This is a genomic window from Paenibacillus sp. RC73 (assembly GCF_044908085.1).
GTDB classification, from domain to species: domain Bacteria; phylum Bacillota; class Bacilli; order Paenibacillales; family Paenibacillaceae; genus Paenibacillus; species Paenibacillus terrae_A.
The window spans coordinates 1-57,671 of the sequence record NZ_JBIYCV010000019.1 but is presented as its reverse complement, the minus strand read 5'-3'; the positions used below and the strand labels follow the sequence as shown (position 1 = coordinate 57,671).

Below are 57,671 nucleotides of genomic sequence, written 5' to 3'. Positions count from 1 at the left end.
ACAAGAGTGCTCTTGCTTATGGCTGCTTCCTTCCGGACCTGACCAGGTTCACAAGTACTCATTGCGGAGGACCCAACCGTCAACATTGTGCGCAGGGACCAGCCTCACATCAACAACACCTCTAACAGGAATTCAACCTCGCTATAGCGGATTGCGAGTTACAGGGCACCGCTACCTCCCCATCTAGCACGGTGAAAATAAGTATATCTCAAGGCCGCACAAAAAGCAAACATCCACAACAAAAAGAGCCCTCTGCAATAGCAGAAGGCTCTAATAACTTTATAACCTGCGGTAATCGATTAGATACCGTATTTCTTCTTGAAACGATCTACACGGCCGCCAACATCAAGGAATTTCTGCTTCCCTGTGAAGAATGGGTGGCAAGCGGAGCAAATCTCCACGCGCAGAGAACCTTTCACAGAACCGGTTTCGAACGTATTTCCGCAAGCACAAGTGACATTAGTTACGTTAAATTTCGGTTGAATAGCTTGTTGCATTGAACTTTCACCTCTTTCCGCCCTGAACATCCTATCAGCCCAGAGTTGTATGAACACATGTTCACATTATAGCACCTGGATATGAGCGTTTCAACAACTCTTTTGTGTATCCAAAAATGGTGTAAAACAGGTGCAGTTCAACCCACTATTGACCGTTCTAGGCCTTGGCAAATTTGGGACGCGCCAGCCCTTGGGGCGGTACGTGGGTGTAAGACCCGATAACGACATCAGGCAGTTCCTCACGGTAAATCTCAAGCATTTGCTTCATGCCAAGGAGCTCCCCTTGGGCAGGTGGAATCAGCTCCAGATAGCTTTCAGGATCAATATTCAGGTTGCGCATCTGAATAAGCTTGAGCTTTGTGCGTTTGGCAAACTCAATCATCGCTTCGATTTCTTCCTCGCGGTCTGTCACGCCCGGAAAAATCAAATAGTTAATCGACGTATATACTCCCTGCTCGGAAGCATAACGAAGTGATTTTTCCACATTGGCTAACGTGTAACCACGCGGCTTGTAATAAGCATTGTAATGGTCGTCCAGCGCGCTAATCGTGCTGACCCGCATCAGATCAAGTCCAGCATCTACGATTCCCCGGATATGATCGTTCAAACCTGCATTCGTATTAATATTGATGTATCCCATATCTGTAACGGAACGGACCTCTTTGATCGAATCTATAATCAACTTGGCCTGAGTAGAAGGCTCACCTTCACACCCTTGACCAAAACTAATGATGGACTCCGGTGTTTTCAAATGCTCCAACATGACTTCCACAATCTCATCGACACGAGGACGGAAGTTCATTCTCGTCTGAGGGGATACAAAACCACTGTCATCCGGCTGTTCCGATATGCAACCAAAGCATCCGGCATTACAAGAATAAGATACCGGAACTCCACCCTCCCAGCGATTCAGGAACGTGTTCGAGGAAGTAAGACACTCATAGCCTAATGCACAGTTGGACAAATGTTGGTACAGCCGATTTTCCGGGTACTGCTCTGTCATCCGCTGCACGCCCTGCTTTACCTCGTGGCGGTCACAGTTTTCCGGATTCCATTTGGACGGATTATCACTCCGCTCTGCCGTTACATAGAAAGCTCCATCTTTCCAGACCACGGCCGAATAGCCGAACAAGGGGAGCTTATACTCCTTATCGGTCTTCACATACCCTGGCAGGCACAAACGTGTAAAGCCTTGAGGTAACAAAGCCCCCACTGCCTGCATATCGCCTGGCAAGGAAACCATTTCTCCGGATTCAGGGTTCATACCGACCGGGCGTGTGTTGGGCAGACTTACCAGCGTAGCTCCTTCCGGTAGCGGAATAAGCTCATCTTCCATGATTTCGACAATCATGTCTGCACTGCGGGCAAGCCCATACAAAGAAGCATGATCGTATACATTGCCTTTTTCGTCGGCATACACCAAATACATTGTGGAGCTCCTTTCGTTCCGTCAAGCGCACACCTTAAACCAATCGAACCTTGACGGCTGCGTGCTTGAGGAACAGATAAATACCTATCATGGAAATGACGATTATCCATAGGCTGATCATTGTTATTCAGGGTAGCTATACTGCTGTTTTTAGTTGGTTGAAGCTGGAACCGATGCTGCGGTGGAACGCGTGGTTCTCCGTTGCGGAGTGCTTGAAGTGCTTTGTGACCCGCCGGACGGTGCCGTTGTATCAAACGAGGCCAAAAACTCTGCGTTATTGCTGCTGTTCCGCAATTTCTTTAGGAAGCCTTCCACAAAATCGTGGCTTTCCGTCATATTTTTACGAATAGCCCAAATGGTATCCAATTCTTCCTTGCCTAACAACATTTCCTCACGCCGGGTACCGGAGCGACGAATATCAATAGCCGGGAATATGCGGCGTTCCGCAAGCTTGCGGTCCAAATGAAGCTCCATATTGCCTGTACTTTTAAACTCTTCATAGATAATGTCATCCATCCGCGATCCTGTATCAATGAGCGCTGTGGCCAAAATAGTAAGACTTCCGCCCTCTTCCACATTCCGCGCCGCACCAAAAAAGCGTTTCGGACGGTGGAAGGCCCCTGGATCAATCCCCCCACTAAGCGTACGACCAGATGCTGGAATAACCAAGTTGTAGGCACGTGCAAGACGAGTAATGCTATCCAGCAGAATAACCACGTCTTTTTTATGCTCTACAAGGCGAAGGGCACGCTCTAGAACCAATTCCACTACCTTGATATGGTTCTCAGGCAGTTCATCAAAAGTGGAAGCAACAACTTCACCTTTAACAGAACGCTGCATGTCAGTCACTTCTTCCGGACGTTCATCAATCAGCAAGACAAACAGCTCAATCTCGGGATTGTTGGTAGAAATGCTATTGGCAATTTCTTTGAGGAGAAGTGTTTTACCAGCTTTGGGAGGTGCCACAATGAGTCCACGCTGTCCAAGTCCGACAGGGGCCAATATATCCATTATTCTCGTAGACAAATTATTGGGGGTAGTTTCAAGGACTAATTTAGTTTGCGGATACAGTGGAGTCAGTGCTGGAAAGTGTAGCCGCTCAGCAGCTTGTTCAGGACTTCTTCCATTGACAGCGTTAACTTGAAGCAATCCAAAATATCGTTCATTCTCTTTCGGAGTCCGGCATTTACCGGATACTAGATCGCCTGTTCTCAAGTCAAACTTGCGGATTTGTGAAGCAGAGATGTAAATATCTTCGGTACTCGGGAGGTAATTGATCGGCCTCAGAAAGCCGTAACCTTCAGGAAGTATTTCCAGAACGCCCTGCATAAACATCAATCCGCTCTTCTCGGCTTGTGCACGCAGGATGGCAAAAATTAATTCTTTTTTCTTGAGCGTTCCGTAGTACGGGATCTGGTATTGCTTGGCCAGCTTGTACAGATCGGTCAGCTTCATTTCTTCCAGATCGGAAATTTGCAGATCCATATAATAACCACCTATTCAATTATTAAGTCCATTCAAAACTAAATGATAGACAATGATATCATAAACGCCATCAACATAATTTTAACCAAAACAAATAAAGTTATGCAGCCATCTGCTTGGATTATACCGAATTATTCCGGTTTTCCGATAAAAGATTGTTAGGTATGGACCTATATCTTGTATCATGCAGCGGCTGCATAGAGCCTATCCATTCTATTGTTCATCCGTTCCGGGAGTCCCAAAATGTACGAAGTTTGTTATTCTGTCTGCCGCCATACGTCCGCGCCCAAAAGACGCAGATTGGAGACGAGATGGTCATAACCACGGTCGATGTATTCGACACCTGACACCTCGGTTACGCCTTCACTTACTGTAAGTCCGGCAATGACAAGCGCTGCACCAGCACGCAGATCGGCCGCTTTGACTTTAGCCGCATTTAGCTTGCCACCTTCAATAATAGCCGAACGACCTTCCACGCGGATTTTAGCCCCCATTCGCACAAGTTCCGGGACGTGTTTAAAACGATTGCTATAAACAAAATCGCTCAGTACACTAACCCCTTGCGCCTGAGTAAGCAAACTGGTCATAGGAGATTGCAAGTCTGTGGCGAATCCGGGGTAAATTAAGGCTTTAACATCAACATGCTCATATGAAGGTGAACCCAGAACACGAATACTTTCGTCATATTCCTCTATACCAATACCCATTTCCTGCATTTTTGCAGTCAGGGCCTCCATATGCTTGGGAATTACGTTGTCAATCAAAACATTACCACGAGTAGCCGCAGCAGCAATCATATATGTGCCCGCTTGTATGCGGTCAGGTATGATGGAGTGACGGCAGCCATGCAGCTCGGACACACCTTCAATCCGGATCGTTTCCGTTCCGGCCCCCTTAATAATGGCCCCCATGGAGTTTAACAAGGTTGCTACATCTATAATCTCAGGCTCTTTAGCCGCATTTTCGATAATTGTGGCGCCTTTGGCACGTGCGGCCGCCAGCATAATGTTAATCGTAGCTCCTACACTGCTGACATCCAAATAAATCTTGGTACCACGCAGCTCTTTGGCATGCAAATGAATAGCACCGTGCTCGTTCGTAACCGTAGCACCCAGTGCTTCAAAACCTTTGATATGCTGATCAATGGGCCGAGGTTCAAAATTACACCCTCCTGGCAAACCGATGATCGCTTCCTTGAAGCGGCCTAGCATGGCTCCCATCATATAATAGGATGCTCGTAATTTCTTAACAGGTCCATTCGGCATGGGAATGGATTTAATGGAGGATGGATCTATTCTCATCTGGCTGCCTTCCCAGGCAACGGTTGCACCAAGCTCCTCCAGTATTTCGGAATACACCGCCACATCACTCAACAGCGGCAAATTGTCCAAAATGACTTCCGACTCTGCCAGAATGGCGGCGGGAATCAAGGCGATGGCACTGTTTTTGGCACCGCTGATGGAAACTGTACCTTGAAGCGGCCGTCCACCGGTGATCATCAATTTTTCCATAAGCTTGAGGGTCCCCCTACTTGTTTTGCAGTCGGTCAAATAATAAACTTTCAACTTTTTGGTGGTTAAAATGGAAAGACACCGGCTAAGCGGTGTGCTTTCCAAGTCAAACTATTCAACTGAACAGATTCAAATCTTCTGTGCAGAACTACTATTACAATCAAGAGATACATTGAACCATGCAGACGCACGGTACATCAACTTATTCTTATGCTTGGTTGTTGGAACCGAACTCACGGATTTTACCGATAACGGTTTGTTTAATCGCTTCACGACCTGGAGCGATAAATGTACGTGGGTCATAAGCATCCGGTTTCTCAGCAAGCACTTCACGAACCACTTTCGCGAACACGATTTGGTTCTCTGTGTTTACATTGATTTTGGAAGTTCCCAGCGAGATTGCTTTTTTGATATCATGCGTTGGGATACCAGTACCACCATGCAGAACGAGTGGAAGTTTGATTGCAGCGCAGATCTCTTCCATTTCTTTGAATCCGAGGTTTGGCTCGCCTTTGTAAGGTCCGTGAACGGAACCCAGTGCAGGAGCCAATGTGTCGATACCTGTTTCGTTAACGATACGCAGACAGTCGTCAAGCTTCGCGTACATTACGTCACCTACAACATCATCCTCTTGACCGCCAACCATTCCAACTTCAGCTTCAACGGAAACGCCTTTGGAATGTGCATAATCAACAACTTTTTTCGTTGTTGCAATGTTCGTGTCGATCGGGCTGTGGGAATCATCGATCATAACAGATGTGAAACCAGCATCGATAGCTTCTTTACATTTTTCAAAGCTGGAACCGTGATCCAAATGGATCGCAACCGGAACCGTAATTTTCATATCATGAATAAGACCTTCTACCATTTTAACAACAGTGTAGAAACCGCCCATGTGGCGTGCTGCACCTTCAGATACGCCCAGGATTACCGGGGATTTTTCTTCTTCAGCAGCGCCCAGAATAGCTTGAGTCCACTCCAGGTTATTAATGTTGTATTGACCTACCGCGTATTTTCCTTCAAGTGCTTTGTTCAACATGTCTGTCATAGATACCAATGGCATGGTTACAGTCCTCCTAAGGGTGTTTGGGTTTGTCTATATTTTAGCCGACATCACATACGGGCTTATTATACCACAACCCATGTTAAATACTAAACAAGCTTTTGCACATCAACACATACGAAAATCACGCCCAGGACGCCGTTTTTTCATAGAATTGTATAAGGAGAGGATTTACTTTCAGTATTTCCCATAAACACAAACAAAAAACCCTGTTGTGTTAACAGAGTTTTCAACTAAAGTGATTCGCTTCGTCACTCCTGAGTTGCTTGTTTACGGCGATTCGCATTTCATCAATATCAAAGGGCTTGGTAAAGTGCATGAGTGCTCCCAGCTCCGTCGCCTCTTTAATCATGTCCAGTTCTCCATAAGCTGTCATCATAATAACCTTGATATCGGGATTCATGGTCTTTAGATGCTTCAAGATTTCAAGTCCGTCCATACCCGGAATTTTCATATCGAGCAGAACCAGATCAGGCGGTTCCTTTTCAACAATTTCAAGTGCAATTTTTCCGTTTGCTGCCTGAAAGGTCTCGTAACCCTCACTTCCGAACACTTCCATCAGCAAAATTCGTATTCCATTCTGGTCATCGACGATTAACACTTTTTTCTTTTCCAATGTTTTAACCTCCTAAGATCTTAAAACGAGGATCATGCAGCTATTGCCATAACAGCGTCCGATGACGTACAATATCCGTCCCATACCCTAAACTATATTCGCTCCTGCAAAAAGAAAATCCTTCTCTTATACATAATTGTGGAATATTCTTTCATAATCAGGAAGCGTGGAATAAAAAAAGACCTCCCTGAGGAGGTCTTACAGGCCACAGCATTAGCCTTGAAGCTGCAATGCCGCCTTAACAAATTCACGGAACAACGGCTGTGGACGGTTCGGACGGGAAGTGAATTCCGGATGGAATTGTACCGCCAGGAACCATGGATGCTCAGGCAGTTCCACAATTTCCACCAAACGTCCGTCCGGTGAAGTACCGGAAATGCGAAGACCTGCCTTTTCAATAACTTCACGATATTCGTTATTGAATTCATACCGATGACGGTGTCTTTCATATACCAGCTCATCGTTGTAACAAGCCGAAGCCAGCGAGCCTTCCGTCAGCTTGCACGGATACAATCCGAGACGCATGGTGCCGCCCATATCTTCGATGTCCTTTTGATCAGGCAGCAAGTCGATGACCGGGTAATCCGTAGCCGGATTGATCTCCGAGCTGTTGGCTCCATCCAGACCAGCCAGGGAACGGGCAATCTCAATGACAGATACCTGCATACCAAGGCAAATACCAAAGAACGGGATTTTCTGTTCGCGAGCATAACGGATGGTGCTGATTTTACCTTCAATTCCGCGATCGCCGAAGCCGCCCGGTACGAGAATACCACCAATGCCGCCCAGCATGTCTGCTACGTTTTCGTCCGTTACTTCTTCTGCGTTCACCCAACGGATTTTCACATCCGCATTGGCGTCAAATCCGGCGTGCGAAAGGGATTCGACCACACTTAAATAAGCATCATGCAGTGCAACATATTTACCAACAATGGCAATTTCAACCTTTTTATCCAGCTTTCTGATCCGTTCAACAAGCCCTTCCCACTCCGTCATATCCGGTGCAGGTGTTGTCAGCTTGAGGTGATTGACTACGATCTCGTCCAAGCCTTCTTCACGCAGATTCAATGGAACCTCGTACAAAGTCGACGCATCGCGGCATTCTACTACTGCGTTAGCATCAATATCGCAGAACAGCGCGATTTTGGCCTTCATATCGGAGGAAAGTTCATGCTCTGTACGGCAAACAATGACATTCGGTTGAATGCCGATGCTGCGCAGTTCTTTTACACTGTGCTGAGTTGGTTTGGTTTTAACCTCACCAGCAGCCTTAATATAAGGAATGAGGGTTACGTGAATGTACATTACATTCTCGCGCCCAACCTCACTTTTGAGCTGACGGATCGCTTCCAAAAATGGCAAGCTCTCGATATCGCCCACGGTACCGCCGATTTCTGTGATAATTACGTCCGAACCCGCTTCACGGCCTGCACGATATACGCGCTCCTTGATTTCATTCGTAATATGAGGAATGACCTGCACCGTACCGCCCAAATACTCTCCGCGACGCTCTTTACTGATTACGCTGGAGTATACCTTGCCTGTCGTGACATTGCTGTTCTTGGACAGATTAATATCAATAAAGCGCTCATAGTGTCCCAAGTCGAGATCCGTTTCCGCACCGTCATCCGTTACAAACACTTCACCGTGCTGGTAAGGGCTCATGGTCCCCGGATCGACATTAAGGTAAGGGTCAAATTTTTGAATCGTTACCTTCAGTCCCCTGTTCTTCAGAAGCCTTCCCAGTGAAGCTGCCGTAATCCCTTTGCCCAAGGAAGACACAACCCCGCCTGTCACAAAAATATACTTTGTCACTGTTTAAAACCCTCCTAAATAAAGTCCAAAATTCAGGCGACATTATGATGTTATCGTAACCCGTTTACACGGATTATCATCCATGAAGAAGGCAGCGGAATCATTTTCCATGCCCGCCGCCCTTAGCCCTCTTTCATGAGTGGAAACACCCTATAAAAAAACAAAAAAGCACTCCCGTAGTACGGGGCACTTTTATACAAAAAGCAAACATATAAGTGAATCAATCATAAGCCCAAGCAATAGTTTACCCCGTGTCCAATCCGCTGTCAAGGAAGTTATCTGTGTTAATTTGCCCATTGAACAAGATTGGAGGGAATCCACATAAAAGCTTCAAATCAGAAGGAGTTTCAAGAAAATGGTCATGAAAAAGGGGAGAATACATCTCCCCTTGCAGCCTGATCTTAACGAAGCGAATCATCGTCTTCTTCCGTCGACTCGTCGTCATTTTCATCTTCAGTGTCTTCCTCATCACTGAGGTCTTCATCGTCTATAACCACGTCTTCATCACTATCATCATCTTCGCCGTCGAACAGCTCTTCTTCGCCATCCTCGTCTTCACTGTCTGCATCGAAGTCGTCATCGGCGCTGTAAGTTTCTTCTTCCTCATGATAGTCCTCTTCGTCGTCATCATCTTCGTCATTAATGATACGAGGACGTTTGGCGCCTGTCAGAGTATCTTCGGATTTATCCACTGGATACCAACGTTTCAAGCCCCACAGATTCGTACCGACACAGGCGAAACGCCCGTCAATGTTGATTTCAGTATATAGCTGAGCGATAACGTCATTAATGTCTTCGTCGGACATGCCGCGCAATTTGGCGACTTCATTCATCAGGTCACGGTAATAATATGGAGTATTGGCCGCTTTCAATACCATAAATGCCAAATCCACCATTGGAGTCTCGTGGACTTTCTCCGGGTCAATCTTCAAGTTGAGTGGGGTACTCACCTAGGGACACTTCCTCTCACACGTAATTCACAAGAACATGTTTCAGAGCATACACGATACATGCAATACTAACATATCCATTATCAAAACTAAGTAAAACCTATTTGGAAGCAAATTGCAAGTTAAACATGGGTATCCGTACAATTTGCAGTAGTATGCCTTGAACAAGGCGGCGCACGTTAAAAAGACGGGGTCCCCCCCGTCTTTCGACTGTACCCGCTCCGGGAGAAGTCCCCAAAGTTGTTGCACAAGAGCTTATGCCCTCCATGTATCGTATGTGTCCACGATCACTTTGACACGACAAGCAGGCCTATTTCAATAAAAAAGGGGCAGGTTTCCCATGCCGCTGCTGACGCTTGCTCATACAATACCTCAGCATGGCTCATCGGAGGGGGACTGTCTCAAATGGACTATCCGGGTTTTTTGCAGCGTTTGCACGAGGGCATTTCGGAGCCGTCCGGCAGTGGACGGCACAAACATATCATTACGTTCGATAAGCCTCACCAATACCGGGAATGCCTGTCCTATCTCAGGAAGCTGAAACCAGAGCTTGCGGGATTACGGCAAGTACAACCGGCGCGTCTGATTCGCGCTCTGATCGCCCCGCTTTCAGGGGGAGACAGGCTGGGCAAATATCACAACGGTGTTACCGTTGAAGAAGATACGCGCATGAGGATACATGGAGGAGCGGCCCACATGCCGAGGACGGAGAAAAACCTGCCCATGCCGTGGGGGGTCAAACAGGTACGCGCATACAAGGCTTGGCCTTCCTCTACAGGAAACCGAATCAGGATTGGTGTGATCGACACAGGAGCGGATTTTCAACATCCTGATTTACGGCATTCTCTTGCCAGAGGCATCAATCTGCTTAATCGGACCATGCTGCCCTATGACGATAACGGTCACGGCACTCATATTGCCGGTACCATCGCGGCATCCAACTATGACGAGGGTATGGTTGGTGTAGCACCACAGGCGCTAATTCATCCTGTAAAAGCGTTTGACCATAACGGGGCCGCCTACGTCTCGGATATTATTCTTGGCATCGACTGGTGTGTATTGAATCGTGTCGATATCATCAATATGAGCTTCGGCATGAAATCACGCAGTAAAGCGCTGCTTGATATGGTAAACAAGGCGTACCAAAACGGTATCGTGATCGTAGCTTCCTCAGGAAACGAGGGTAAGCGTCGGAGTATTGACTACCCCGCCCGTTATTCCCAGACCATTTCGGTCGGAGCTACTGATAAATACAGACGCATCGCGCCTTTCAGCAACCGGGGACAATTTGTAGACGTGTACGCACCGGGTGAAAAGATCATTTCCTCATGGATACACGGCAAGCATCACGAAATGAGCGGCACGTCTATGGCTACTTCCCACGTGACTGGAAGTATTGCCCTGCTCCTTTCACTAAGACCGGAAATGGAGCCTGGAGAAATCAAAGCACTGCTCAAGCGTACCGCTACGCCGCTGCGCCTTCGTAAAAGCACCGGGCGCAACTCTATATCCACGAAACTTGGAGAAGTCGATGCCTTCCGACTGATGCAGGAGGGAACGAAATAACTGATGAAGTAAATGAATTACCTCTAAACGTTTAACGTTGCGCCCGGTCCCAAAGAGTGAATGGCTTTTACAGAGCTTTCCTGTTCGGTCCAGCCTTCTCTTATCAGCTCGTCACGCACAAGATCGGTCTGCGGCTTGGGCGCATGAACGAGCACAACCTGTTTACCAGGCAACTCCTTCAACATTTGCCTCACATCCGATACCCCCTGATGCACCTTGTAAATCAAATGCCGAACTATACAACAGTCATTCTGGCCTGTTTTTTGGTTCATACAATCCAGCAGATGTTTACCAAAAGAACCGCTTGAAGCATGTCCCGTCAAAATAACACCGTTAAGATTACTTTTTCCGCTAGCTTCGCCATCCCCTGCACTCGGCGGATGATCTGATAAATACTGATAGTACCACCGCGCCCGTGGCGAATCCATCATGCCATCCCCGGTTACGATCACAGCCGCAGCATTCAGTTCCAGCAGCCGTACTCGCTCCTCAGCATCACGAGGCACAAAGATCCTGCCACTGTGCAGCACTTGTTCTATCCGCACAGGTGCTTCCAGGCGCAGCCATTCTTTCAAACGGCTCAAACGCTGTAATCCCTGCCATATGTCCGGCTCTACAATCATTGCTTGTTCCGGGAACTGCTCGCTGACCCACACGATCAAATCCTGTCCCCGGCCAAAGGCGGGTACCGGAAGCAGCACATGACCACCAGAAGACAATATCTGTTCCATACCGGCCCGCAGCCGCTCCAGCTTCACAGGTTGCGGGTCTATATCCATGCCATAGGCATTATCCATAATAGAGATATCCACTAACTCGGACTCCAGCATCCATTCAGGCAGGTCATGCGCACCTCCCCAAACGGCCAAGCCCGGTACGTCGGCAGCGAGCAGCTCGGATTCGCGGCTGTAGTCTCCCGAAAAGAATAACCGCTTCCCTTCCATTTCTACCACGTACCACACTGCGCCAGCCAAATGCCCACTGCGTCCCCACATGATCCGTATATCCGGACAAGCCTCCTGCCACACCCCTAACGGCGCTTCATCCTCCAGATAACGGTAAGCAATAGATTCGATATCTCGTTCGTCGTATGGCAATTTGCCGCCTCTTGATTCTACATAAGTATGCCAGGAGCGAAAATAGGAACCTAACTGTTCCGCAGTGGCCTTTGTCGTCCAGACCTCTCCCCGGTATCCATTTTTGTACAGTAAGGGGAGCGCCATTGAATGATCTTCATGTGCATGAGACAGCAATACAGCAGTCAGCCTCTCCGCCTCCTGCGGCGGAAAAACCGGATACTGCCCGGTTCCTTCCTTTTTCACACCACAATCCAGCATGATGCGACGCTGCTTTCCTTCAAAAACATAGCAGGAACGGCCATGTTCGCCCGCTCCGCCCCAAATTCGAAGCTTGGTCATCATCATTTCCACTTTCTTTGCGAGTTTAAGCTTTCCATTAAGATCAGCAGCAGCGTGGTCAAACCGACCGATATGACCGCCATTGCCATACCAAGCGACACCTGCCCCTGTTCGAACTGGGCAAATATGTAGGTTGCAGACGTCTGGACGGATGGCGGCAAAATCAGCAATGAGCCGACCAGTTCGCGCGAAGCAATGGTAAAGGTCATCATCCAGCCTGCCAGCATCCCCGGTAAAATCAGCGGCAGCACAATCCGGCAGAATACATAAGACGGGCGACCGCCAAACACCTGTCCTGCCTGAAAAAGAGCGGTGTCTACCTGCGTAAAGGCGCTTTTGACATACTGGACTGTATAAGGAACAAACAAGACAACATACGTCAGAATGACCATACCGTACGTGTTATACAACGGAATCGGCATCCACGGCGAGTTCCACCATAAAATAAGACCGACTACCATAACAATCCCCGGAACCGTGTTCGGAAGCAAGCTGAATGCATCCACTGTCCGCTGGAGCTTCGTACGTGAGCCGCCAATAACGAGCGCAAACCATGTGCCCAGCACAACGGCAATCGTCGATGCACCCAAAGAGAGAAATACGCTGTTCAGCAGCGCCTCCATGCTCTCTGAGCCCCAAGACAGCAGTTCCTTGTAATAATCGAGCGTAAAATTATCCCAAGCCAAGCCGATCCCTCGCAGCTTCATGGTGGAAGCGGCGATAATTGAAAAATAAGGGATACCAATGGACGCCATTAGCAACAATAGAATGAATGCGATACTCAGTCCCGTAGTCCAGCCGGATACACGAAGACGGGAAGGACGAGAGCCTTTACCACCTATCAGCCTGTATGTGTACTTACGGTTGATCACCGATTGCACATACCATACGAGCAGACAGGCAGTTAAAAGCACCGAGGCCATTGACGTGGCCTTGCCAAAATCAATCGGCCAACTGGAAATGTATTTGTGAATTTCCGATGTCATGACTTCATACCCGATACGTCGTCCAAAGGTGGCGGGGGTTCCAAACTCGGCAATCGTTTTGACGAAAATAAGCAGTGCGCCCATCCCGTAAGCCGACAGCAGCAGCGGTAAAATGATCCGGCGGAACCTGTACAGAAAGCCGCCGCCCATAACGGCTCCGGCCTCTTCCAGACTGCCGCCAATCCTAACCAGCGCACCGCGCAGCAGCAGGTACAGGAACGGAAACAGATGTAGACTCATGATCATCACCATGCCGCCAAAGCTGAAAAAGAACGGGGTCAAGAAATGCAGGCTCGGAAACAACTGCTCCAGATATCCGTTTTTTTGCATAAACAAAATCCAGCCCATGGACCCGATATAGGGCGGGGTCATAAACGGAATCAATAGCACCACATCCAACCAGCGCCAGCTAGCGAGACGCGTGTTGGACATGATCCACGCGAGCGGAAGTGCAAGCACCGTCGTTCCGGCAATAACACAGATGCCTAGCCAGATCGAGCCGAACAGCACACCCGCAAATCGGGATGCAGCCAACGTCTGGAAAGGCGCAGACCATTGTAATTGTCCGTCTACATACACACTTTGGATGAAAATTTGTAGTAACGGCAGCACGATCAGTAAAGCAAGCGCGATCAGAGCAAGTATTAGACTCCACGCTCTGATCTGTTTGGCGGATGAGACCCCCATCCGCTTACTTGAACATTTGCGTGAACTTCTCTGTCACGTCAGGACCATGCTCGCCCATCCATTCCCAATTGGTTTTCAGCAACGGAATCTCATCCAGATTGGCGCGCTTATCTGCTTTGACATCCGTGCGGCCCGGAAGCAAGGAAGCGTCCGCTACCAGCTTCTGTGCCTCGTCCGACAGCAGATAGTCAATGAATGCCTTGGCATTCTGCTCATGCTGCGTCGATTTGAGAATCGCCGCAGGGCGCGGGCTGATGACTGTTCCTTCCTTCGGATAAACAATGTCGATCGGCTCGCCTTTGGCTTTGGCCTTGTAGGTCATGTAATCAACCGCAGCAGCGACCATGCTTTTGGCTCCGGTAATGACCGGGTCCAGCGCTTCCTGATTGGCTCCAGCCATCGCTACGCCGTTAGCCTTGTACTGCTCGAACAACGTCCAGCCCCCATCGCCATTGGCACTCAGGTAGCCTGTCATAAAATCCAGCGCCGAACCAGACAGCGACGGATCAGGAATGTTAATTTGGTCCTTGTACTCCGGCTTCGCGAGATCGGCCCATGAAGTCGGCGGTGTCTTCACCAGCTTGGTGTTGTACGCGATACCTAATGCGGAAGCACTGGTGCTGAAGTAGTTGCCTTCCTTGTCAGACCAATCGGGATTCAGCTTGTCCGCGTTTTTGGCATCCGGGTAAGGGAGCGTGAGGCCGTCTTTTTTCAAGCCTTGCACGGACGGAAGAGATGCCAGTACCACCACGTCTGCTACCGGATTCGCCTTCTCAGCTTCCATGCGGGCCAAAATTTTACCTGTCGTTCCCTGGAACAGCTCGACCTTCACTCCGTTTTGCGCCTCATACCCCGCTACCAGCTTTTTTGCCAGTCCGTCAGGACCTGCGCTGTAGACAACCAGCTTCTGATCGGTTGATGCCGCCCCGGCTTGTCCTGCTGATCCGGGGGCTTGCGCTCCATCCTTGGATGGTGTAGCCGTTCCACAGCCTGCGACAGCCAGTCCAAAGGTCAATGTTAATGCGAGCATCGCGCCCTTTTTCCAACCTGTACGAAAAACGTGCTTGTTCATCATCTTGTGTTATACCCCTTTTCCCTATGAATCGAGTTGGTGGATGTGTTGCGGTGATACCCAAATTTGCTTTTGTTCCCCGATAGGCAAGCGAGTGGAATGATATGCAGTCCATAGCTCGCCGTTCTCTGCCAGTATGCGGATTTCATAACGGTCCCCAACATAGCTGATATGACGAATCTCCACTGTAAAAGAGCGCTGATCCACTTGATCCTGTTCCCAGCGGACATGCTCGGGACGGAATAGCGTCCGTTCCGGCTCCAGCCAGTTCGATTTACCGATGAACCTAGCCACCTCTGGATGAGATGGGCGACCGTAGATCATCTCCGGTGTACCGGTCTGCAAAATATGTCCGCTTCTCATGACGACCACTTCATCGGACATTGACATGGCCTCGATCTGATCATGGGTGACGTACAGGGCAGTCAGCCCCAGATCGCGCACCAGCGACAGCATTTCGATGCGCATCTCTTCGCGAAGCACCGCGTCCAGCGCACTGAGCGGCTCGTCAAACAAGACAAGCCTCGGCCGAATGGCGACCGCGCGGGCAAAAGCGACCCGCTGCTGCTGGCCACCAGACAGCTGATGAGGATACCGATCCTCCATCCCCGACAGTCTGACTTTGCCCAGCGCCTCCAATACTGCTGTTCGCAGCTCCTTGCCACGCACGCTACCAGAACCGGGGCCTTTTCCATGCTTGTTCGCACGCAGGCCGAAGGCCACGTTTTCAAACACCGTCATATGCGGCCACAGCGCGAAATCCTGAAACACCATGCCGAAATGACGAAGATGCGCGGGAATATCCTTTTTGCGTTCAGCCGAAAAAAGAACTTCCTCTCCCATCGTGATCGTGCCGGTATCGGGCGTCTCCAGCCCTGCGATCATGCGCAGAAGCGTTGTTTTCCCGCAACCGGACGGACCGAGCAGTGTCGTGAATTGTCCCCGCCGTACGACCAGATTCGTCTCGTGCAATGCGGTCATATGGCCGAAGGTTTTACTCAACCCGTGAATATACAAATCCTGATTCATCGCATTACCTGCCTGTTCTTATGACTGACCCCAGTGTAAAGCTTGAATTCGCAGCCTGTGTTATTGGAAAGTTAAAACAAAATTAATTATTTCAATGAATTGTGTTAATACTCATAGATTTAATCTATATAGAGGGGATTGATACCGCCGCGCATGGAGCGGGCATGAGTTTCCGATCAACCTGAAAGCGAGGTATTCCAAGTGAATTTAAGTCTTTTGAAGCTGCATATTGTTGAGTTGCTGGACAAGCACCATAAAATTACCACAGTAGCCGAGCTTCTCGGCCTGAAACAACCGACCATTACCTTTCATATGAGAAATCTGGAGCAGGATTTGGGGGTGAAGCTGTTCGACACGCGTATGGGCAAAATCATCCTGACGGATGCCGGGCACGCGCTGCTCCACTATGCCGGCAAGATTAATGCGCTCGCCGCCGAGGCGGAGCGGGTTGTATGCGAGTTCGACACACTCCAGCGGGGGAGCATTCGAATCGGCGCAAGCTATGTACCAGCTACCTACGTGCTTCCTGCGGTGCTGCACCGTTTTGCCCGTGAACATCCGGGAATTCATATTGCCTTGTCCGTGAAAACTGCTCCGGTGATCAAGGACATGCTTGCCCGTCACGAAATCGACCTTGGCGTTATTTCAACAGAGCCGTTTCAAGTGCCCACGCTGGTATCGGAATCCTTGGGCGAGGATGAGCTGGTACTGATCTGCGCACCTGATCACCCGCTCGCAAGCGAAACCGATTTAATACCTGAGCGAATCGCTTCTTCCTCTTTCGTGCTGCACGGCAAGGATTCTAGCACACGCCAAATGACCGACAAATGGCTGGAGCATGGCGGACGCCGCCTCCCCTCCTATTTGGAGCTGGATTCGCTGGAGGCGATCAAACAGGCGGTCATGCTGGGAGAGCACGTCTCTTTCGTCTCCCGCATAGCTGTGCAGTCCGAGGTTGAACGCGGGATGCTGGTCATACGGCCCATTCCGGGTCAACGTGGGGAGCGGTACATTTATATGGTTAGCAATAAGGACCGCCACCGCTCGGCCCTAATCCGCCAATTTGCTGAATATTTGTTAGGGAACCAAGAATAAATCTTACCTGTCATATAGAAATTATGTTATTTTTTAACCGGAGTACCAGCTTGCCTTGACATACGACTGACATTACACCCGTAAAGTGTAGCGTGTACCCCCCATTCGGACGAACAGGAGATGATTGAATGAAAACTGGTCTTCGTATCACAAAGGCTTTGTCGGTATTCACCTTAAGTGCAGTGCTGCTTGTAACGGGATGGAAAGGTGCCGAGCCTGCACAGGCTGCCGCCAATGCCACACCAAGCTATGAGGTAAAGCTGCTGCTGGATACAGCTCAGGTGCTCAATGCGGACGGCTCTTTGAAAAGCAGCGTAGCCAACGAATTTCAAATTAGCGAAGCTGCGCAACGATTGAGCGTCGAATATTTTGACACGGATCAACTGCAATTGAACAACGAGGGCTGGAATGTCAGATTTCGCAAAAAAGAAGATAAAAAGAATTATGAATTAACCTACAAGAAGCGGTACACGGTCACGAACGGAGATATCAACGCGGCTCTCAACCAAGCGAATAAAGAAGGCTTCAGTGCATCCGACGATAACTACGATGCTGAGGTGGATTGGGGTTATAGCAAGCAGACGCTGAGCTTTTCCAATGATAAAAAAACGAACGCTTCCAAAGGATTAACTCTTCCTTACCCGGACCAGGCGTTAAAGCAACTATTGGACAATCTTCCGGGCAAGCTGCAAAACTGGAAAACCAGCAATTGGGGCAAACAAACCCTGGCAGACTCCAGAGTACGCGGTCCTGTACAGGTCAGCAAATATGGAGGAAGCTTTCAAGGATTGGATACCGACGTTGAAGTCTGGCCTATCCGCAGTGCGAACGGATCAGGTACAGATACCATCATTGAAATCTCCTTCAAAACCTCGGACTACAGCGTTGCCGCCAGCAATCGTACCAAGCTGATCAATCTGCTGCAATCCAAAGGATGGCTGGTTCCTGCCGATTCCCTGAAAACGAATTTGGTGCTGGAACGCTACTAAGCTGCTCGAACCAAAAAAGGAACCGAACGTGCCACCCTGCTGGGGATGGTACGGACGGTTCCTTTTATCGTTAAAGTGGTTTGCTTACATGCGTTCCGGTGCAGACACGCCTACCAGCTTCAGCACATTGGCAATGGTGGTGCGGACCGCGCCAAACAGCGCCAAGCGGGCCTGCGTTTGAGCGGCATCCTCAGTGATAACGCGCTCTGCTTTATAGTAGCTGTGGAACAACGATGCCAGCTCGTAGACGTAGCGAATCATACGGTGTGGCGCAAAGCTCGCAGCCGCTACCGATACTTCCTCCGGCAGCTCGCCGATTTTGCGCAACAGGTCGTACTCATGCTCAGCCGTCAGTTTGGACAGATCAACCTCTGCCAACGGCAGTACGGCAATTCCTTGCTCCTCGGCTTGACGGTATACGCTGCACGCCCGCGCGTGGGCATATTGCACGTAGAATACCGGATTTTCATTGGAAGTGGAAATCGCCAAATCCATGTCAAAATCCAAATGTGAATCCATGCTGCGCATCGTGAAGAAGTAACGGATCGCGTCTACGCCCACTTCTTCCATCAGGTCTTCCATCGTCACGGCCTTGCCGGTACGCTTGGACATTTTTACCTTTTCCCCGTTTTGGAACAGGCTGACCATTTGGGCAATCAGCACTTTGAGCTTATCCGGGTCGTTGCCCAGTGCTTCCATAGCTGCTTTCATCCGTGGAATGTAGCCGTGGTGATCCGCTCCCCAAATGTTGATGATTGTGTCATACCCACGGGCATATTTGTCGCGATGGTAAGCGATATCCGGGGTCAGGTACGTGTATGTACCGTCATTTTTGATTAAGACACGGTCTTTATCGTCGCCGTACTTGGTTGTGTTCAGCCATGTGGCTCCGTCCTTCTCGTAAATCTCCTCACGGTCACGCAGCTCGTTCAGCGCTTTAAGCACTTCACCGTTCTCATACAGCGATGTTTCGCTGAACCAGGAGTCAAAAGGTACACGGAACAGTTCCAGATCGCGCTTGATCTTGTTCAGTTCCTTTTCCAGACCATAGTCACGGAAATAAGCTGCGCGGTCGCCTGGTGTCAAAGACAGCAGGGAATCGCCCTTCTCGGCCACCAGTTCCTTGGCAAAGCCGATGATGTCCTCACCGTGATACCCGTCCTCCGGCATCTCCGCAGGCTGTCCCAGCTCTTGCAAATAACGCGCCTCAATTGAGCGGCTCATGTTGTAAATCTGGTTACCCGCATCATTAATGTAGTATTCACGAGTTACTTTGTATCCAGCAAAATCAAGCACATTGCAGAGGGCATCCCCTACTGCCGCACCGCGCGCATGGCCCAAGTGCAGGCTACCTGTCGGGTTCGCACTGACGAACTCGATTTGTACCTTTTTGCCTGCACCTTCCTGCACACGTCCGTAATCTGCTCCCTGCTCCTGCACCTGTTTAATGACATCATACAGATAGCTCTTGTTCAGGCGGAAGTTAATAAAGCCCGGTCCGGCAATTTCCGCGCTTTCAATTGAAGCGGCAGCCAAGTCCATATTTGCGATCAAATCTTCTGCAATTTGACGCGGGTTTTTCTTCGCAATGCGGGTGAGCTGCATCGCAGCGTTTGTAGCCAAATCACCGTGCGACTTGTCCTTCGGCACCTCCAGCGTAATCGTCGGCAGCTCTTCGCGGCTCACGATTCCGGCAGCCAGTACCGCTACCTCGATAGCTGAGGTCACCTTTAGATTAATGAGTTCCAGTGGATTGCTTGTCATGATTGTTGCTCCTCCTGTATATGCAAACTGATGGCAAAATGCCCCGAGAAATCCTCAAATACGTACAGATCATAAGTCCAGCTCACATGTCCGGTAAACCCGTCCATTCGAATATCGAGCTTCTGCGTATGCGCAGACATGTTCAGGCTTAAATAAGGCGATCGGTAAAATCCAGGCAATCTTCGTCCCAGAGCAAACGACTGCTCTGATTGCACTTCGCCGTGACGGATCAGCTTCAACTCATCCGGTCCGATTTTGACCGTGTTCCGTGTCGTTCCGCCCTCAGGTCCCTCTTGGGGCTCATCGTACCTTATATATAGATGCTTCCCACGCATGATGGCTTCTCCGGGAAGCTCCTGCACCACATCTTCTCCGTCGTGATGACTATGAAGACGGATTTGGACCTTTGCATTGTGTGGCATGTGTTCAAACTCCATTCTATCGCTATCCTACTGTACTACTATATCCAGTTCCCGTTTGCAATTCAAATGAGATTTTACAAAAAGATGCTTTCATCCACAAAAAAACAGCTACTGTGGAGTGACTCCATCGGGTGCTTGGCTAAAGCTTTCGATAAATCGGGAAGCCAGAGAAGACATGTACTTATCCTTGAGCCAGACAGCCGCCACACGAGTATGCAATTCTTCACACATAATTTCCTTCACAATTAACTGGTTATTGCTGCCTAGAGACAGCGCGGACCGCGAAATCATACCGATACCCAGTCCTTCATTAGCCCAGTGAAGCGTAGTGCGGGCATCATCGTTTTTGCAAAAGAAATTCGGCTCAAAGCCATGCTTCATGCAGGCATCGTGGATCAATTGCTCAAAGCGGCGGTATATGATTAGCGGTCTGTTTTTCAAGTCAGACAGTGGAATCGTCTTCTGGTCAGGGTTCCAGTCATGCTCTTCTGTCATCACCGCGACCATCGGCTCGGAGGCTGCATATCTGCACCCCAGATCGGTGGTGTTGAACGGCGTTCTGACGATACCGACCTCTACAATCCCCTTGTTCAACAGATCGAGGATCATGAACGTGTTTCCCTCATGAATTTCAAATTTTACGCCCGCATAGGTTTTGTGAAATTCGGAAAGCCTGTCTTTCATCAGAGCTGCGCCGGAAGAAGAGACGGTTCCAATCGTGAGCGTTCCCTTCATACCCATAGCAAAATCGTTTATTTCCCTCGTCGTGGCATCCGTCAGCTCCAAAATCTGCTTGGCCCTGTTCTGCAAAATGATTCCGGCCTCTGTCAGATGAATGCTTCGCGAGCCTCGATGCATGAGCTTTACACCAAGCTCCTCCTCCAGCTGCATGAGCTGCTGACTGAGGGGAGGTTGTGCGATTTGCAGCTTTTTAGCTGCCGCTGTGATTTGTCCCGCCTCTGCAATCGCCAAAAAATACTTGAGATGTCTCAATTCCATCATGGACCTCCGGTACTGATATATGTAAAACCTATACCTCTAATATATATTAAATATTATTCATATGGTTTGGGATATGCCATAATCATATTCAGTTATCAGATTGGGTCAACGGGCTTTATACAATATTCAGGTTAGGTGATGGTTTATTTGCTGAAATTTGCTGTTTTTTTGAAGCCTTATAAGAAGGAAAGTATTCTTGGACCTCTGTTTAAACTGATTGAGGCGATTTTGGAATTATTGCTGCCCACCATGGTAGCCCTAATGATCAATCATGGTGTTGGCAAAGGAGATACCCATTATGTTTGGCAGATGGGTCTTTTGATGTTGCTTATGACCGTGCTGGGCTTTGGCAGTTCAATGGTGTGCCAGTTCTACGCAGCCCGGGCCTCTCAAGGATTCGGAACGACGCTGCGCAATACGATGTTTAAGCACATTTCATCGTTCTCTTATGCCGATCTGGATAAGTTTGGTACACCCTCACTCATCAATCGGATCACGAACGATGTGAATCAGCTCCAGACGGCTGTGGCGATGCTGATTCGTCTGGTCATTCGCGCTCCTTTTATTTGCATTGGGGCTATTATCATGTCGATGATCCTGGACTTTCGCCTCGCTTTGGTACTGTTAGCGGCTACGCCAATTCTGGCTTTGATCCTGTATCTGGTGATCACGAAGGCTTCGCCCCTGTACCGCCAGTATCAGAAAAAGCTGGACAACATCGCTCTTGTGCTAAGCGAAAATCTTACAGGGGTAAGAGTCATACGAGCCTTTGCCAAAAGAGGAACCGAACGGGTCAAGTTCAATACAGCCTCGGATGACCTGACCCAAACCGCCATCCGTGTTGGGCGCATTTCCGCTTTGCTCAGCCCCGCCACACTGCTGGTGGTCAACGGAGCCATTATTGCGATTCTGTGGGTCGGCGGCATTCATATTCAATATGGATCTCTTACTCAAGGGGAGATTATTGCTTTTATTAATTATATCACGCAGATCTTGCTGGCTCTGATCGTGGTGACCAATCTAATTATTCTGTTCACCAAGGCTGCAACCTCGGCTGCACGGATTCAGGAGGTTCTGGATACACAAGCTTCGATCTCCGATGTGACTACGGCTACAGGCCGGGCTGGTTCAGATGAGCAGGGCACCGTACCGGCCATCGCTTTTGATCACGTCTCCTTCGGATACAACCAAACGGGACAATTGGCGCTGAGCGATGTTACCGTAGACATCTTCCCCGGTGAAACGGTCGGTATCATCGGAGCGACGGGTTCGGGGAAATCTACATTTGGGAATCTCATTCCCCGGTTCTATGATGCGGTGAAGGGGCATGTTCAGGTCGATGGCATCGATGTTCGCCAATATAAGCTTGAGCAATTGCGGCAGAAAATCGGGATTGTTCCACAGAAGGCGCTGCTGTTTACCGGCACCATAGCGGATAATATTCGTTGGGGTCATGAACACGCCACCGATGAGGAAGTCGCCCGAGCCGCAGCCATCGCGCAAGCGGATGAGTTCATTTCCAATCTGCCCGAAAAATACGATGCTCCGATTGCCCGGGGGGGCCTTAATCTGTCGGGAGGTCAAAAGCAACGTCTAACCATTGCCAGAGCTATTGCAGGGAATCCGCAAATCCTCATTTTGGATGATTCATCAAGTGCACTCGATTTTGCAACCGATGCCGCCTTGCGTAAATCGTTACGGGAAAATAGCAGCAGCATGACCGTCCTGCTTGTCTCGCAACGGGTCAGCAGCGTACAGCATGCTGATAAAATTATTGTGTTTGATGAAGGGCGGATTGTCGGTGTCGGCACACACGAACAGTTGATGAGCAGCTCAGATGTATATCAGGAAATTAACCATTCCCAGCTCTCAACGCAGGAGGTAGACCAATGAGCGGTAAAGAAACCTGGAGAAGATTGTTAACCTATGTGGGTCAATATAAAAAATCAGCATTTTGGGTCATTGTCAGCGCAATTCTCAGCGTGCTTGCCAGTCTGATCGGTCCCTATATGATCGGTCAGGCCATCGACCATATGGTAGATAAGGGAGTGGTGGATTTTAGAGGAATTGCGCACATTCTTGCCGGATTAGGCATGGTGTATGCCGTAGGCAGCTTGTTTAGCTGGCTGCTCACCTATTTAACGAACCGTATTGCTTATCAGACGGTCAATGATATGCGGCGGGAGTTATTTGATCATTTTAATATCCTGCCGTTAAGCTTCCACGACAATCACCCGCAAGGTGACAGCATCAGCCGTTTTGTGAACGATATGGACGCTGTGTCAGATGGATTGCTGCAAGGCTTCTCTACTTTGATTACCGGGGTTATTACGATTATAGGCTCGATTGTGCTCATGCTGTATATCAGTCCGATCATGACGCTGGTCGTGCTGGTGTCAGCCCCGGTTACGTATGGCGTGGCACGGTTTATTACCACACGATCCCAACGCATGTTCCGCGAACAGGCCCAAATTTTAGGGAGTCTGAATGGTTATGTGGAGGAAATGATTGGCGGACAGCGGGTGGTTACAGCCTTTCATTATGAAAACCGTTCGTTTGAGGAGTTCGCCGCCAGAAATGACCAATTGTATCAAGCCGGGGTGAAATCACAGTTTTATGGATCATTGTCCAATCCCTCCACCCGGCTGGTGAACAACATGACCTTCTCGGTCACGGCGATGATCGGTTGTATATCCATCATTTTGGGTGTGATTTCGGTAGGGGGATTATCAAGTTTTCTGATCTATACGAATCTGTTTGCCAAGCCTTTTAATGAAATTACGGGTGTGCTGACCCAATTCCAAGCGGCTACGGCTTCTGCCCAGCGCATATTCGCTATTTTGGACTCACCCCCTGAGCAGCCGCAAAAATCGAACGCCGTACAATTGGAACGCAGCAAAGGCACAATTCTTTTTGATCATGTCAAATTCTCCTATACCTCGGAGCGTACGCTCATTACGAACTTTAGTCTGGAGGTTAAGCCGGGTACCCGTGTTGCGATTGTCGGGCAGACCGGAGCTGGTAAAACAACGCTCGTTAACCTGCTCATGCGCTTTTATGATGTGGACAGCGGTTCGATATCCATCGACGGGGTGAATATCAACGATATGAGCCGGGACAGCCTGCGGACTAATTTTGGCATGGTGCTTCAGGATACATGGCTGTTCAGCGGTACGATTCGGGACAATATCGCTTACGGAAAGCCGGAAGCGACCGAAGAAGAAATTATCGCGGCTGCGACGGCTGCCAATGCACATAGCTTCATCAAGCGGCTGCCACATGGCTACGATACGGTCATCAGCGGTTCAGGCGACAGCCTGTCGCAAGGTCAAAAGCAGTTGCTCACCATCGCTCGGGTAATCCTCGTCGATCCACCTATGCTCATTCTGGATGAAGCGACCAGCAGTATAGACACCCTGACAGAAGCGCGTATTCAGAAGGCGTTTATGAAAATGATTGCTGGACGCACCAGCTTTGTGATCGCCCACAGACTATCGACCATCCGCGAAGCGGATCTGATTTTATATATGAAAAACGGTGATGTCGTCGAAAGCGGAACCCATGAGGGCCTGCTTGCAAGCGGGGGGCATTATGCCTCGCTCTATAACAGCCAGTTCACTACGGCCTAGCAGACTGACCGGATGCGGTCCAGGTGAACTTAAACGCGAGGTTGGCTGAACGCCGTGAGGGCTACACACGAGCAAAAATTGCCCTTATCCAACGTATTGTCAACCTGGCTCGAATAGAACGGGGACTCCCTCTTCAAAAAGTATGAGACTAGTTGTGATGAACAGACCCGTTCCTCTCCTGATCAATTCCACTATTCTGCCCAATGGTTAAACAACGAAAAAGGAGCCAAATAAGCTTGTCTCCTTTTTGGCTCCTTAATAACTAATCCTCGTTAGTTTATTTTGAAGTACCTCTTTATAAGTTCCACGGTCGCTCCAAAAATATATTTTTCTTTGAAAAATACCCTTTCATATTATATAATAAAAAATACGAACAAACGTTTCGGTTTTATCTAAACCTTGAGGTTTTGTGTATAGCCGACACCTATACATTGGTTTATATTTGGAGGCTGGATATGGATATTAATGAATTTCAACAATGGGTAAAGCAGTATTACCAGGAGAGAAGCTGGTCGGATTTAGATATATTCGTCCGAATTGGTTTCTTGGCAGAAGAAACGGGAGAGGTTGCGAGAGCCATTCGCGCCCTGGAAATCGGCAGAGACCGTCCTGATGAGATCGATGGTTCATTCGAGGATAACAAGAAACATTTAACTGAAGAACTTGGAGACGTACTGGGTAATCTTATCGTGATCGCCAACAAGTATGACATCACCTTGGAAGACATATTTCGGACACACCAGCAAAAACTTGCAAAGAGATATTCATAAGGGGGATCTAATATGAAAAGCATTGCTGTTTTCTGCGGTTCCAGTGATGGAGCGTCTACGATTTATCGAGAGCATGCTATTGCTCTGGGCAAGGCACTTGCCGAACAAGAGATAAGCTTGGTTTATGGAGGAGCAAGCGTTGGTTTAATGGGTGCAGTAGCTGATGCGATACTTCATGCAGGAGGTCACGTCATCGGTGTGCTCCCTCACTTTTTGCAAAGCCGTGAAATCGCGCATAATAGCCTGAGCGAACTAATCATTGTTGATTCCATGCATGAACGAAAATCTAAAATGGCAGAGATTGCGGACGGGTTTATTGCTTTACCAGGTGGCCCAGGTACGATGGAAGAATATTTTGAAATTTTTACATGGGCACAATTAGGCTTGCACGAAAAGCCATGTGGTCTTTTAAACATTAACCATTATTACGATCCTCTTATTTCCTTGTTTGATCGTATGGCTGAGGAACAATTTATGCAGGAAAAATATCGTGCGATGGTACTTACGGATACTACTCCGCAAGGAATCCTGCGGCAATTTACCAATTACACTCCTCCTGCCGTCAAAACATATATCACGAGCAAACGGACCTGACATTAGAAGGGTACATATGGCTCAACAGACATACTGTCCCAAATGATATGAAGGGAACACCACCGTCAACATCATCCCAGTGGTGTTCCTGTGAAATTGAGAGAAATTACAGGTTATACACCTGCATTTAACTATGTAGTCATCCAATGAACGATGTCACGTCTAACGAGAACGCCAATTTTAAATACCAGCGCCCGTAGCGGTTGGATGATCAATTTGCTCACTTTCCTGAAAATCACGGCGATAGAACCAACCGATCAGAACGGCAATGGTTGTCATAGCCGCAGCCAGTAAATACACCTGCACCATGCCGAAACGGTCTGCATACCAGCCCAGGAATAACAAGGATAGGCCGAAAGCGAGATTCGTAAGCACATCAATACCCGCCATCACTTTAGGGAGCTGAGCGGCCGGGGCACTCGTTTGCAACAAGGTACGGCGAATAATTCCTGCCATTTGAACCGGTAAGCCGGATACAGCAAAAAGAACAAGCGCAGCGACTGGGATCGTATTGAGCGCAAACACCACCGTAATCAGCACATATACGAGCAACGCTCCGAGCATGTACAGAAAGCTGTTTCTTTGCAGCCGCTTGACCAAGCCAACGACGAGCAGTCCGCCCAGAATCGTACCAGAGAAAAAGGAGGCATTCATAAAGCCCCACCAGCTTGCATCCTGATGCAGCACCTGAGTAACATACGCCAGAATAAATACGCCAAGCCAGGAGGTTCCTCCAATGGTGTCCACACTATCCACGATCATCAAAGAACGAATGCGGCGGTTATGCCAAATGATCTGCCAGCCTTCCCCAAGCTCCTTCCAGTGAGAGCCTTTTTCCTTTGCTTTTGCTGTTTCTGACCCGCTCGTGGCAAACTCTGAAGATTCGGGGCTTAATTCCTTTTGATCCAGCGGATCACGAATGAATGAAGTAACAGTTACAGCCACCAAATAACAACAGGATGCGATCACAAGCGTATTCAGGGAACCGAGCCATGCCACAATAATTCCACTCAACGCCCAGCCTGCACATTTAACCACTTGATCACTGACCGCCACCATGCCGTTGGCACGCATCAGTCCTTCGCCGGTTGCCAATCGGGGTACAAGCGCATTACGTGCCGGGTTGGTCCAGCCATCCAGAAATGACATACCAAACACCATCACGAAAATGAACAGAAACGACCTCTGATCAGGCGTGATCCACAAATAAAGCAGCAACAGCGTAAAGATGACAAACTGCCCAAATTGGGAAAATAGCAAAATACGCGTCAGTCGAAATCGGCCGAGGACTATCGGTGCAACGAGCCCGCTAAGCACTTGGGCAGACAATCGGAAGAGCGGAATCAAAATGGTCGTCATTAAAGAATTACTTGAGCTGAACACCAATACCACTACACTCAACATGTAGATGATATCTGCTACGTTGGAGATCGTCTGAGACCCCCACAGGTAATAAAAAGAGCGTCTGATCAAAAAAATTTCCCCCTCTTTGGTACATCACCGAATTATGTATTGCCATAACCAGACCTCCCCTTGTTGATATTACAATTCTGTAAAATGTCTAGTTTTTTGTATATTCTACGCATAACCTTAAATTTCCTTCTTTTATCTTTATAGGAAATTCGGTGTCCAATATGCTTTCACGCCCATTTTCCAACCTTATCCAGAACAAAAAAGCGCCTACAGTGCTCTTTTCCACCCAAAAATAGGTGAAAAAGAGCACTGCGACGCTTCTTAAAATACAGTTACATTTATTTTATGTCATAACACGGTGATATTGGGATGTATATTTAGCTCGTTTTGCTCTCTACTTCGTTAAATCCTCCACAAATTTAGGCAATACAAACGCCGCTTTGTGTAAACGGGGACTGTAATACCGAGTATCCATCTCTGGAATTTGAGCCTCGTCTATTTCCAGCGGATCATACTTCTTGCTCCCCAGCGTGAATGTCCAGAGACCACTCGGATAGGTTGGAATATTCGCACCGTACACACGTACAATCGGGAAAATCTCCTTCACATCTTTGTTGACCTTCTGAATCAAGTCAGCCTTGAACCAAGGGTTGTCCGTCTGCGCCACGAAAATACCATCTTCCTTCAGCGCTTCAAAAATACCTTGGTAAAACCCGCGCTCGAACAACGGTGCTGCCGGACCGACCGGCTCTGTTGAATCGACCATAATCACGTCGTATTCATTTTTATGTTCAATAATGTGCATGTATCCATCATTAACCATTACTTCTACGTTGGGCTCATCCAGCTTCCCGGCGATTTCGGGCAAATATTGTTTGGAATATTCGATCACCTTGCCATCGATCTCAACCAGCACAGCCTTTTCCACCTCAGGATGCTTGATAACCTCACGAATAACTCCGCCATCGCCGCCGCCCACAACCAGAACCTTTTTCGGATTCGGATGGGTATTCAAAGCGGGATGTGCTACCATTTCGTGATATACGAATTCATCCTTCACGGTAGTCATTACCATACCATCCAGTACAAGCATGTTGCCGAATTCCTCTGTCTCGATCATCGCCAGATCCTGAAACTCCGTTTTCTCAGAGACATACGTTTGTTTGATTTTTGCTGTAATGCCGAAAGAGGGAGTTTGCTTCTCTGTAAACCACAAATCCATCATTTCAACCTTCTTTCTCATCAAATTATGTGTCCGACAATCCTTTTATCGTTCAGGCCGCGCCCTGGCGGTTCTGGTCGTGGCAATATAAACATTGACTTCCTTAATATCTGCAATACGCACACGCCGGATTTGCTATATTTATTGTACCAAACACACTGTACTTTCACACTTTTTGCTTATAGGCGATACTTGGATAACCTGAAAAAGCCTTTTTAGACTCGATCTCGTATAAAATACACACGTACACGCATCTGATGAATAGACGCTTTCGGATTGACAATACTGAGAACATCAACCATGGAAGGAGGTGGCAAGATGGCCGCTACAACCGGGCAATTCCCCAAACGCAAGCCGCTCTGGCTTCGATGGTTTCAGGGACTGCTGTCACTCACCATTCTGACGGTCATCGCTGCCTGCATTCTGCTCGCCTATTTATATACCACCAGTCTCCCGCTCGCGGATACGGACCGGAATTCGCGTCTGCTCGATAGCCAGGGCCAAGTCATTGCCACCTTCTCTGCCGGAGGCAAGGAATCCATTCCTGTCCAGCTGGATCAAATTTCACCCGATCTGATTGCAGCTACGCTGGCTGTGGAAGACCGGAAGTTTTACGATCATTTTGGCTTTGATTTCAAAGGCCTGGGCAGGGCCGTGCTTGTCAATCTGACCCATTGGGATATGTCGCAAGGAGCCAGCACGCTGACTCAGCAGCTTGCACGCAATTTGTATCTATCTCATGAGAAAACATGGACACGTAAGGCCAAGGAAGCCATCTATACCGCGCAGCTTGAAATGAAGTACACCAAGAAAGAGCTGCTGCAAATGTATTTGAATGAAATCTATTATGGTCACGGTGCCTACGGCATTGAAGCGGCTTCGCAGATGTATTTCGGTAAGTCCGCAAAAGATCTGGATTTGGCTGAAAGCGCCCTGCTGGCAGGTATTCCGAAGGGACCGACCTATTATTCGCCGTATAATCATATGAAAAACGCCAAGGATCGGCAAAAAATTGTGTTGGATTCCTTGGCGCTCACCGGCAAAATTACTCCAGCCCAAGCTACCAAGGCCTATGAGGAAATGCTTGCCCTGCGGCCCGAGAGCCAGCGCCGGACGGTAGAAACAGCCCCCTGGTTCCGCGACTACATCCGCCAGCTTGCAACGAACCAGCTGGGAATTAGTGAAAGTGTGCTGGAGCATGGCGGCCTAAGCATTTATACCACGCTGGACATGCACATTCAGCAAGCAGCCGAGGCGGCTGTAGACGAGGGCATGAAGAACAGCAACGGACTGGAAACGGCGTTGATCTCCATTGACCCGCGCAACGGGCATGTGAAGGCCATGGTTGGAGGGACCAACTATGTCGGCAATCAGTATAATCATGCGCTTGCCACAACCCGGCAGCCTGGCTCGTCCTTTAAGCCGATTATGTATCTGAGCGCACTGGATTCTGGCGAATTGACAAGTACGTCCAAGTTCGAAAGCCGACCGACGTTGTTCCACTACGACAACAACCGTAAAACCTACAAGCCCAAAAATTTTGGAGACAAATATTTGGGAGAAATCGATCTGCGGCGTGCGATTGCGGCGTCCGATAATATTTATGCTGTAAGCACCATTTTGAAGGTGGGGACAGACAAGATCATGGACCTCGCCCGCAAAATGGGTATTACGAGCGAGCTGAAGCCCGTGCCTTCCCTCGCGCTGGGCGTATCGCCTGTCAGCCCGTTCGAGATGGCCTCGGCCTTCTCGGTCATCGGCAGCGGCGGGCAAAAGGTCGCACCGGTGGCGGTGCTGCGCATCACCGATGCGGCCGGGCGGTCGCTCTATGAAGCACCGCAGACCGCTCCGGTTCAGGTAGTGAAGCCCGCCTCTGCCTACGTCCTCACACGCCTTATGGAAGGCGTGTTCGAGGAAGGCGGCACCGGCAACCGGGTCGCGAAGCTGATCAAGCGCCCGGTTGCCGGGAAGAGCGGCACGACCAACACCGATGCGTGGATGGTTGGCTTCACACCCGAGCTGTCCACCGCCGTCTGGGTCGGCTATGACAAGGGCAAGGCCATCAGCACGCAGGATGCCCGGCGGGCGGCACCGATTTTTGCGCAATATACGGAGAAAGCGCTGGAGAATGTGCCGCCCAAAATCTTTCCCATCCCTGACGGTGTAGTCAGCGCCTATATTGATCCAGCCAGTGGCAAGCTGGCTGCGCCGGACAGTCCGGATAAGCGGCTGGAGGTATTCGTCAGCGGCACGGAGCCGAAAGAAACGCTGTCAGGACGGAATAACCCACCGACAGCGACACAGACTGACCAATCGGAGCGGCAGGCAGAAAAGAAATCATGGTGGAGCAATTTCAAGCGATGGTGGATGGAGTAACAACAAAAAAGACTGAAGGAACGCTATAAGCGCTTCTCTCAGTCCTTTTTTACTTCATTTTATTTCCTCATATGTCCCATGTATCTCTCTTGCCACGATTATCCGCAGCTTCCCCTTCCGGTACGCTTTTCCCCCAAAGGTTTGCTTACCAAAAGCAGCTAAACGACTCGATACGGTTGGTGTCTACACCATAATAAGTCCAGAAACGACCATTCCACCGAAATCCCGCTACGGATGTTCTGCCTACAAAGACGGGATACAGCCAGAAGCGCTCGCCATTCGTCAGCCATACAAACGTGTTGCGGAACAAACACCCGGAGATGGCTAAAGGGTCAATAGCATAGGCCGTGACCAGTGGCTTTGGTGGCGTAAATTGCGGTGGTGGGGCTGTTGGCGCTTGAGCTTGGGGTCCGAGTGAACCTTGGGATCCCGGTCCTATAGGGCCAAGCGGTCCTGGCCCTGATGGTGGGCCAAAAGGCCCCTGCGGCGGTGGCGAAAAAGACCCTCCCCCGGGTGGTGGTCCCATCGGTGACGGGAACGAACCCTGTGTGCCAGGAAATTGTGGAAGCGAGGGACCTGACGGTGTGAATGGGCCCGGAGTTCCCGGTTGCGTTCCGAAAGGGACCTGTGGCATTAAAGACATGTGTTTCACTCCTTGTGTTCTAGGCTGATGTATCCTATGCGGGACATCAGCCCGTGGACTGGGCGAATCCCCATACCGTCGCCGCATTCCGCTATTTCGTCCCTTTTCATCAAAAGTTCTATCCTGACCCAATTAACTCCCTGTCCGAACATGCGCCAGCTCGATTTCATGCACCATCTTAATCTCAACTCGTTTTCTCAGCTCATGATACTGATCCAGCAACCGATAAGCATATTGCTCCCCCCAATGTACCAATCGCGGAATGATATCTGCCTGAGTGCATTTAAAGCTTAATAAAGGTAAAAATTCATTGAAAAGCTTTGATCCATCGCTTTATCCAATTCGGCCGCCAGTTGTTCACGATACGATTCGCATGGAAGATGTACCAGTCCCATATTGGACAACCACATCCGTATAGGCGGAAATGATGCTGGCATCCAGCTTCTTGCCTGAACCGAACATTTCCACAAGCCTCTCTGTTGTGTCCACCATTCTGTTATCCTCCCTTCACATATATGTATATCCTCATGAAGTGCTTCTTTTATGGTTGAATATTTCTATTCGAAAAGCGGGAAAATATTAACATCTACCATCCAGTCCAAGGAGCTGATCTGATGCAAAATTACAACCCAAAAATTACAACATTTTTTATGTTCTCCGGTCAAGCAGAAGAAGCCATACAATTTTATACCTCTGTGTTTAAGCCGTCGGACATCATCAGCGTACTTCATCAGGAGAACGGAGCCGTGTTACATGCTGTATTCACCCTCAAAGGACAAACCTTCATGGCTATTGACCAAAATCATCAGGACAAGCACCCTTTTACCCCGGCCCTATCGCTATTCGTCACCTGTGATTCGGAAGAAGAAATTCACCAAGTGTTTGATCAGCTATCGCAGGAAGGTCAAGTTCTAATGCCCCTTGAGGCCTCGCCCGTAAGCCAACTATTTGGGTGGGTTGAAGACAGATACGGAGTTTCATGGCAATTGAATCTGGCAAAAGGGTAACATGCTTAAAGCTAATATACCAATTCGCAAAATTCGGAATTACAAATCTCTCCCCTTTAAAAACGAAGTGGATTCCGCATTGCACAAGTCCTTTCATTATCTATCCAGTGAACTTAAGCAAAAGATCGAACAATTGCAGCAGCGGTTTGTCTTCTGGATACCCCCGCATGACATAGAAGTGCCTTTCCTAAGAGAGCTACTGGAGAGTGCGCTGGAACAACGCGTCATTACAATTGTTTATGAAGCAGCCACGCGTCGAGAAAGGATGATCCAGCCACTCGGTATTTATACAATGAACGGATTATGGTATTGCCAGGCTTATTGTTTCTATGGTAAACGCACTTCACTAATTTCACTCCGTAGTCCACACTCTGCGAATCTGGGCTTCTGCTTCTTTGATTTCAAGCAAATATACGTCCGGATTCGAAAGTGTTTTCCACTCCTCAAACCCAAACTGCGAATCGTAATGTCGAATGAGAAGTGACAACAGAGCCCCATGAGTTACAATGATGATCGTTTTTTCTGTCCGTTCTATAAGCTCCTGAACAAGCTGTATTCCTCGATCTGCCGCTTCACGGGATGATTCCCCTCCCTCCAGCTTCAAATCCTCGTCCAGATAGGTCTGTTTCAGCACGTCCATCCAATGATCTAAATGCACACGGCTAAGCACCCGTTCCTGAAGACGTAGATCAGTATATACCTGCAACTGTTTCCGTTCAGCCAAAGGCTGAATGGTTCGCACGGCCCGTTCCCACGGGCTGGATACGATATATTCCACACCTACATTCTCCATAAAATCAGCCAATTGCTCAGCTTGTTGGATACCTTCATCGGTGAGTCGGGCATCTGGCTCCTGTCCTGTTGCTTTGGCATGTCTCGCAAAGTAAATCTTCTTCACGTAATCACTCCTAACCAGTAAAGTTAGTTACACTTCTCTACTTTCGTGAACCTCTGATTAAACCTGAATAAAATAAAAAAGCACTCTTTGCAAGAGTCATTGTCACACAAATTTAGAATTCTATATATTGACAAATAACTATTTTTATGTTATAATTAAGGTTTACATATTTTAATTTCGTGATACGATTCCTTTGTATTACATCAACTCTTTTAGGAGGATTCGATGCAATTGGACAAGGGAATACAGATACTTCAGGTTTCTTCTACCATCATGGGACGAACAGAGAGCATTCACCCCACCTTAATGTGGGACGAAGATAATATGATTTTAGTGGACACGACTTACCCCGGGCAATTACCGCTTTTACAAGAGGCTATTCTAAGTACCGGATTCACCATACATAAACTTACCTCCATATTCATTACACACCAGGACCTTGATCATATCGGCAGTTTGGCAGATGTAATTCGGACTTGTTCATCCCCAGTTCAGGTGTTTTCCAGTTCTATCGAAAAGCCCTATATACAGGGAGAAAAGCAGCTTATAAAGCTGACACCAGAAGCGATAACTCAAGCTGTAAACTCCATGCCCGAATCTGTCCCGGTAGAGTGGAGACATGCATTCCGGCGCACACTTGAAAATCCCCCGAAGGCTGCCGTAAACTCCACGATCGTTGCTGGGGAGGAATTGCCCTTTTGTGGAGGGATCGTAGTTATAGATACTGCTGGTCATGCACCGGGACACCTAAGCTTCTATCATAAGACCAGTCAAACTTTGATTGCAGGAGATGCTCTGAACGTAGTGAGTGGCGAGCTACAGGGGCCAGATCCACAATACTGTCATGATTCTAACATGGCGAAAGATTCTCTTAAAAATCTGCTCCCCTATGATATTAAAAAAGTGATTTGCTTTCATGGAGGGCTTTACGGAGGCAATTGTAATCGGCGGATATCTGAAATATGCGGTTTGTGACTTACTTATCTAAAGAAAAGACTACCCTGAAATTCCAGTTAGTCTTATCCTACATATTTTACTGTTAAACCCCAAGAATTTACCTAATGATCTTACGCAGTAGGAAGCTGAATGCTGACTAGGCTTTCAAATAGACTCTCAATACAGGTGCATCAGGAGAAGCAGACGAGCCTTCCAATATTTCCACATGACTGATCATTTCTTGCCCGTCTGGAACAATTACCGGAGTAATTACCGGCAAGCCATCCTGTTGAATAGCGTCCAGATTAAACTCCATCAATAATTGCCCCGCTTTAACGTTATCTCCTGTTTGGACATGAGGGTTAAAGCCCTGCCCTTTGAGTGAGACGGTATTAATCCCGACATGTATCAAAACTTGTACACCACATTCATGTTCAATTACCAGGGCGTGCTTGCTTTTCTCCATCACATGAGCGACTTTCCCCGTAAAAGGAGCCGTGACCCTGCCTTCAGACGGATGAATAGCGATGCCTTCCCCCATAGCCTTCGTAGAGAACGCAGGATCTGGAACCTCTTCAAGGGAAACCACTTGTCCTTTAATTGGTGCTATCATGTCGAATTCTTCAATACGAGGAGCCGCCTTCTTTTTCAACCATTTAAACATAACGATGCCACCTTATCTACAGATTACATTCATAAACAGTGAACAGGACTTAACTACACTTTTTTAGGAACCGGTTCCACAAAAGATATAAATAAAAACCGGATTTTGGAACCGATTTCTATTTGAATTATAGTGAATGCCTTTCCAGGATGTCAAGGCGCTATCAGTCAAATAACCACATATATCAACAATTATGATTTTGTTACTTTGATATGCTCCAACAAATCATGGGTTAGATCCTTTTAAGAAATTCATTTTCTTTGATTATATTCAAAACATTTTAACATGTAACCCAATTTCACCGAAGGCAAATGTTATGCTCCTATGTAGTTACTATCGCTTGATGAACTATTTACTCGGTGCTATTTTTACAATTAATCGTTTTTGTTCTTATCATCTTTATGATTTCTTAATTCATATCTGACTTCATACCTAATAGAATAGCCACAAGGCCTAATCCCCAAAATACAATAGCATCATTTATCTGCCTTAATCGGTATGAAAGCTTGCAATTGAAAGCATCACAAAGCTTAAACAAAGTTTCCAATTGGGTCGTTTCTATATTTGTCTCGCGATATAATTTATTGATTAAATTTCTGCTAAGTCCCGATAAACTCATCAGCTCCGTTAAAAAAGCAGTTCCTCCAAATACGGAGAAACTGCTTCTGTGGTTGATCTTTCTCTTACCCTTCCAGCGCCTGCTTCAATTCCTCAGGCGAAGCGTCCCACCATTCCTCATTATGAGAAATCAGCAGGCTTTTGAGTGCTGCTTTATCCTGACTGCCGAGATCCTCCAGCATGAAACGACGCTTGAGCGCGTAATCCATACGGTTGACGTGATCGGCGAGGATTTTCCAGCCGCGTTTGGCTTCGTCGTCAATAAGCATCTCACAGGCAGTCGCGCCGCCGTACACACGTCCTTCGGGTGTGCGGTCCACGGCTACCCATACCAGCCAAACCTGGCGTCCGTTTGGTACATCCTCTTTATTGGTAGAAAACTTAATCCCGCGTTCTACTTTACTTTTGGCATGCATAGCACCGACATCAATTTTGGCCTCGCCGCGGTCAATAATGACCGGGGACATGCTGTTCAGGTCGATTGAACCTGCGCCGAAGCCCTTATGTTTACTCTTGCCACTGACAATGTTCAGTGCAATCTGTTTTTTGCCGTCCGGCTGATTTTCACTCATGCGTCACTAAGCCTCCATTTTCCGTCTTGACACTCATTCTACACTATAAATATTTTAACTAATAATCTCCCGAAAGCAAACATATACATACTGTAGATGCTTGTCAACGGGAGGTATCCATTGTATGACCCCAGCACGCACCAAAATCGTTTTATTGTCTACACTAGCCCTCGGTCTCCTCGTAGGGACGTTATGGTTTGCCTGGCAGCCTGAATCTAAGTCCGATCCGCAATCCTTGGGCAAACCGCCGTACGATTCCCAGTCGGAGTCTGCGCTTGCGCCAAACATGGGCAAGCCTCTGGGGGCAAACATCCTGCCTGACGTACCCCAAAGTCCTCCACAGCCTGCTTCGGAGATTCTTAGCAAGCGTGTGGTGGAATACCACATTGACGTGTCTCTGGAAGAAGGACAGGTTTTGCGGGGCACCGAGACGCTTACATGGAAGCATCCGGGCACCAAAACCGTGAACGATCTGTACCTGCATCTGTACCCCAATGCCTTCTCTTCCATGGAAACCACCTTCATGAAGGAATCCGGGGGCAAGCTGCGCGGCGACACCATGCCCAAGAACGGCTTTGGCTCCATGACACTAACTGAACTTAAAACGGAAGACGGTTTATCCCTCCTGCACCGGACTCAATACGTGCAGCCGGATGACGGTAACGTGAACGACCGCTCGCTCATGAAGGTACGTCTCCCCAAGCCAGTCCGAGGTGGTGAAAGCATTACATTATATATGAAGTTTGAGGTAAAGCTACCCGCCATCTTCGCACGTATGGGCGCAACAGATGATTTTGTCATGGCGGGTCAATGGTTTCCCAAACTTAGCGTCTACGAAACCGCAGGACAGCGTGGACGCGCCGAGGAAGGCTGGAATCTGCATCAGTATCATGGAAACTCCGAATTTTACGCCGATTTCGGAATTTACAGTGTGCGGATTCGAGTGCCTGAAACATACATCGTGGCTGCAACTGGATTCCCCACCCGTGGAGCAGTCCGGCAAAATGGGCAAAAAATATATCAATTCTATGCCGATGACGTGCACGACTTTGCATGGGCCGCTTCACCGAATTTTGTAGCCGCAGAAGAGCCATTTTCCTCTGCCGAGGTGCCGGGTGTCAAAATCAAACTGTATCTCGACCCATCGCACAAGGAGCTCAAGGGACGCTATATGAGCGCAGCCAAGGCCGCTCTTTCCTATTACAGCAAGTGGTACGGGCCTTATCCATATTCGACCCTGTCCATCGTTGTACCACCCAAAGCAGGCAGCGGCGCGGGCGGCATGGAATATCCCACACTCATTACGGCTGCAGCGGCTGATAACCTGAATCCAGGCTATAGTCTGGAGCGGACAGTCGTTCATGAGATTGGGCATCAATATTTCTATGGAATGGTGGCAAACAACGAATTCGAGGAACCATGGCTGGATGAAGGCTTTACCTCTTATGCAGAGGAACGGCTCATGGAGCAAGAGTACGGACTTATCCCCAACTTGCCGTTACAGTCTGGACAGGTATCTTCCCCGCAGCCGTTAAACCGTGAGTCCTGGAAGTACGGCTCAGCTATTAAATATGCACAAAATGCCTATTCTCGGGGTAAGCTGGTGCTGCGTGGCATTGAACGCCAGGTCGGCGTAAAAAAAATGGACCGAATTATGCGTACCTACGTCCAGACCTACCGATTCAAGCATCCATCCTCACAGGATTTTCAGCGTATCGTCGAAAGAGTCACCGGACGTTCGTGGAGCCACTATTTTGAACAATATGTATACGACGGCCAGATGGCGGATTTTTCAGTGGATCGCATTACGAACCGCAAGCTGGCCAACGGATACGAAGCAACCATCACACTCAGCAAAAAAGGGGCAGATTATCCCAAGGTCCCTGTTCAAGTTACTTTCAAGGACGGTACAACGATATTCAAGGCTTGGGACGGCATGGGCAAAAGCACCACCTATCGACTCAAAAGTGCATCTCCGGTCTCCCATGTGATTGTTGATCCACTGTACACGATTGCGCTGGAGAACAAGCATATCAATAACAGTCTGAAGGACGAACTGAACGAAAAAACCCAGACCCGTTGGAGCATAAGTGTAACCAAGCTGCTGGAGACACTGCTTGGAAGTCTGTCATGGTGAGGTGTCTATAGATGCGTACCGTTATAAAAGAAGGCTGGGCGCTTGTGCGCATACAATTTTATATTGTCATCATTCTATTTTTGTATCGACTGCTATGGGGCGTTTTTCTCTATCGGGTGGTACAATCCGCCGTTATTCCCCTACTACTGCGCTACCCTGATCAGGGTCAAAATGAACTGGGGCAGACCTTGTTTTGGATGGAGAGCCAGATTGCCCTGACAGACAACCGGGAGGTTCATATGTATCTGTGGATACTACTGGGGGCAACGGTGCTGCGTATACTGATTACCCCCTTCATCCGGGCGGGAATATACCAAAGTCTGCACACCCATGCGACCGAGCCGCAAAGTCTGTCTTTTTTCCGTGGAATGAAACGTCATGGTTTATCATCGCTGATCTATTACGTCATCGAGCTTGGGCTCTTGCTGCTCCCTGCTTTCTGGGTGGTGCCGAGGCTCTACCCTATCGTAGCCGGGGCGCTGCAATCTCCCGCCTATCTGCTGCATGTGCTGCCCTATGCCATCGGTTGGATCGCTTATGGCTGGTTCATCCGCCAGTGCATCCTGTACATGCAGCTAGGCACCGTAGGTGGTCACGCCATACTGTCGTCGCTGCTCGCCTTCTTTCGCCAAATCCTTCCGGCTATCGGTATTTCGCTTCTGCTCGGCGCAGGTGTGCTGCTTGTCCTTGGCCTATTCGGCACGGTGGCGATGATTTGGACTGGCATGCTGGCACTCATTCTCCAGCAAACGTATCATTTTGTTACCAGTCTGGTCAGGCTATGGCACATCAGTTCACAGTACCGCCTATGGCATACCGATATCTCCGACAGAGGTTGAACCCCCACTCCGTTCCTCCTGAGCAATTTCTGGCTGTCGAAAGGCGACTATCTATATCCATTCCTATCCATGTAAACGGCACATAACTGAATACTCTTAACAAAATCTGTTCCCGCGATAAAGGGAGCAGATTTTTTTGTGATTTTTTGCGATGAAACATTTGCCAAAGCCAGCCAACTTTGTTACAATAATCGCAGTGAACTGATAGTAACAACTTTGTAATCTTTATTGTAACCTTTACCTTAAAAACATCGTTATCGTGAATACTGCTCTCCAAGGTGCACATCTTAAGTTAAGCCTAATTCCTGGCACCTAGGAAGCGGGGGAACCAGTTTGGGTGAATTGATCTCGCAACAGAGTGGTCATAGGGGAACCTTCTACCGAATCCTTAAGCTAACCTCGCAGGCATTGGAAGGGGTATTTTTTTTTGAAGAAGAAACTAACAATCGCAGCCATGGGTCTTGCCATTGCCTTTACATCTTTTACATTCGGTGGCGGCAGTGCATTTGCAGACTCCAAGATGGACCAGGTCATCCAAGATACCAAAGGAACGAGCTACAGAAGCGGAGGCACTACACTCGACGGATTCGATTGCTCCGGCTTCACAATGTATGTATATCAAAAACTGGGAATTAAACTGCCGCATCAATCCGGATCACAATTCAAAATGGGATCTTCCGTATCCCGCGATGAAATGAGACCTGGAGACCTGGTGTTCTTCAACACCACAGGTAGAGGCATTTCCCATGTAGGTATCTTCATGGGTGAAGGGAAATTTGCTCACTCCTCATCTTCACGTGGTGTAGTTGTTAGCTCACTGAACGAAAATTATTACGCTAACCGATATGTCGGTGCCAAAAGAATTATGAGCACAGATGCTTACCACGCTGTAGCTTCTGAAACTCCTGATGACGACAACGTAGAATAACTAACGAACAGCAAGCTAACCTGAGCCGCAATTGGATTCTGGCCGGAATCCAATTGCGGTTTTTTATGTCCGCAACATCAGAAACGTTAACTTTACTGACGAACTGACACCTCAAAAGGTTTCAGTTTTTGCGAACATCGTCGGTTTTACCGTCACGGCGGGGGGAGCATATGAGCAGTAAAGCCTTCTTATTGAATGTATACCCGACTTGGGTATGAAATAAACACGCTTGCCAATCCCCTTCAACTTGTCTACAATCTGTTGTTAATGGTTTAAGTACTTGTAAAAGGAGGATGGGAAGACATGCCGGCCTCAATATCTAACTACCGAATCGTGCCGATGGACGAGCAGCAGGCGGCTGCGATATGTGAGTGGCGCTATGATTCACCCTACAATATATACGGCTGGTTACCTTGGGAACAAATGAAGGCGCTTGAGGTCGAATTTGGAAGCCCCTCGCTTCGCCAGGAGCAATATGTAGCCGTACTGGATGACGAGAACATACTAACCGGATTTGCTCAATATTTCCCGATGATTGGCGTGACCCGGCTAGGTCTGGGAATGCATCCCGGATTGTGTGGACATGGCAGAGGCGCCGAATTTGTCCGTGCAATTGCCGAGGAAGCCAGACGACGCAACCCTGAGAATGAAATTGATCTGGAGGTCCTGACTTGGAATGGGCGCGCCATCCGGGCTTACAAGGCAGCCGGATTTGAGCTTACGGATACCTATGAACGTCAGACTCCCGATGGCAAGAAGCCATTTCATTGTATGGTATATCATCCCGACCACCAGCCTCATGTTCTATGATAAAAGCGCCTTCGGCATACAACTGCATTGTTGTATATCGAAGGCGCTTTTATCATACGACAGACCACGATTAGCTCAATGACTGCTACGCATTTTCTCAAAAGCTTCATTATATTGTTGGGCTTCCTTAATATCCACGGCCATAATGCCACCGTCATCCCAGGAGGTTAAACGCAGGGTCACGGTCTTATAATCAATCGTAATAAATGGATGATGATTAAATGCTTCCGATATAGCAGCAACTTCATCCACGAATGCAATCCCTTTCATAAAACTGGAAAAATTATATTTCCGGACAATCCATCGTCCTTCCTCCAGTTCCCAGCCCTCCAGCTTCTCCAGATGTGCTTCAATCTCTTCTTGTGTAAAAGGCATGATACGACTCCTCCCTGTTTATACGGAAGCCTTTCAGCCGCTTGAATGCGACCAAAACTACGATATATTGGTGTCCATATTACCACGGCCCCGTTGATAAATCCATAAAACGGCCTGCTCAAATCAAAGGTACCGACGTCAGCTCCTCATCTCCAATGAGCACATAGATACGGTGCTGCTCCGGTTCATAGATGACAACACCGCTGCCCACAGCGATAACGGGCTCTGTACCCAGCGCATAAAACAGGTCTTCAGCCAGCGCTTCATTGACTTCCTGACGCCCTGCCGGGTCCAGTTTGTCCCAATCTTCTGCTTCCATTTCGAAAAATTCATAGCTATCTGGAATGCGTCCCACAGCCTCTGTCAAATCGTTCAAAATTTGTTCATACTCCCGTCCGTGCTTCACTCCCATGCCATTTCCTCCAATTCTTCCACCATTCATTACATAATCACCTTATTATACCGGAAATTCGTACTTAACAAAAAAGAGAGTTTTGTCGATAAATACTATAATCCGTCTTGTAATGACGTGCCTGGGGCAAGGACGACCCCGGCGGCATGAAAGGATTCAAAATCTATTCTCATGGATGAGGTGTATCATGCAAATTTCAACCATTATCGGACTTGTACTCGGGATTGTGTCATTGGTCGTCGGGATGATTCTCAAAGGCGCGCCAGTGATCAACTTGGTCAACAACCCCGCTGCTTACATGATTATTTTTGTCGGAACGGCAGCAAGTATTTTTATGGCCTTCCCGATGGAAGAAATCAAACGCATTCCGAAGCTGTTCAAGGTTATTTTCACGGAACAAAAGCTTTTGGACCGTAAAGAGCTCATCGGCACGTTTACCGAATGGGCATCCATTACCCGTCGCGAAGGTCTGCTTGCGCTGGAATCCAAGGTAGAGGAGATCGACGATCCCTTTATGCGTGGTGGTATGCGTATGATTATTGATGGTAATGATCAGGAATTCGTGCGAGATGTTCTAATGGAGGACATTAACGCTACCGAGGATCGACACCGCTCCGGCGCGCTGATTTTCTCTCAGGCTGGTATGTACGCTCCAACGCTCGGGGTACTCGGTGCCGTCGTAGGTCTGATTGCCGCTCTGGCCGATCTTAGTGACATGGCCAAGCTGTCTCATGCCATCGCGGCAGCCTTTATTGCGACGTTGCTTGGTATTTTTACAGGTTATGTCCTGTGGCATCCAATGTCCAATAAGCTGAAACGGTTATCCAAAAAAGAAGTGGAGCTTAAATTGATGATGGTCGAAGGCCTGCTCTCAATTCAATCAGGTATATCCACCATTGCGATCAGCCAGAAGCTGACGATATTCCTGACTCCAACCGAACGGGCTACCCTGACCAAGAAGGATGGGGATTCCGGTGAGTAAAAAAAGACATGAACCGCACGAGGAGCATGCCGACGAAAGCTGGCTGTTGCCCTATTCCGACTTGATGACCCTTCTGCTAGCTCTTTTCATCGTCTTATTCGGGATGAGTGCACTCGACGCCAAAAAATTTGAAACTATGGCTCAATCCATGAGTGCGGCTTTTAGTGGCGGCACTGGCATACTGGATCACTCTGCCGCCAATCCATCGTCACAATCCGCAGATATGGGCAAAAATAAAGAACAGGTAACACAACCTATAAAGTCTAAAGCAACTTCTACGGCTGAACTGCAAAAGCAACTCGCCCAGCGGGAAGAAGAGGATTTGAAAAAGCTCAAAAAGCAAATGGATCAGTATATTGAAAATAATGGCCTGACTCCGCTGCTCAATACAAAACTGAACCAATCCCAGCTCATGATAACTATTAGTGATAACGCCTTGTTTTCATCGGGTCAGGCTGAGGTAAAGCCGGAAGCGAGAAAGCTGGCCAAGTCCATCTCCAGCATGCTCCAGCAGTTTCCTGGCTATGATGTTATCGTATCAGGTCATACAGATAATGTGCCGATTTCCAATAGTCAGTTTCCGTCCAACTTTGATTTGAGTGCCAAACGATCTCTGAATTTCTTGCGCATTTTGCTACTCAATCCGCAGCTTGATCCAACCAAATTTGTATCCATCGGTTATGGTGAGTATCGTCCACTAGCAAGTAATCAGGATGGTCAAGGACGCTCCAAAAACCGCCGTGTCGAAATTTCCGTACTACGTAAATATCAGAACGGCACACAAGTTATCAGTCCTACCTCAAGCTCGAATGAAGGTTGATTATGTATATGTTATATAGACAAAGGCACCGCCGCATTTTTTATGCAGCTGGTGCCTTTTCATCGTGATATTCCACTCTGCCTCTTGTCCTATCCATTGCCCTGCCATCTATCAGCCGTGAGAAGCCCTCAGGTTTAGCTGAGTGTATAATTCAGCATCTCACCTAACTCCTGCTTCTCCGTCTCTGTCAGGTCACGCCAGGCGCCTCTCTGAAGCGACCCTAATCGAATATTCATAATCCGCAGACGTTGCAGCTTCTTCACCTCATAGCTGAAGGCAGCACACATGCGCCGGATCTGACGGTTTTTCCCTTCCGTCAATATGATGCGGAATACGTACTCAGATACACGCGTCACTTCGCAGGGGAGCGTCCGCTGACCGAGTATTTTTACACCTGTGGACATCCCCTGCACAAAAGATGGTGTGACGGGTCGATCCACCGTTACGATATATTCCTTCTCATGCTTGCCTTCCGCCCGTAAAATCTTATTCACAATATCTCCGTCATTGGTAAGTAAAATAAGACCCTCCGAATCTTTATCCAGACGTCCGATTGGAAAAATCCGCTGCGAGTGCCCCACAAAGTCGACAACATTCCCTTGAATGTGGCTCTCTGTCGTGCTTGTAATCCCCACCGGCTTGTTCAAAGCAATATATACGTGACCAGACTTCTCGCGGAGTGGCTTGCCGTTCACACGGACATCGTCGCCCTCCTCCGCCTGACTGCCCAGCACCGCCACCTCGCCGTTAATCGTCACGTGGCCGCTCTCTACCAGCTTGTCCGCCTCCCGGCGTGAGCAAAAACCGGTTTCGCTGATAAACTTGTTAATGCGCAACCTGTGTACCCTCCATTTCTACTGTCACGCTTCCTTCTGCTGCCCGTCCAGTTGCTCAGGCTCGGCAGTTGGAAGCTGCACAAGGGCTGTCGTTCCCTCTCCCTCTATGCTTTCAATATCCAGTGTGCCTTTATGACTCTGTATAATACGCTGGCTGACCATAAGTCCGAGTCCTGTACCTGTTTCTTTGTTTGTGAAAAAAGGTTCCCCCAGCTTGGACAGCATCTCTGCTGGAATGCCCGTCCCTTGGTCCCGTATGAAGATTTTAACGCTTTCTCCCTCCAAGAACAAATGAATCGTTATCGTACCACCCTTGCTCATGGCCTCCATACTATTTTTAAGCAAATTAATGAATACCTGCTTTAACTGATTTTCTTCGGCATATACGAAGGCAGGCTCTTCCGTTACTTCAAGATTGAACACAATGCCCAGCAGATGCGCCTGACTATCGAGCAAGGAAATAACATCACTCACAATATAGCGCACATCTTTTTTCTGAAAATGTACAGCCTGCGGCTTCGCCAATATTAAAAATTCGCTAACGATCAGATTAATACGATCCAGCTCGGACAGCATAATATCGTTATGCTTCAGATTCAGCGCTTTATTTTGCTGCTGTAACTGGAGAAACCCGCGCAGCGTGGTCAGCGGATTACGAATTTCGTGCGCCACCCCTGCCGCCAGTTGTCCTACCGTCGTCAGCTTCTCCGATCTGCGCAGCAATTCCTCCATCCGGTTGCGGCCTGTAATATCCCGCGAGACGCTGATAAATCCCAGAATTTGGCCTTCTTCATCCAGAATGGGCGATGTACTCATACTAATCTCTACCGTACTTCCATCCTTACGCATTCGAATGGACTCAATAGACACCATACTCTCTCCCTGAAGCAATCTTTCCTTCTGAAATTCGTACTCTTCCTCTTGCTGTGGCGGTACGAACTGGAGTTTACGTCCGACCAATTCCTTTTTGGTCCAGCCGTACAGGGCTTCAAAGGCATGATTGACCCGAATGATACGCTCATCCTGATCGGTCACATGAATCGCATCAGCGGTCTGATTAATGACAGACTCTAAATGCTCTTTTACAGAACGGTTTTCCTCATACATCTGTTCGAGTCTCCGTGTATACATTCCGAGATTATAGGCCATCGCATTGATGCGCTCACCTAGTTGTGCAAGTTCATGACCACCCTTAACCTGTAGCCGTGTGTCAAAATGGCCGTCGGCCATCTCGTTCACTTTTCCCAATATCGACTGAATTGGACGGACAAACAGGCTTGCCAGCACATAACTACCAATGATCACAACCTCTAGTAAAACAATAGAAATGGCAACCAGACTGATTAATTGCTTATAAATAACGGAAGAGATCGTATCATAATTCATAACAATTCGAATGACATAGGCATCACGGTTAGCCGGATAAAATGGTATGTAACTGACGAGGACCCGTTGGCCTTTAATATAGCAGTCCTGTACAATACTCTCCCCGGAGAAAATCGCCTTGGAAACAGCCAAACGATCCTCCTGCACCCTCGCTAGTTGATAAGTGCCGAATCGGATAGGCTTATTGTACATGTAATAATATTTTCGGTCGTTTCCATGATTGTCCATCGTAGCGCCACCGAAGGTTGTGGGGTTAATTCCTGTTATCTCCATGATGCGGTAATCCACTTGTTGGGTTTGCTTTACGATTTCATCGGGGTTGAGAATCGGTATAAAATTTTGCACTTCACTGTCCTGAAAGGAGATTCGGATCATATAGTTGCGCTTCTGGTCATAATAAAATCCCCACTTGTTAATATGGGTGGCATCTGAGCCTGTATAGTCAAATGCTCCAGTCCAAAAATGTTCCAGATGTTGACCATGCACCAATCCAGCCTGTCCATGCTCATATAATTGATCAACTGCATTTTTCCAATAGCTAGTCAACGGATCGCCAGATATGATCTCTTTCGGATTCGACGATTTGGCGACCTTATACCCCTTTCCATCACGCACCATCAAGGAAATATCAATATCCCCGCTGCGCTTGGTCATCTGTTCGAGTTGTTCCTGCGTAATATGATCGATATCAGGACCTAGCTTGCTGGCAGCCAGCGTGGCAAAGAGCCACAAATTATATCCAAGCTGCTTGTCGACAGCCTCCCAGCTTTGTTGAGCTTGTTCAATGGCACCTCCAATAGTCTTGGCCGTCAGAACCATTTTCGTTTCGCTGTCACTTCTTAAATTTTCGTGGGTCGTGTAATAGTTGAGTGCAATATTTAACAAAAGGATGAACAGAACGGACCCCGACAAAATGATCGTAATTTTGATTTTTATCGACACACTGATTTCTCACCTCTTGCCGTATGCTGGCGATTACTGGCAATTGCTAACTCAATGATACCGTAATACCGCCTGTGATACCAGCATTTACATTTCCCGGATAAACATAAATACACACAGCTTGTATACAGTTGTCAATATGCGAACGTTTGCCTACAATATAATAAGATAATCATCCACAAGTCGTCCACAAATACACAGCTTTTATTATGAACTGTGGATAAGCCTGTGGATAAGTGTCGTGTTATCCACAAAATTATTCACATCATGTTAACAACGGAATATTTGTTCGTTGGATAATTCGCATTTGAAAGGAGCATTTTTACCAGTGACCACGATAGATCACGCTTATTGGATGAAAGAAGCTATTCAAGAAGCGTATAAGGCAGAAGCGTTGGGTGAAGTGCCCATCGGAGCTGTCATCGTAAAAGATAATGAAATCATAGGACGCGGTTACAACTTGCGTGAGACGAACACTGACCCGACAGCACATGCCGAAATGGTCGCTATTCGTCAGGCCAGCGAGCATCTGGGGGCCTGGCGCCTGCTGGATTGCAGGCTGTATGTCACTCTGGAACCGTGTCCCATGTGCGCCGGAGCCATTGTACAATCACGGGTTCCCTATTTGATCTACGGCACCACCGATCCGAAAGCAGGCTGTGCGGGCACGCTGATGAATCTCCTACAGGAGCCTCGATTCAATCATTGCACTGAGGTGATCAGCGGCGTTCTTCAAGAGGAATGCGCCTCGCTGCTGACGGATTTTTTCCGTCAGCTCCGGCAAAAAAGAGCCGCTGCCAAGCTACCTTCTCCACCGTCTTCATCCTGAGGAGGGGAGCTAGATCGCTTACTTATACACAATCAGTGGTCAGCCGTTATTTACGTCTCATTGCTAATTTCCCATGGAAGGAGATCAGCTCATGCCTATGAGCCTGTACAACACGCCTCAAGGTATCTTGTTGCGACCATTTAGCCTGACGGATAGTGAAGCCTTACTTGCCCTCAGGCTTACAAATAGGGAGTCTCATGCGCCGTACGAGCCACTTCACGGCGACTCATTTTTCACGCTGGAAGAACAGCAGGAATATATCCGTCAGAAATTGCGTCAAGCAGAGGAGGATCGGGGATATTCGTTCGGTATCTTTCTCTTGGAGGACGAGCGTCTCATCGGGTATATCTCTATTTCTAATCTTGTGCGCGGCGTGGGACAATTCGCCGATATCGGCTACATGGTAGACCAGCACGAACAAGGCAAAGGGCATATGACCGCAGCTTTGAAGCTGGCCATACAATTTGCCTTCCGCGCCCTATCGCTTCACCGTCTTCAGGCCGGTACCCTACTGCATAACGAGCGCTCACAGCGTGTACTGCAAAAGTGCGGCTTTCAGCCTGAAGGTATTGCTCGCAAGCTGGTACAAATTCAAGGGACATGGCAGGATCATCGAATGTTCGGACTTTTAGCCGAGGATAACGTGTGGCAGACCTGGACCGCTACACCATCTGCTCAGAGCCATATATGACAAAAAACCGCCTGGCTCTAAGCCAAGCGGTTTTTTTCACATCGCATCATATGGATAATGCCTTTACAATCACGTCATTCCTTTACTTAAGGAGCAACAGTTTGCATTTTTTGTTGAAATTGTTCGATCGTCAGGACTTGGTCCCCTGTTGGAATACCCACTTTAAATGTTGCTTTTTCATTGATTTTGCTGTATTGCGTGTAGCCAGTCACAGACAATTTTACGTTATCTTTTGTGGTCGGATCATTCATTTCTACATTCGCATTCAGGTCTTGATACATAGGAATATCATCCTTGTTCAAGGCTGTGTTAATGTCAAACTGTTTCACAGTCAAATAGTTTTTCAACTCATCCAGCTTTTTGCTAACTTCGCTGGTGTTGGATTGCAGTTCTTTCTTCGCTTCAGCCAACTCTTCTTTTTTCACTTGCAGCATACCAGCATACTCATCTTTAGACATCACATCAAGGACTTTAGGAAGCGCCTTAGTGATAAATGTATTCGTCGCTTGCTTCACATTGTCGTTCGTTATTTTAAACTGAACCACTTGTTTAGCTTTAATGCCTTGTGGCAATTTAGCATCCTTAGGATCAATATCAAAGAAGTACGTTGCTTGATCATACTCACCCAGAATAGCAGCAATGACTTCATTCGCAAATTTCTGCGATTTTTCCTGATCCATTGATGCAGGGTTAAATTCTTGTCCAGACTGTTTAGCCAGTTCCTGCGGATCAATGATCAGGAATTTGCCTATAACGTCCTGTGGAAGCGGGTAAAAAGGAACGTTCGGAATTTTAACGTACAATTTATCCTTGGTCATAACCATTGGAATGGTGAAGCTGGTGGAAAGATCACCTTTCAAATGAATGCCCAGCGTCATTTCAGATTGTAAAGGTTCTTTTTGATATACACCATCCAGCGTAATGTCTGCATTTTTCAGCATACTGGTTACCATTGCACTTTGCTCGCTTGGAACAGAAGCAGATGTGATCGTCAGATCTTTAACCGTAAATTGACTTTTGGATTCATAAGAAGTCAATTTCATTGCATTAGCCGTACCGTTCGTAACAGCTTCCTTCGGTTCTAACTTCTTGCTACAGCCTACCAGGGCTACCGTCAAAAGCAACACCATAGTGAGTACCAAAACGGATAACTTTTTACTCATTGTGTAGATTCTCTCCTCTCGTAATTAACCCCTTTTATAATACTAATAAAAAAATACACACCCCCTATTTTACCGCATACTCACATTCAATGAAACACTTATTGGAAAATTTTCTTACAATAAGCACAAAGACACCCTGGTTCTTTAACCAGGGTGTCCTGTACTTCACTATATTTTTAGGCAAAAAGTCTAACTGCTTATGATCCTTCTCTGTTGTGATGGTCTACGTGATTCCGCTGCTTCACCTTTTTGGAACCAGATAGTGGCTCCTGTTGATGATTGCGCTCACGCTTTTCGTTTCCTTCACCGGCGTCCTGTGCCTCGGGAACAGGAATGGCTTTAGGCTTGCTCATTTATGCATCCTCCGTTCTCAGACTATATTTAAATACTTCAGTAAATCCGTTTATTACCATTTAAAGTAGGACTATTGATGGTGCAGGTCTTCTGTTTTATCATGGTTAAGTGCATCCTGATGACGGCGGTCATTACGATCCTGCTGCACTTGCTGTGCCTGATGACTGTTAACCGGACGCTGCTCCAAATCATCCACAATGTTAGACAGGTTTTTATCCAGTCCGTTTTTGGCTTTTTTCATGTAGCTTCCCCCCTCATTCCTTCATGACTACGAATGCGTCAATGACTGTAACGTCTGAGCACACTGGTGAATATGTCGAGTGTAATCGGACACCAGCTGCTGAATGATATCTGTTCGTTCATCCACAGACTGTCCGTCCCGTTCTACATCGACCAAGCTAACCTGCACTTCCCGAGAATCTACATAAGTACATGCAAAATCAAAGGAGTACATTTGTCGGCCCTCTACCTCAATATGGATTCGTATAGTCCGGTTGTCTGCTTCATCTGCTTGTACCTGTGATTTATCCCCTGAATTCAAAAGGCTCGGCAGTTGTTCCTGCCAGGCTTCTACCAGCTTTTGCTGATCTACTGTCATTTCTCGATTCATGCCAGCACCTCCACATCTGATAACGTGTGAAAAAAACAGGCTTTTTATACAACAAAAAAGCCATCCTTTACGATCTCTAAACATCAGCACATAAAGGCTAATGAATCAGCTATCGTATTCGAATGGCTTGGCTCATTTATTATAATGGCGGAGAGGATGGGATTCGAACCCATGTGAGCTTGCACTCTAACGGTTTTCAAGACCGCCCCGTTATGACCGCTTCGGTACCTCTCCAGGTGGTAATTGGATAAAGTTGCTCCCCATTTAAAATAATCTCAGGCGCAACAAAATTATTTTACCACAGACTTTAAACGAATGCAACGGTTACTATTTGGGAGCGATAACCTCAGCGCCTCGCATGTACGAACGCAGCACTTCCGGGATAACAACGCTTCCGTCCTCTTGCTGATAGTTCTCCAAAATAGCAGCTACTGTGCGTCCTACAGCCAATCCTGAACCGTTCAGTGTATGTACAAATTCAGGCTTTGCTTTCGGCTCTGGCCGAAACCGGATGTTTGCACGACGAGCCTGGAAATCTTCTGTATTCGAACAAGAAGAAATCTCGCGGTACATGCCACTTTCAGGCAGCCACACTTCCAGATCATACGTTTTGGCAGACGTGAAGCCCATATCCCCTGTGCAAAGTGCCAGCACACGATATGGAAGTCCCAGCAGTTGTAAAACCCGCTCTGCATGATTCGTCATTTTCTCCAGTTCCTCATAGGAGGTCTCCGGGTGAACCAGCTTGAGCATCTCTACCTTATTGAATTGATGCTGACGGATCAAACCACGTGTATCCCGTCCTGCCGATCCTGCCTCAGAGCGGAAGCAAGAGCTGTATGCCACATAATTTTTGGGAAGCTGATCCGCGTTCATAATCTCTTCGCGGTGATAGTTCGTTACCGGAACTTCAGCCGTAGGAATGAGATAATACTCGGTATCGCGCAGCTTGAACAAATCCTCTTCAAACTTCGGAAGCTGTCCCGTGCCATACAGGCTATCCCGGTTCACAATGTATGGAGGCAGCATTTCTTCATAACCATGCTCACTGCTATGCAGATCCATCATAAAGTTAATCAGCGCACGCTCCAGACGTGCCCCCAGTCCTTTGTAGAACGTAAAACGGGAACCCGTCACCTTTGCTGCCGCCTCAAAATCAAGAATATCCAGCTCCTGTGCCAGCTCCCAATGTGCTTTTGGCGTAAAAGAAAACTCGCGTGGCTCCGACCAGCGACGAATCTCTACATTATCCTCCTCCGAAGCACCTACAGGCACCGACTCATTGGGGATATTCGGAATGGACATCACCAACTCGTCGATCTGGGCCTCCAGCTCGCGCACTTGCTCATCCAGTTCTTTAATACGGTCGGAAACCTGACGCATTTCAGCAATAAGATCATCCGCATTTTCTTTATTCTTCTTCAACTTGGCTACTTCACCGGATACGACATTTCGGCGATTTTTGAGCGCTTCACTTTCCTGGAGCAGCTCACGACGACGCACATCCAGATCCGTAAAACCATTTATCAGATCCAGAGATTTGCCCCTATTTTGCAAAGCTTTTTCAACCCGATCAAGCTCATTACGTAAAATCTTTATATCTAACACAGGTAATCCCTCCTACACTACAAACCTGACTTTCCGCTATTCGCGGACCATATCCACAAAATACTGATGCAATCGGTAATCGTCCGTTAATTCCGGATGGAAGGATGACGCCAGCAAATGACCCTGACGGGCCGCCACGATCTCGCCGTTATACTCAGACAGCACATCTACTCCCGATCCAACAGACTGTATTAATGGCGCGCGTATAAACACAGCACGAACCGGTTCCTCAATCCCTTTAATGTCCAAGTCTGTTTCAAAGCTTTCCCGCTGGCGACCAAAAGCATTACGTGACACCGTAATATCCATCAGTCCCAGATGCGCTTCTTCCTGTCCTTGAACCGTTTTGGCCAGCACGATCAATCCCGCACAAGTGCCGAATATAGGCTTGCCTTGATCGGAAAACTGGCGTATGGCATCAATAAAGTCATACTTGCGCATCAGCTTGCCTATCGTCGTACTTTCACCGCCGGGAATGATAAGACCGGACAGCTCATCGAGCTGCTCGATCTTTTTCACCGCCACACCTTCTGCACCCGCACGTTCAACGCTTCGTATATGCTCAGCCACAGCGCCTTGCAGCGACAGAACTCCTATTTTCATGCCTGTCCCTTCCTTCTTACCAACCACGATCCTGCATGCGTTCATGCGGTGCCAGCTTGGAAATTTCAATGCCCTTCATTGGAGCGCCTAGATTCTTGGACACTTCTGCAATCAGCTTGTAGTCCGTATAATGAGTAGTCGCTTCCACGATGGCACGTGCAAATTTCTCAGGGCTATCGGATTTGAAGATACCAGAACCGACGAAGACACCATCAGCGCCCAAATGCATCATCAATGCCGCATCGGCAGGTGTTGCTACACCGCCCGCAGCAAAGTTGACCACTGGCAGCTTGCCGTGCTCATGCACTTCCAGCAACAATTCGTAAGCAACGCCAAGGTTTTTCGCTTCTGCATACAGCTCGTCCTTCGACAGGTTTTGCACCTTGCGAATTTGGCCATTAATAAAACGCATATGACGAACAGCTTCGACAATATTTCCGGTTCCAGGCTCACCCTTTGTACGAATCATGGACGCCCCTTCGCCGATGCGACGCAGTGCTTCTCCCAGATCCTTGGCTCCGCAAACGAATGGAACGGTAAACTCCCGCTTATCGATATGGAAAACTTCATCCGCAGGCGTCAGCACTTCGCTCTCGTCGAGATAGTCAACACCCAGAGATTCCAGCACCTTCGCCTCCACAAAATGGCCGATACGAGCCTTAGCCATAACGGGAATAGAGACCACCTTCATGACCTCTTCCACAATCGTTGGGTCAGCCATACGGGCAACCCCGCCAGCTGCACGGATATCTGAAGGCACCCGTTCAAGAGCCATTACCGCTGTAGCTCCTGCCGCCTCTGCAATTTTAGCCTGTTCAGCGTTCATGACATCCATGATTACGCCGCCTTTTTGCATCTCTGCCATACCTCTTTTTACACGTGAAGTTCCCGTTTCCATGTCGTTTCCTCCTGTAAGGGTTACGTTTAGATTCTAACTTAATATTTTACCGCACAGACGCCAAATACACAATCATTTCAATCAGCAAAATACGTAAGGCAGAGCAAGAATCCTCAGCTCTATCGGTCTGGTAATCAGACGATTAGAACAGGTTTTTAATGCCCTGGAACAAATCACCGAAGAAGTTACCAATTGCCCGGAAAAGCATACGGAACCAGCCAGCCTCTTCTACAGCCGTCGTAGTTACCAGGTCAACGGTTTTCACCTGACCTTTTTCCACACCATCCGTTTTGTACGTATAGCTAATCGTTCCGACTTTTGCCCCTTGCTTCAAAGGCGCTACGAGCGAGCTTTCCGGTGTAATATTGGTTGTAAACGTCACTTTAGGATTGCCCGCACCCTTAGGTACGACAAAGCTTACTGCATCTTTGGTCACAACAGGTACTTCAGTTTCTGTGCCTTTGGAGACAGGCACATTTTCGGCACCCTTAACTACCGTCTTTGGAGCCACAACCTGCTTCACTTCAAAATTATCAAAACCATAGTTCAATACTTTAGCAGTCTCTGTAAAACGGTGCGCATCGGAGTCAGCCCCCATAACTACACTAATGAGACGCATTCCGTTGCGTTCAGCTGTTCCAGTAAAGCAGTTGCCTGCATTAGCCGTATGACCTGTTTTCATTCCATCCAGACCAGGATAAGCAAACTTTTTAAAATTGGTTATATTCTTGTTTGCTTCTAACATCCAGTTGTAGTTAATAATCGGCGCCTTGTCCGTCGGGCGGAACTTGTACGATTGAATTGTCGTAAACCGTGTATAGTCTGGGTGATCCTTAATAATGTTACCAGCCAGTGTAGCCGCATCTCTCGCTGTCATTACGGTTTCACGATCGGTATCCGGTTGAAACCCTTTAGGCATATCGCCACGGTCTAACCCTGTAGAGTTGATGAAATACGTATTTTTCATGCCCATTTTCTGAGCTGTTTCATTCATCAATTTTACAAAGTCCTGCTCGGTTCCAGACACACGCTCGGCAAGAGCTACCGTTGCATCATTAGCAGAGCCTACCGCCATGGCAATATACAGCTCTTCTACCGTATGTTGATCACCTTGAGCTAGAAAAATACGTGATCCGATGCTCTTGGCAGCATTCTCTTGAACCGTAACCTTATCCGTCCATTTGAGTTTCCCTTGCTTGACCTGCTCCGCTACGAGGTACTCTGTCATCATTTTGGTCATACTTGCTGGTGGGAGCGGCTCATCCGGGTTCATAGACAGCAATACCTGCCCTGTGGAAGGCTCAATCAAGATAGCCGAGCGCAGCGCCAGACTAGGTGGCTTAACAGAGCCTGTCCCCGTAATATTGACCGCCTCTGTTGTCGCTCCGGCGGCAAACGTAGCTACAGACGGATCAAGATTGCCCACAACCGGCAATGCTGACATGTACATCATATTAAGCACCATGACTGCTGTTACGCTCTTTTTCATCATGCTGCGTTTCTTATTTTGTTTATGATTGTTCGCTTTCAAATGAATACAAACTCCTCTCGTACCTCAACCCGATCCGCTATATATAACGAAACGGTGGATAAAGCCTCTACTAGGCCAATGTAATTAATGTATTGAATTTCCGCTTTGTTTCGTCAGTTGGAGCCAATGATCAACATTCTCTGCTCTTATCCTGGAATGAGCAGGTACTAAGTAAGCCTTATGTCCTAAGGTGTCCTTACTTCATCAACCCATTTGTAAAAGGCAGACACTTGTCTATTCTATCACAGGGGTATCTCTAAAAAAAGACAGGCAGAGCGAAATACGCCCTGCCTGTCGTCAAGTCTGCTACAGTCGAACTTTATAATGAATAGTTTGGTGCTTCTTTCGTAATTTGCACATCATGCGGATGGCTTTCACGTAGGCCTGCACCCGTAATACGGATAAAGCTCGTATCATTACGAAGCTCCTCGATATTAGCAGTACCGCAATATCCCATACCGGAACGAAGACCGCCCAACAGCTGATGAACTGTATCGGAAAGTGGCCCTTTATAAGCGACACGTCCTTCAATGCCTTCCGGTACCAATTTCTTATCATCATCTTGGAAATAACGATCCTTACTTCCTTGCTTCATCGCAGCCATGGAACCCATACCACGATATACTTTAAAACGACGTCCTTGATAAATCTCGGATTCGCCTGGACTTTCTTCCGTACCAGCAAAAAGACTACCCAGCATTACCGCAGAAGCTCCCGCCGCAATGGCCTTCGTAATTTCACCGGAATATTTAATGCCACCGTCTGCAATAATCGGAATATTATATTCCCGTGCTACTGTCGCACAATCATAAATAGCTGTTACTTGCGGAACACCGATTCCGGCGATCACGCGCGTTGTACAGATAGAGCCTGGACCAATGCCGACTTTTACAACCGAAGCCCCCGCTTCAATCAGTTCACGCGTTCCGTCACCAGTAGCCACATTACCTGCTACAATTGTCAGATCAGGATAAGCATCACGCAATTTGCGAACCGCTTCAATAATGTTAATATGATGACCGTGAGCAGAATCCACAACAATCAGATCCACACCTGCATTTACGAGTGCTTCAGTCCGATCAAACGTATCTTTGGAAATACCTACAGCCGCACCGACCAGAAGACGCCCTTGTGCATCTTTCGCTGCGTTTGGAAATTGAATAGCCTTCTCAATATCTTTAATAGTGATAAGCCCTTTGAGGTAATTTTCATCATCGACCAAAGGAAGCTTTTCAATTTTATGCTTTTGCAAAATGCCTTCAGCTTCCTGCAAGGTCGTACCTACAGGTGCAGTTACCAGATTTTCCTTCGTCATAACTTCACTAATTTTAAGATTAAAATCGTGAATAAAACGAAGATCGCGGTTCGTAATAATACCCACCAGCTTATTTTCCTCGTTTACAACAGGTACGCCAGAAATACGATATTTACCCATAACAGCTTCAGCATCGGATACCAAGTGATCTGGAGTCAATGAAAATGGATTGGTGATAACACCGCTCTCTGAACGTTTTACTCTATCTACCTCTACTGCTTGCTGTTCGATCGACATATTCTTATGAATAATACCGATACCGCCTTCACGAGCCATAGCAATTGCCAAAACTGCCTCAGTAACAGTATCCATACCAGCACTCATCAAAGGAATATTCAGCTTTATGTTATCACTCAAACGGGTCGCTACACTTACTTCTTTCGGCAGAACCACCGACTTGCGAGGTACCAGCAAAACATCGTCAAAGGTAAGGCCTTCCTTACCGAATTTATCTTCCCACACCAAGATGATCCTCCTTCAAATTGTTTAGTCTGTATTGGTCTTGTTGTCTGTCCGACATGGACAAATCAAGGCTCTCTGAAAATATATTATTGCAATCTTAGCAAAGCGGTATAGGGGTGTCAAGCCTTCCCCAGCAGCCATAACTTTTAGTATTCCCCTGTACAAACAAGTGTACTCGCAGGGAGGACATCCTTTATAATTAAGCGTTTCCAGAAATGAAGTCGACCCTTTTATAAAAAATAACCCGCTTGGAAAATAGCAGATTAGAGATTACATATAAGGTTCTGGAACGTAATATACAAAAAAAAACCACAATCTCAAGGAGATCATGGTCCTTCTTTCTTTTGCTTGGCGACGTCCTACTCTCCCAGGACCCTGCGGTCCAAGTACCATCGGCGCTGG

Annotated in this window: 55 protein-coding genes, 1 tRNA gene, 1 other RNA gene, 1 pseudogene and 1 riboswitch (1 of these 59 running past the window's edge); of the genes and pseudogenes, 19 read left to right on the top strand and 39 right to left on the bottom strand. The window is 47.9% G+C overall.

Translation table 11 applies throughout. From position 1 onward, the window contains the following. The 9 genes from ffs to rpoE form a co-directional block, all read right to left on the bottom strand. Window positions 1-192, bottom strand: an RNA gene (gene ffs / locus ABH897_RS26355) — signal recognition particle sRNA large type; it reaches 75 nt to the left of the window's first position. A gap of 107 nt (window positions 193-299) precedes the next feature. Continuing rightward, window positions 300-497, bottom strand: coding sequence for a 50S ribosomal protein L31 (gene rpmE / locus ABH897_RS26350; protein WP_044646880.1), 198 nt, complete (start codon window positions 495-497; stop codon window positions 300-302). A 157-nt stretch (window positions 498-654) separates the two neighbouring features. Further along, entirely contained in the window at window positions 655-1,926 is a 1,272-nt protein-coding gene (locus ABH897_RS26345) for a radical SAM family protein (protein WP_283654122.1), read from the bottom strand. 150 nt (window positions 1,927-2,076) lie between these two features. Next, window positions 2,077-3,411 carry a transcription termination factor Rho gene (gene rho, locus ABH897_RS26340; protein WP_044646878.1) on the bottom strand — a complete coding sequence of 445 codons (1,335 nt, stop codon included), beginning with the start codon at window positions 3,409-3,411 and terminating at the stop codon, window positions 2,077-2,079. A gap of 257 nt (window positions 3,412-3,668) precedes the next feature. Then, the gene (locus tag ABH897_RS26335) at window positions 3,669-4,922 is read right to left on the bottom strand and encodes a UDP-N-acetylglucosamine 1-carboxyvinyltransferase (protein ID WP_025683194.1); all 1,254 of its coding nucleotides are present in this window, start codon (window positions 4,920-4,922) and stop codon (window positions 3,669-3,671) included. A 208-nt stretch (window positions 4,923-5,130) separates the two neighbouring features. Next, window positions 5,131-5,985 carry a class II fructose-1,6-bisphosphate aldolase gene (gene fba / locus ABH897_RS26330; protein ID WP_404521611.1) on the bottom strand — a complete coding sequence of 285 codons (855 nt, stop codon included), beginning with the start codon at window positions 5,983-5,985 and terminating at the stop codon, window positions 5,131-5,133. A gap of 229 nt (window positions 5,986-6,214) precedes the next feature. Beyond that, on the bottom strand, window positions 6,215-6,601 hold the full coding sequence (locus tag ABH897_RS26325; protein ID WP_283654121.1) for a response regulator: 387 nt from the start codon (window positions 6,599-6,601) through the stop codon (window positions 6,215-6,217). Between the two features lie 213 nt (window positions 6,602-6,814). Then, on the bottom strand, window positions 6,815-8,416 hold the full coding sequence (locus tag ABH897_RS26320) for a CTP synthase (RefSeq protein WP_404592909.1): 1,602 nt from the start codon (window positions 8,414-8,416) through the stop codon (window positions 6,815-6,817). A gap of 401 nt (window positions 8,417-8,817) precedes the next feature. Next, the gene (rpoE, locus tag ABH897_RS26315; RefSeq protein ID WP_044646873.1) at window positions 8,818-9,366 is read right to left on the bottom strand and encodes a DNA-directed RNA polymerase subunit delta; all 549 of its coding nucleotides are present in this window, start codon (window positions 9,364-9,366) and stop codon (window positions 8,818-8,820) included. A 405-nt stretch (window positions 9,367-9,771) separates the two neighbouring features. Between rpoE and ABH897_RS26310 the strand changes: the two genes are divergently transcribed. Continuing rightward, window positions 9,772-10,932, top strand: a complete 1,161-nt coding sequence (locus ABH897_RS26310) for a S8 family peptidase (protein WP_283654120.1) — start codon at window positions 9,772-9,774, stop codon at window positions 10,930-10,932. 23 nt (window positions 10,933-10,955) lie between these two features. Here the strand turns inward: ABH897_RS26310 and ABH897_RS26305 are convergent, their stop codons facing one another. The 4 genes from ABH897_RS26305 to ABH897_RS26290 are packed head-to-tail and all read right to left on the bottom strand — an operon-like array spanning window position 10,956 to window position 16,124. Continuing rightward, window positions 10,956-12,356: an MBL fold metallo-hydrolase gene (locus tag ABH897_RS26305; protein ID WP_404592913.1), complete on the bottom strand. Its 1,401-nt coding sequence runs from the start codon at window positions 12,354-12,356 to the stop codon at window positions 10,956-10,958. Beyond that, window positions 12,353-14,023, bottom strand: coding sequence for an ABC transporter permease (locus ABH897_RS26300; RefSeq protein ID WP_404592908.1), 1,671 nt, complete (start codon window positions 14,021-14,023; stop codon window positions 12,353-12,355). Before ABH897_RS26300 ends, ABH897_RS26305 begins: the two co-directional genes overlap by 4 nt. A gap of 4 nt (window positions 14,024-14,027) precedes the next feature. After that, window positions 14,028-15,098, bottom strand: a complete 1,071-nt coding sequence (locus ABH897_RS26295; protein WP_404592907.1) for an ABC transporter substrate-binding protein — start codon at window positions 15,096-15,098, stop codon at window positions 14,028-14,030. Between the two features lie 21 nt (window positions 15,099-15,119). Next, complete coding sequence (locus ABH897_RS26290; protein WP_404592905.1) at window positions 15,120-16,124, bottom strand: ABC transporter ATP-binding protein; 1,005 nt, start codon at window positions 16,122-16,124, stop codon at window positions 15,120-15,122. Between the two features lie 201 nt (window positions 16,125-16,325). Between ABH897_RS26290 and ABH897_RS26285 the strand changes: the two genes are divergently transcribed. Together ABH897_RS26285 and ABH897_RS26280 are read left to right on the top strand one after the other, a co-directional pair. Next, a complete protein-coding gene (locus tag ABH897_RS26285; protein WP_404592904.1) occupies window positions 16,326-17,219 on the top strand; it encodes a LysR family transcriptional regulator in 894 nt (297 codons plus the stop codon). 128 nt (window positions 17,220-17,347) lie between these two features. Then, a complete protein-coding gene (locus ABH897_RS26280; protein WP_283654114.1) occupies window positions 17,348-18,208 on the top strand; it encodes a hypothetical protein in 861 nt (286 codons plus the stop codon). Between the two features lie 84 nt (window positions 18,209-18,292). Here ABH897_RS26280 and argS read toward each other — a convergent pair whose 3' ends face one another. The 3 genes from argS to ABH897_RS26265 all read right to left on the bottom strand — a co-directional run bounded on the left by argS (window position 18,293) and on the right by ABH897_RS26265 (window position 21,393). Further along, window positions 18,293-19,972: an arginine--tRNA ligase gene (gene argS / locus ABH897_RS26275; RefSeq protein ID WP_283654113.1), complete on the bottom strand. Its 1,680-nt coding sequence runs from the start codon at window positions 19,970-19,972 to the stop codon at window positions 18,293-18,295. Beyond that, entirely contained in the window at window positions 19,969-20,409 is a 441-nt protein-coding gene (locus ABH897_RS26270) for a YwiB family protein (RefSeq protein ID WP_014279122.1), read from the bottom strand. Before ABH897_RS26270 ends, argS begins: the two co-directional genes overlap by 4 nt. A gap of 93 nt (window positions 20,410-20,502) precedes the next feature. Next, window positions 20,503-21,393, bottom strand: coding sequence for a LysR family transcriptional regulator (locus ABH897_RS26265; protein ID WP_283656164.1), 891 nt, complete (start codon window positions 21,391-21,393; stop codon window positions 20,503-20,505). Window positions 21,394-21,543: 150 nt separating this feature from the next. Between ABH897_RS26265 and ABH897_RS26260 the strand changes: the two genes are divergently transcribed. The 4 genes from ABH897_RS26260 (at window position 21,544) to ABH897_RS26245 (ending at window position 26,389) form a co-directional block, all read left to right on the top strand. Further along, window positions 21,544-23,289, top strand: a complete 1,746-nt coding sequence (locus tag ABH897_RS26260; RefSeq protein WP_283654112.1) for an ABC transporter ATP-binding protein — start codon at window positions 21,544-21,546, stop codon at window positions 23,287-23,289. After that, entirely contained in the window at window positions 23,286-25,025 is a 1,740-nt protein-coding gene (locus ABH897_RS26255; protein ID WP_404592903.1) for an ABC transporter ATP-binding protein, read from the top strand. Before ABH897_RS26260 ends, ABH897_RS26255 begins: the two co-directional genes overlap by 4 nt. Before the next feature lie 455 nt (window positions 25,026-25,480). Further along, window positions 25,481-25,795: a MazG nucleotide pyrophosphohydrolase domain-containing protein gene (locus ABH897_RS26250; protein ID WP_014279118.1), complete on the top strand. Its 315-nt coding sequence runs from the start codon at window positions 25,481-25,483 to the stop codon at window positions 25,793-25,795. A gap of 12 nt (window positions 25,796-25,807) precedes the next feature. Further along, window positions 25,808-26,389, top strand: coding sequence for an LOG family protein (locus tag ABH897_RS26245; RefSeq protein ID WP_283654110.1), 582 nt, complete (start codon window positions 25,808-25,810; stop codon window positions 26,387-26,389). Window positions 26,390-26,569: 180 nt separating this feature from the next. Here the strand turns inward: ABH897_RS26245 and ABH897_RS26240 are convergent, their stop codons facing one another. Further along, a complete protein-coding gene (locus ABH897_RS26240) occupies window positions 26,570-27,862 on the bottom strand; it encodes an MFS transporter (RefSeq protein ID WP_283654109.1) in 1,293 nt (430 codons plus the stop codon). A gap of 334 nt (window positions 27,863-28,196) precedes the next feature. Continuing rightward, window positions 28,197-29,024 carry a polyamine aminopropyltransferase gene (gene speE, locus ABH897_RS26235; protein ID WP_404521619.1) on the bottom strand — a complete coding sequence of 276 codons (828 nt, stop codon included), beginning with the start codon at window positions 29,022-29,024 and terminating at the stop codon, window positions 28,197-28,199. Between the two features lie 318 nt (window positions 29,025-29,342). On the opposite strand from speE, the gene ABH897_RS26230 reads away from it, so the two are divergent. Next, entirely contained in the window at window positions 29,343-31,400 is a 2,058-nt protein-coding gene (locus tag ABH897_RS26230; protein WP_404592902.1) for a transglycosylase domain-containing protein, read from the top strand. Window positions 31,401-31,545: 145 nt separating this feature from the next. Here the strand turns inward: ABH897_RS26230 and ABH897_RS26225 are convergent, their stop codons facing one another. The 3 genes from ABH897_RS26225 to ABH897_RS26215 form a co-directional block, all read right to left on the bottom strand. Further along, complete coding sequence (locus ABH897_RS26225) at window positions 31,546-32,043, bottom strand: transporter (protein ID WP_404521592.1); 498 nt, start codon at window positions 32,041-32,043, stop codon at window positions 31,546-31,548. A gap of 132 nt (window positions 32,044-32,175) precedes the next feature. Next, window positions 32,176-32,298 carry a hypothetical protein gene (locus ABH897_RS26220; RefSeq protein WP_404529721.1) on the bottom strand — a complete coding sequence of 41 codons (123 nt, stop codon included), beginning with the start codon at window positions 32,296-32,298 and terminating at the stop codon, window positions 32,176-32,178. Window positions 32,299-32,400: 102 nt separating this feature from the next. Then, window positions 32,401-32,535 carry a hypothetical protein gene (locus ABH897_RS26215; protein WP_404592901.1) on the bottom strand — a complete coding sequence of 45 codons (135 nt, stop codon included), beginning with the start codon at window positions 32,533-32,535 and terminating at the stop codon, window positions 32,401-32,403. A gap of 122 nt (window positions 32,536-32,657) precedes the next feature. Here ABH897_RS26215 and ABH897_RS26210 point away from each other — a divergent pair, with 122 nt between their 5' ends. Further along, window positions 32,658-33,050: a VOC family protein gene (locus ABH897_RS26210; RefSeq protein ID WP_283654105.1), complete on the top strand. Its 393-nt coding sequence runs from the start codon at window positions 32,658-32,660 to the stop codon at window positions 33,048-33,050. Window position 33,051: 1 nt separating this feature from the next. Next, window positions 33,052-33,366 (top strand): annotated as a pseudogene (locus tag ABH897_RS26205) (WYL domain-containing protein); the annotation flags it as partial. Between the two features lie 36 nt (window positions 33,367-33,402). Here the strand turns inward: ABH897_RS26205 and ABH897_RS26200 are convergent. Further along, a complete protein-coding gene (locus tag ABH897_RS26200) occupies window positions 33,403-33,948 on the bottom strand; it encodes a histidine phosphatase family protein (RefSeq protein WP_044646847.1) in 546 nt (181 codons plus the stop codon). A gap of 225 nt (window positions 33,949-34,173) precedes the next feature. Here ABH897_RS26200 and ABH897_RS26195 point away from each other — a divergent pair, with 225 nt between their 5' ends. Continuing rightward, the gene (locus ABH897_RS26195; RefSeq protein ID WP_404592900.1) at window positions 34,174-34,923 is read left to right on the top strand and encodes an MBL fold metallo-hydrolase; all 750 of its coding nucleotides are present in this window, start codon (window positions 34,174-34,176) and stop codon (window positions 34,921-34,923) included. Between the two features lie 118 nt (window positions 34,924-35,041). On the opposite strand, the gene ABH897_RS26190 is transcribed toward ABH897_RS26195, so the two are convergent. The 3 genes from ABH897_RS26190 to ABH897_RS26180 all read right to left on the bottom strand — a co-directional run bounded on the left by ABH897_RS26190 (window position 35,042) and on the right by ABH897_RS26180 (window position 36,738). After that, window positions 35,042-35,548: a PTS sugar transporter subunit IIA gene (locus tag ABH897_RS26190; protein WP_404592899.1), complete on the bottom strand. Its 507-nt coding sequence runs from the start codon at window positions 35,546-35,548 to the stop codon at window positions 35,042-35,044. Between the two features lie 409 nt (window positions 35,549-35,957). Further along, window positions 35,958-36,224: a helix-turn-helix domain-containing protein gene (locus tag ABH897_RS26185; RefSeq protein WP_404592912.1), complete on the bottom strand. Its 267-nt coding sequence runs from the start codon at window positions 36,222-36,224 to the stop codon at window positions 35,958-35,960. Between the two features lie 7 nt (window positions 36,225-36,231). Then, on the bottom strand, window positions 36,232-36,738 hold the full coding sequence (locus ABH897_RS26180; protein ID WP_283654101.1) for a YwhD family protein: 507 nt from the start codon (window positions 36,736-36,738) through the stop codon (window positions 36,232-36,234). Window positions 36,739-36,862: 124 nt separating this feature from the next. Here ABH897_RS26180 and ABH897_RS26175 point away from each other — a divergent pair, with 124 nt between their 5' ends. From ABH897_RS26175 to ABH897_RS26160, 4 genes are all read left to right on the top strand, one after another. Further along, on the top strand, window positions 36,863-38,875 hold the full coding sequence (locus ABH897_RS26175) for a M1 family metallopeptidase (protein WP_044646843.1): 2,013 nt from the start codon (window positions 36,863-36,865) through the stop codon (window positions 38,873-38,875). A gap of 11 nt (window positions 38,876-38,886) precedes the next feature. After that, window positions 38,887-39,714: a hypothetical protein gene (locus ABH897_RS26170; RefSeq protein WP_283654099.1), complete on the top strand. Its 828-nt coding sequence runs from the start codon at window positions 38,887-38,889 to the stop codon at window positions 39,712-39,714. Window positions 39,715-39,999: 285 nt separating this feature from the next. Further along, window positions 40,000-40,137, top strand: a riboswitch (cyclic di-AMP (ydaO/yuaA leader). 4 nt (window positions 40,138-40,141) lie between these two features. Beyond that, window positions 40,142-40,642: a C40 family peptidase gene (locus tag ABH897_RS26165; protein WP_044646841.1), complete on the top strand. Its 501-nt coding sequence runs from the start codon at window positions 40,142-40,144 to the stop codon at window positions 40,640-40,642. 303 nt (window positions 40,643-40,945) lie between these two features. After that, window positions 40,946-41,452 (top strand): GNAT family N-acetyltransferase, encoded by a 507-nt coding sequence (locus tag ABH897_RS26160; protein WP_404592898.1) that lies wholly within the window; start codon window positions 40,946-40,948, stop codon window positions 41,450-41,452. A 75-nt stretch (window positions 41,453-41,527) separates the two neighbouring features. Here ABH897_RS26160 and ABH897_RS26155 read toward each other — a convergent pair whose 3' ends face one another. Continuing rightward, window positions 41,528-41,827, bottom strand: a complete 300-nt coding sequence (locus ABH897_RS26155; RefSeq protein ID WP_007428083.1) for a 4a-hydroxytetrahydrobiopterin dehydratase — start codon at window positions 41,825-41,827, stop codon at window positions 41,528-41,530. A gap of 118 nt (window positions 41,828-41,945) precedes the next feature. After that, window positions 41,946-42,239 carry a hypothetical protein gene (locus ABH897_RS26150; protein WP_404592911.1) on the bottom strand — a complete coding sequence of 98 codons (294 nt, stop codon included), beginning with the start codon at window positions 42,237-42,239 and terminating at the stop codon, window positions 41,946-41,948. Between the two features lie 187 nt (window positions 42,240-42,426). Here ABH897_RS26150 and motA point away from each other — a divergent pair, with 187 nt between their 5' ends. Beyond that, a complete protein-coding gene (motA, locus tag ABH897_RS26145) occupies window positions 42,427-43,221 on the top strand; it encodes a flagellar motor stator protein MotA (RefSeq protein ID WP_044646838.1) in 795 nt (264 codons plus the stop codon). Next, a complete protein-coding gene (gene motB / locus ABH897_RS26140) occupies window positions 43,214-44,041 on the top strand; it encodes a flagellar motor protein MotB (RefSeq protein WP_283654097.1) in 828 nt (275 codons plus the stop codon). Before motA ends, motB begins: the two co-directional genes overlap by 8 nt. Before the next feature lie 134 nt (window positions 44,042-44,175). Here motB and rluF read toward each other — a convergent pair whose 3' ends face one another. After that, the gene (gene rluF, locus ABH897_RS26135; protein ID WP_404592897.1) at window positions 44,176-44,877 is read right to left on the bottom strand and encodes a 23S rRNA pseudouridine(2604) synthase RluF; all 702 of its coding nucleotides are present in this window, start codon (window positions 44,875-44,877) and stop codon (window positions 44,176-44,178) included. A gap of 24 nt (window positions 44,878-44,901) precedes the next feature. Beyond that, window positions 44,902-47,205: a PAS domain S-box protein gene (locus tag ABH897_RS26130; RefSeq protein ID WP_404592896.1), complete on the bottom strand. Its 2,304-nt coding sequence runs from the start codon at window positions 47,203-47,205 to the stop codon at window positions 44,902-44,904. 328 nt (window positions 47,206-47,533) lie between these two features. Here ABH897_RS26130 and tadA point away from each other — a divergent pair, with 328 nt between their 5' ends. Together tadA and ABH897_RS26120 are read left to right on the top strand one after the other, a co-directional pair. Then, a complete protein-coding gene (gene tadA / locus ABH897_RS26125; protein ID WP_283654094.1) occupies window positions 47,534-48,034 on the top strand; it encodes a tRNA adenosine(34) deaminase TadA in 501 nt (166 codons plus the stop codon). A 91-nt stretch (window positions 48,035-48,125) separates the two neighbouring features. After that, window positions 48,126-48,725, top strand: coding sequence for a GNAT family N-acetyltransferase (locus ABH897_RS26120; RefSeq protein WP_283654093.1), 600 nt, complete (start codon window positions 48,126-48,128; stop codon window positions 48,723-48,725). Window positions 48,726-48,811: 86 nt separating this feature from the next. Here ABH897_RS26120 and ABH897_RS26115 read toward each other — a convergent pair whose 3' ends face one another. The 10 genes from ABH897_RS26115 to guaB all read right to left on the bottom strand — a co-directional run bounded on the left by ABH897_RS26115 (window position 48,812) and on the right by guaB (window position 57,269). After that, the gene (locus tag ABH897_RS26115) at window positions 48,812-49,888 is read right to left on the bottom strand and encodes a hypothetical protein (protein WP_404592895.1); all 1,077 of its coding nucleotides are present in this window, start codon (window positions 49,886-49,888) and stop codon (window positions 48,812-48,814) included. 197 nt (window positions 49,889-50,085) lie between these two features. Beyond that, complete coding sequence (locus tag ABH897_RS26110; RefSeq protein ID WP_137061028.1) at window positions 50,086-50,241, bottom strand: small acid-soluble spore protein P; 156 nt, start codon at window positions 50,239-50,241, stop codon at window positions 50,086-50,088. Window positions 50,242-50,312: 71 nt separating this feature from the next. After that, the gene (locus ABH897_RS26105; protein ID WP_283654091.1) at window positions 50,313-50,483 is read right to left on the bottom strand and encodes a hypothetical protein; all 171 of its coding nucleotides are present in this window, start codon (window positions 50,481-50,483) and stop codon (window positions 50,313-50,315) included. Between the two features lie 27 nt (window positions 50,484-50,510). Continuing rightward, complete coding sequence (locus ABH897_RS26100; RefSeq protein WP_283654090.1) at window positions 50,511-50,852, bottom strand: hypothetical protein; 342 nt, start codon at window positions 50,850-50,852, stop codon at window positions 50,511-50,513. Between the two features lie 145 nt (window positions 50,853-50,997). Next, window positions 50,998-51,086 (bottom strand) — tRNA-Ser (locus ABH897_RS26095). A gap of 93 nt (window positions 51,087-51,179) precedes the next feature. After that, complete coding sequence (gene serS, locus ABH897_RS26090; RefSeq protein ID WP_404592894.1) at window positions 51,180-52,460, bottom strand: serine--tRNA ligase; 1,281 nt, start codon at window positions 52,458-52,460, stop codon at window positions 51,180-51,182. 36 nt (window positions 52,461-52,496) lie between these two features. Further along, the gene (pdxT, locus tag ABH897_RS26085; protein ID WP_404592893.1) at window positions 52,497-53,063 is read right to left on the bottom strand and encodes a pyridoxal 5'-phosphate synthase glutaminase subunit PdxT; all 567 of its coding nucleotides are present in this window, start codon (window positions 53,061-53,063) and stop codon (window positions 52,497-52,499) included. A 16-nt stretch (window positions 53,064-53,079) separates the two neighbouring features. Beyond that, entirely contained in the window at window positions 53,080-53,961 is an 882-nt protein-coding gene (pdxS, locus tag ABH897_RS26080; RefSeq protein ID WP_014279080.1) for a pyridoxal 5'-phosphate synthase lyase subunit PdxS, read from the bottom strand. A 142-nt stretch (window positions 53,962-54,103) separates the two neighbouring features. Beyond that, window positions 54,104-55,492: a D-alanyl-D-alanine carboxypeptidase family protein gene (locus ABH897_RS26075; RefSeq protein WP_283654088.1), complete on the bottom strand. Its 1,389-nt coding sequence runs from the start codon at window positions 55,490-55,492 to the stop codon at window positions 54,104-54,106. Window positions 55,493-55,811: 319 nt separating this feature from the next. Further along, window positions 55,812-57,269 (bottom strand): IMP dehydrogenase, encoded by a 1,458-nt coding sequence (gene guaB, locus ABH897_RS26070; protein WP_404521567.1) that lies wholly within the window; start codon window positions 57,267-57,269, stop codon window positions 55,812-55,814. Window positions 57,270-57,671 lie beyond the last annotated feature (402 nt).

Bases quoted from the DNA above. Each gene is read 5' to 3' on its own strand.
- rpmE (WP_044646880.1), bottom strand. From the start codon at position 497: ATGCAACAAGCTATTCAACCGAAATTTAACGTAACTAATGTCACTTGT.
- ABH897_RS26345 (WP_283654122.1), bottom strand. From the start codon at position 1,926: ATGTATTTGGTGTATGCCGACGAAAAAGGCAATGTATACGATCATGCT.
- rho (WP_044646878.1), bottom strand. From the start codon at position 3,411: ATGGATCTGCAAATTTCCGATCTGGAAGAAATGAAGCTGACCGATCTG.
- ABH897_RS26335 (WP_025683194.1), bottom strand. From the start codon at position 4,922: ATGGAAAAATTGATGATCACCGGTGGACGGCCGCTTCAAGGTACAGTT.
- fba (WP_404521611.1), bottom strand. From the start codon at position 5,985: ATGCCATTGGTATCTATGACAGACATGTTGAACAAAGCACTTGAAGGA.
- ABH897_RS26310 (WP_283654120.1), top strand. From the start codon at position 9,772: ATGGACTATCCGGGTTTTTTGCAGCGTTTGCACGAGGGCATTTCGGAG.
- ABH897_RS26305 (WP_404592913.1), bottom strand. From the start codon at position 12,356: ATGATGATGACCAAGCTTCGAATTTGGGGCGGAGCGGGCGAACATGGC.
- ABH897_RS26300 (WP_404592908.1), bottom strand. From the start codon at position 14,023: ATGGGGGTCTCATCCGCCAAACAGATCAGAGCGTGGAGTCTAATACTT.
- ABH897_RS26295 (WP_404592907.1), bottom strand. From the start codon at position 15,098: ATGATGAACAAGCACGTTTTTCGTACAGGTTGGAAAAAGGGCGCGATG.
- ABH897_RS26290 (WP_404592905.1), bottom strand. From the start codon at position 16,124: ATGAATCAGGATTTGTATATTCACGGGTTGAGTAAAACCTTCGGCCAT.
- ABH897_RS26280 (WP_283654114.1), top strand. From the start codon at position 17,348: ATGAAAACTGGTCTTCGTATCACAAAGGCTTTGTCGGTATTCACCTTA.
- argS (WP_283654113.1), bottom strand. From the start codon at position 19,972: ATGACAAGCAATCCACTGGAACTCATTAATCTAAAGGTGACCTCAGCT.
- ABH897_RS26270 (WP_014279122.1), bottom strand. From the start codon at position 20,409: ATGGAGTTTGAACACATGCCACACAATGCAAAGGTCCAAATCCGTCTT.
- ABH897_RS26265 (WP_283656164.1), bottom strand. From the start codon at position 21,393: ATGGAATTGAGACATCTCAAGTATTTTTTGGCGATTGCAGAGGCGGGA.
- ABH897_RS26255 (WP_404592903.1), top strand. From the start codon at position 23,286: ATGAGCGGTAAAGAAACCTGGAGAAGATTGTTAACCTATGTGGGTCAA.
- ABH897_RS26250 (WP_014279118.1), top strand. From the start codon at position 25,481: ATGGATATTAATGAATTTCAACAATGGGTAAAGCAGTATTACCAGGAG.
- ABH897_RS26245 (WP_283654110.1), top strand. From the start codon at position 25,808: ATGAAAAGCATTGCTGTTTTCTGCGGTTCCAGTGATGGAGCGTCTACG.
- speE (WP_404521619.1), bottom strand. From the start codon at position 29,024: ATGGATTTGTGGTTTACAGAGAAGCAAACTCCCTCTTTCGGCATTACA.
- ABH897_RS26230 (WP_404592902.1), top strand. From the start codon at position 29,343: ATGGCCGCTACAACCGGGCAATTCCCCAAACGCAAGCCGCTCTGGCTT.
- ABH897_RS26225 (WP_404521592.1), bottom strand. From the start codon at position 32,043: ATGTCTTTAATGCCACAGGTCCCTTTCGGAACGCAACCGGGAACTCCG.
- ABH897_RS26215 (WP_404592901.1), bottom strand. From the start codon at position 32,535: ATGGTGGACACAACAGAGAGGCTTGTGGAAATGTTCGGTTCAGGCAAG.
- ABH897_RS26210 (WP_283654105.1), top strand. From the start codon at position 32,658: ATGCAAAATTACAACCCAAAAATTACAACATTTTTTATGTTCTCCGGT.
- ABH897_RS26195 (WP_404592900.1), top strand. From the start codon at position 34,174: ATGCAATTGGACAAGGGAATACAGATACTTCAGGTTTCTTCTACCATC.
- ABH897_RS26190 (WP_404592899.1), bottom strand. From the start codon at position 35,548: ATGTTTAAATGGTTGAAAAAGAAGGCGGCTCCTCGTATTGAAGAATTC.
- ABH897_RS26180 (WP_283654101.1), bottom strand. From the start codon at position 36,738: ATGAGTGAAAATCAGCCGGACGGCAAAAAACAGATTGCACTGAACATT.
- ABH897_RS26175 (WP_044646843.1), top strand. From the start codon at position 36,863: ATGACCCCAGCACGCACCAAAATCGTTTTATTGTCTACACTAGCCCTC.
- ABH897_RS26170 (WP_283654099.1), top strand. From the start codon at position 38,887: ATGCGTACCGTTATAAAAGAAGGCTGGGCGCTTGTGCGCATACAATTT.
- ABH897_RS26160 (WP_404592898.1), top strand. From the start codon at position 40,946: ATGCCGGCCTCAATATCTAACTACCGAATCGTGCCGATGGACGAGCAG.
- ABH897_RS26155 (WP_007428083.1), bottom strand. From the start codon at position 41,827: ATGCCTTTTACACAAGAAGAGATTGAAGCACATCTGGAGAAGCTGGAG.
- ABH897_RS26150 (WP_404592911.1), bottom strand. From the start codon at position 42,239: ATGGGAGTGAAGCACGGACGGGAGTATGAACAAATTTTGAACGATTTG.
- motA (WP_044646838.1), top strand. From the start codon at position 42,427: ATGCAAATTTCAACCATTATCGGACTTGTACTCGGGATTGTGTCATTG.
- ABH897_RS26120 (WP_283654093.1), top strand. From the start codon at position 48,126: ATGCCTATGAGCCTGTACAACACGCCTCAAGGTATCTTGTTGCGACCA.
- ABH897_RS26115 (WP_404592895.1), bottom strand. From the start codon at position 49,888: ATGAGTAAAAAGTTATCCGTTTTGGTACTCACTATGGTGTTGCTTTTG.
- ABH897_RS26110 (WP_137061028.1), bottom strand. From the start codon at position 50,241: ATGAGCAAGCCTAAAGCCATTCCTGTTCCCGAGGCACAGGACGCCGGT.
- ABH897_RS26105 (WP_283654091.1), bottom strand. From the start codon at position 50,483: ATGAAAAAAGCCAAAAACGGACTGGATAAAAACCTGTCTAACATTGTG.
- ABH897_RS26100 (WP_283654090.1), bottom strand. From the start codon at position 50,852: ATGAATCGAGAAATGACAGTAGATCAGCAAAAGCTGGTAGAAGCCTGG.
- pdxT (WP_404592893.1), bottom strand. From the start codon at position 53,063: ATGAAAATAGGAGTTCTGTCGCTGCAAGGCGCTGTGGCTGAGCATATA.
- pdxS (WP_014279080.1), bottom strand. From the start codon at position 53,961: ATGGAAACGGGAACTTCACGTGTAAAAAGAGGTATGGCAGAGATGCAA.